Annotated in this window: 54 protein-coding genes (2 of these 54 running past the window's edge); 18 read left to right on the forward strand and 36 right to left on the reverse strand. The window is 60.9% G+C overall.

What is annotated here, in order from left to right; all coding sequences use genetic code 11:
• On the forward strand, positions 1 to 201 hold the 3' end of the coding sequence (locus AO064_RS05505; protein ID WP_064052670.1) for a FlxA-like family protein. Its footprint begins 267 nt before the window's first position; only the last 201 of its 468 coding nucleotides appear in the window; its start codon lies off the left edge, out of view; it ends in the stop codon at positions 199 to 201.
• Here AO064_RS05505 and hemN read toward each other — a convergent pair whose 3' ends face one another.
• From hemN to ccoN (AO064_RS05585), 16 genes are all read right to left on the reverse strand, one after another.
• A complete protein-coding gene (hemN, locus tag AO064_RS05510; RefSeq protein WP_064052671.1) occupies positions 202 to 1,584 on the reverse strand; it encodes an oxygen-independent coproporphyrinogen III oxidase in 1,383 nt (460 codons plus the stop codon).
• Positions 1,585 to 1,685: 101 nt separating this feature from the next.
• Positions 1,686 to 2,369: a sulfite exporter TauE/SafE family protein gene (locus tag AO064_RS05515; protein ID WP_015885306.1), complete on the reverse strand. Its 684-nt coding sequence runs from the start codon at positions 2,367 to 2,369 to the stop codon at positions 1,686 to 1,688.
• Complete coding sequence (ccoS, locus tag AO064_RS05520) at positions 2,362 to 2,580, reverse strand: cbb3-type cytochrome oxidase assembly protein CcoS (protein WP_064052672.1); 219 nt, start codon at positions 2,578 to 2,580, stop codon at positions 2,362 to 2,364. The genes AO064_RS05515 and ccoS overlap by 8 nt, the downstream gene beginning before the upstream one ends.
• Before the next feature lie 22 nt (positions 2,581 to 2,602).
• Positions 2,603 to 5,047, reverse strand: a complete 2,445-nt coding sequence (locus tag AO064_RS05525; RefSeq protein ID WP_064052673.1) for a heavy metal translocating P-type ATPase — start codon at positions 5,045 to 5,047, stop codon at positions 2,603 to 2,605.
• A gap of 111 nt (positions 5,048 to 5,158) precedes the next feature.
• Positions 5,159 to 5,698, reverse strand: coding sequence for a FixH family protein (locus AO064_RS05530; protein WP_015885303.1), 540 nt, complete (start codon positions 5,696 to 5,698; stop codon positions 5,159 to 5,161).
• 21 nt (positions 5,699 to 5,719) lie between these two features.
• Positions 5,720 to 7,147, reverse strand: coding sequence for a cytochrome c oxidase accessory protein CcoG (ccoG, locus tag AO064_RS05535; RefSeq protein ID WP_015885302.1), 1,428 nt, complete (start codon positions 7,145 to 7,147; stop codon positions 5,720 to 5,722).
• 207 nt (positions 7,148 to 7,354) lie between these two features.
• Positions 7,355 to 7,765, reverse strand: coding sequence for a type II toxin-antitoxin system VapC family toxin (locus tag AO064_RS05540; RefSeq protein WP_064052674.1), 411 nt, complete (start codon positions 7,763 to 7,765; stop codon positions 7,355 to 7,357).
• Positions 7,765 to 8,019 (reverse strand): type II toxin-antitoxin system Phd/YefM family antitoxin, encoded by a 255-nt coding sequence (locus AO064_RS05545; protein ID WP_010208555.1) that lies wholly within the window; start codon positions 8,017 to 8,019, stop codon positions 7,765 to 7,767. Before AO064_RS05545 ends, AO064_RS05540 begins: the two co-directional genes overlap by 1 nt.
• Positions 8,020 to 8,190: 171 nt before the next feature.
• Positions 8,191 to 9,168 (reverse strand): cytochrome-c oxidase, cbb3-type subunit III, encoded by a 978-nt coding sequence (gene ccoP / locus AO064_RS05550; RefSeq protein WP_015885301.1) that lies wholly within the window; start codon positions 9,166 to 9,168, stop codon positions 8,191 to 8,193.
• Complete coding sequence (locus AO064_RS05555; RefSeq protein ID WP_003175465.1) at positions 9,165 to 9,350, reverse strand: CcoQ/FixQ family Cbb3-type cytochrome c oxidase assembly chaperone; 186 nt, start codon at positions 9,348 to 9,350, stop codon at positions 9,165 to 9,167. The genes ccoP (AO064_RS05550) and AO064_RS05555 overlap by 4 nt, the downstream gene beginning before the upstream one ends.
• A 6-nt stretch (positions 9,351 to 9,356) precedes the next feature.
• Entirely contained in the window at positions 9,357 to 9,965 is a 609-nt protein-coding gene (gene ccoO / locus AO064_RS05560; protein WP_003193167.1) for a cytochrome-c oxidase, cbb3-type subunit II, read from the reverse strand.
• Positions 9,965 to 11,407 carry a cytochrome-c oxidase, cbb3-type subunit I gene (gene ccoN, locus AO064_RS05565; RefSeq protein ID WP_015885300.1) on the reverse strand — a complete coding sequence of 481 codons (1,443 nt, stop codon included), beginning with the start codon at positions 11,405 to 11,407 and terminating at the stop codon, positions 9,965 to 9,967. Before ccoN (AO064_RS05565) ends, ccoO (AO064_RS05560) begins: the two co-directional genes overlap by 1 nt.
• A 452-nt stretch (positions 11,408 to 11,859) precedes the next feature.
• Positions 11,860 to 12,807 carry a cytochrome-c oxidase, cbb3-type subunit III gene (gene ccoP / locus AO064_RS05570; protein ID WP_064052675.1) on the reverse strand — a complete coding sequence of 316 codons (948 nt, stop codon included), beginning with the start codon at positions 12,805 to 12,807 and terminating at the stop codon, positions 11,860 to 11,862.
• Positions 12,804 to 13,004, reverse strand: a complete 201-nt coding sequence (locus tag AO064_RS05575) for a cbb3-type cytochrome oxidase subunit 3 (protein ID WP_010208563.1) — start codon at positions 13,002 to 13,004, stop codon at positions 12,804 to 12,806. The genes ccoP (AO064_RS05570) and AO064_RS05575 overlap by 4 nt, the downstream gene beginning before the upstream one ends.
• Positions 13,005 to 13,007: 3 nt before the next feature.
• A complete protein-coding gene (gene ccoO, locus AO064_RS05580) occupies positions 13,008 to 13,616 on the reverse strand; it encodes a cytochrome-c oxidase, cbb3-type subunit II (RefSeq protein WP_017735321.1) in 609 nt (202 codons plus the stop codon).
• 10 nt (positions 13,617 to 13,626) lie between these two features.
• The gene (gene ccoN / locus AO064_RS05585) at positions 13,627 to 15,051 is read right to left on the reverse strand and encodes a cytochrome-c oxidase, cbb3-type subunit I (protein WP_064052676.1); all 1,425 of its coding nucleotides are present in this window, start codon (positions 15,049 to 15,051) and stop codon (positions 13,627 to 13,629) included.
• A 79-nt stretch (positions 15,052 to 15,130) separates the two neighbouring features.
• Between ccoN (AO064_RS05585) and AO064_RS05590 the strand changes: the two genes are divergently transcribed.
• Positions 15,131 to 15,823 carry an alpha/beta family hydrolase gene (locus AO064_RS05590; protein WP_064052677.1) on the forward strand — a complete coding sequence of 231 codons (693 nt, stop codon included), beginning with the start codon at positions 15,131 to 15,133 and terminating at the stop codon, positions 15,821 to 15,823.
• Positions 15,824 to 15,924: 101 nt separating this feature from the next.
• Here AO064_RS05590 and AO064_RS05595 read toward each other — a convergent pair whose 3' ends face one another.
• The 4 genes from AO064_RS05595 to AO064_RS05610 all read right to left on the reverse strand — a co-directional run bounded on the left by AO064_RS05595 (position 15,925) and on the right by AO064_RS05610 (position 21,012).
• Positions 15,925 to 17,490 carry a methyl-accepting chemotaxis protein gene (locus AO064_RS05595; RefSeq protein WP_015885295.1) on the reverse strand — a complete coding sequence of 522 codons (1,566 nt, stop codon included), beginning with the start codon at positions 17,488 to 17,490 and terminating at the stop codon, positions 15,925 to 15,927.
• A gap of 73 nt (positions 17,491 to 17,563) precedes the next feature.
• Positions 17,564 to 18,355: a CPBP family intramembrane glutamic endopeptidase gene (locus AO064_RS05600; RefSeq protein ID WP_064052678.1), complete on the reverse strand. Its 792-nt coding sequence runs from the start codon at positions 18,353 to 18,355 to the stop codon at positions 17,564 to 17,566.
• A 79-nt stretch (positions 18,356 to 18,434) separates the two neighbouring features.
• Positions 18,435 to 19,334, reverse strand: coding sequence for a DMT family transporter (locus tag AO064_RS05605; RefSeq protein ID WP_064052679.1), 900 nt, complete (start codon positions 19,332 to 19,334; stop codon positions 18,435 to 18,437).
• A gap of 52 nt (positions 19,335 to 19,386) precedes the next feature.
• Positions 19,387 to 21,012 (reverse strand): methyl-accepting chemotaxis protein, encoded by a 1,626-nt coding sequence (locus AO064_RS05610; protein WP_064052680.1) that lies wholly within the window; start codon positions 21,010 to 21,012, stop codon positions 19,387 to 19,389.
• A gap of 389 nt (positions 21,013 to 21,401) precedes the next feature.
• Here AO064_RS05610 and aceK point away from each other — a divergent pair, with 389 nt between their 5' ends.
• Positions 21,402 to 23,132, forward strand: a complete 1,731-nt coding sequence (gene aceK, locus AO064_RS05615) for a bifunctional isocitrate dehydrogenase kinase/phosphatase (protein WP_064052855.1) — start codon at positions 21,402 to 21,404, stop codon at positions 23,130 to 23,132.
• Positions 23,133 to 23,219: 87 nt separating this feature from the next.
• Here the strand turns inward: aceK and AO064_RS05620 are convergent, their stop codons facing one another.
• The 3 genes from AO064_RS05620 to AO064_RS05635 form a co-directional block, all read right to left on the reverse strand.
• Positions 23,220 to 23,795, reverse strand: coding sequence for a hypothetical protein (locus AO064_RS05620; RefSeq protein WP_046035987.1), 576 nt, complete (start codon positions 23,793 to 23,795; stop codon positions 23,220 to 23,222).
• A 499-nt stretch (positions 23,796 to 24,294) separates the two neighbouring features.
• Positions 24,295 to 25,533, reverse strand: coding sequence for a hypothetical protein (locus tag AO064_RS05625; protein WP_147469638.1), 1,239 nt, complete (start codon positions 25,531 to 25,533; stop codon positions 24,295 to 24,297).
• 23 nt (positions 25,534 to 25,556) lie between these two features.
• Entirely contained in the window at positions 25,557 to 26,183 is a 627-nt protein-coding gene (locus AO064_RS05635) for a hypothetical protein (protein WP_064052683.1), read from the reverse strand.
• A gap of 395 nt (positions 26,184 to 26,578) precedes the next feature.
• Between AO064_RS05635 and hrpA the strand changes: the two genes are divergently transcribed.
• From hrpA to AO064_RS05655, 4 genes are all read left to right on the forward strand, one after another.
• On the forward strand, positions 26,579 to 30,490 hold the full coding sequence (gene hrpA, locus AO064_RS05640; protein WP_064052684.1) for an ATP-dependent RNA helicase HrpA: 3,912 nt from the start codon (positions 26,579 to 26,581) through the stop codon (positions 30,488 to 30,490).
• Positions 30,491 to 30,798: 308 nt separating this feature from the next.
• Positions 30,799 to 31,920 (forward strand): beta-ketoacyl-ACP synthase III, encoded by a 1,122-nt coding sequence (locus AO064_RS05645; RefSeq protein ID WP_064052685.1) that lies wholly within the window; start codon positions 30,799 to 30,801, stop codon positions 31,918 to 31,920.
• Between the two features lie 144 nt (positions 31,921 to 32,064).
• Positions 32,065 to 32,679 (forward strand): RNA polymerase sigma factor, encoded by a 615-nt coding sequence (locus AO064_RS05650; protein WP_046035993.1) that lies wholly within the window; start codon positions 32,065 to 32,067, stop codon positions 32,677 to 32,679.
• Positions 32,673 to 32,918: an anti-sigma factor family protein gene (locus AO064_RS05655; RefSeq protein ID WP_015885283.1), complete on the forward strand. Its 246-nt coding sequence runs from the start codon at positions 32,673 to 32,675 to the stop codon at positions 32,916 to 32,918. Before AO064_RS05650 ends, AO064_RS05655 begins: the two co-directional genes overlap by 7 nt.
• 106 nt (positions 32,919 to 33,024) lie before the next feature.
• Here AO064_RS05655 and AO064_RS05660 read toward each other — a convergent pair whose 3' ends face one another.
• Positions 33,025 to 34,368: a putative porin gene (locus tag AO064_RS05660; protein ID WP_064052686.1), complete on the reverse strand. Its 1,344-nt coding sequence runs from the start codon at positions 34,366 to 34,368 to the stop codon at positions 33,025 to 33,027.
• Between the two features lie 284 nt (positions 34,369 to 34,652).
• On the opposite strand from AO064_RS05660, the gene AO064_RS05665 reads away from it, so the two are divergent.
• Positions 34,653 to 35,777, forward strand: a complete 1,125-nt coding sequence (locus AO064_RS05665) for a GNAT family N-acetyltransferase (protein WP_064052687.1) — start codon at positions 34,653 to 34,655, stop codon at positions 35,775 to 35,777.
• A gap of 256 nt (positions 35,778 to 36,033) precedes the next feature.
• On the opposite strand, the gene AO064_RS05670 is transcribed toward AO064_RS05665, so the two are convergent.
• The 4 genes from AO064_RS05670 to AO064_RS05685 form a co-directional block, all read right to left on the reverse strand.
• Complete coding sequence (locus AO064_RS05670; protein WP_064052688.1) at positions 36,034 to 37,866, reverse strand: ABC transporter ATP-binding protein; 1,833 nt, start codon at positions 37,864 to 37,866, stop codon at positions 36,034 to 36,036.
• Between the two features lie 82 nt (positions 37,867 to 37,948).
• Positions 37,949 to 38,512, reverse strand: a complete 564-nt coding sequence (locus tag AO064_RS05675) for a peptidylprolyl isomerase A (RefSeq protein WP_015885279.1) — start codon at positions 38,510 to 38,512, stop codon at positions 37,949 to 37,951.
• A 3-nt stretch (positions 38,513 to 38,515) separates the two neighbouring features.
• Positions 38,516 to 39,319, reverse strand: coding sequence for an alpha/beta fold hydrolase (locus AO064_RS05680; RefSeq protein ID WP_064052689.1), 804 nt, complete (start codon positions 39,317 to 39,319; stop codon positions 38,516 to 38,518).
• 14 nt (positions 39,320 to 39,333) lie between these two features.
• Complete coding sequence (locus tag AO064_RS05685) at positions 39,334 to 40,257, reverse strand: PA3225 family LysR-type transcriptional regulator (protein WP_015885277.1); 924 nt, start codon at positions 40,255 to 40,257, stop codon at positions 39,334 to 39,336.
• 49 nt (positions 40,258 to 40,306) lie between these two features.
• Here AO064_RS05685 and AO064_RS05690 point away from each other — a divergent pair, with 49 nt between their 5' ends.
• The 3 genes from AO064_RS05690 to AO064_RS05700 all read left to right on the forward strand — a co-directional run bounded on the left by AO064_RS05690 (position 40,307) and on the right by AO064_RS05700 (position 42,443).
• Complete coding sequence (locus AO064_RS05690; protein WP_043205731.1) at positions 40,307 to 40,621, forward strand: 3-phosphoglycerate kinase; 315 nt, start codon at positions 40,307 to 40,309, stop codon at positions 40,619 to 40,621.
• Positions 40,622 to 40,771: 150 nt separating this feature from the next.
• Complete coding sequence (locus AO064_RS05695) at positions 40,772 to 41,371, forward strand: FMN-dependent NADH-azoreductase (protein WP_064052690.1); 600 nt, start codon at positions 40,772 to 40,774, stop codon at positions 41,369 to 41,371.
• Positions 41,372 to 41,573: 202 nt separating this feature from the next.
• The gene (locus tag AO064_RS05700; RefSeq protein ID WP_064052691.1) at positions 41,574 to 42,443 is read left to right on the forward strand and encodes a carboxylate/amino acid/amine transporter; all 870 of its coding nucleotides are present in this window, start codon (positions 41,574 to 41,576) and stop codon (positions 42,441 to 42,443) included.
• Here the strand turns inward: AO064_RS05700 and AO064_RS05705 are convergent.
• Complete coding sequence (locus AO064_RS05705) at positions 42,440 to 43,738, reverse strand: mechanosensitive ion channel family protein (protein WP_064052692.1); 1,299 nt, start codon at positions 43,736 to 43,738, stop codon at positions 42,440 to 42,442. The two genes, AO064_RS05700 and AO064_RS05705, sit on opposite strands and share 4 nt — an antisense overlap.
• 193 nt (positions 43,739 to 43,931) lie before the next feature.
• Between AO064_RS05705 and AO064_RS05710 the strand changes: the two genes are divergently transcribed.
• Positions 43,932 to 45,278, forward strand: a complete 1,347-nt coding sequence (locus AO064_RS05710; RefSeq protein ID WP_043205730.1) for a DEAD/DEAH box helicase — start codon at positions 43,932 to 43,934, stop codon at positions 45,276 to 45,278.
• 50 nt (positions 45,279 to 45,328) lie between these two features.
• Here AO064_RS05710 and AO064_RS05715 read toward each other — a convergent pair whose 3' ends face one another.
• The gene (locus AO064_RS05715; RefSeq protein WP_064052693.1) at positions 45,329 to 45,604 is read right to left on the reverse strand and encodes a hypothetical protein; all 276 of its coding nucleotides are present in this window, start codon (positions 45,602 to 45,604) and stop codon (positions 45,329 to 45,331) included.
• 153 nt (positions 45,605 to 45,757) lie between these two features.
• Between AO064_RS05715 and AO064_RS05720 the strand changes: the two genes are divergently transcribed.
• Positions 45,758 to 46,147, forward strand: a complete 390-nt coding sequence (locus tag AO064_RS05720) for a hypothetical protein (protein ID WP_015885270.1) — start codon at positions 45,758 to 45,760, stop codon at positions 46,145 to 46,147.
• A 48-nt stretch (positions 46,148 to 46,195) separates the two neighbouring features.
• On the opposite strand, the gene AO064_RS05725 is transcribed toward AO064_RS05720, so the two are convergent.
• The 3 genes from AO064_RS05725 to AO064_RS05735 all read right to left on the reverse strand — a co-directional run bounded on the left by AO064_RS05725 (position 46,196) and on the right by AO064_RS05735 (position 48,236).
• A complete protein-coding gene (locus AO064_RS05725) occupies positions 46,196 to 47,062 on the reverse strand; it encodes a DUF6279 family lipoprotein (protein ID WP_064052694.1) in 867 nt (288 codons plus the stop codon).
• 65 nt (positions 47,063 to 47,127) lie between these two features.
• On the reverse strand, positions 47,128 to 47,850 hold the full coding sequence (locus tag AO064_RS05730) for a TorF family putative porin (RefSeq protein ID WP_015885268.1): 723 nt from the start codon (positions 47,848 to 47,850) through the stop codon (positions 47,128 to 47,130).
• A 206-nt stretch (positions 47,851 to 48,056) separates the two neighbouring features.
• The gene (locus AO064_RS05735; protein ID WP_003193095.1) at positions 48,057 to 48,236 is read right to left on the reverse strand and encodes a hypothetical protein; all 180 of its coding nucleotides are present in this window, start codon (positions 48,234 to 48,236) and stop codon (positions 48,057 to 48,059) included.
• A 324-nt stretch (positions 48,237 to 48,560) separates the two neighbouring features.
• Here AO064_RS05735 and AO064_RS05740 point away from each other — a divergent pair, with 324 nt between their 5' ends.
• From AO064_RS05740 to AO064_RS05750, 3 genes are all read left to right on the forward strand, one after another.
• Positions 48,561 to 49,397, forward strand: coding sequence for a CvfB family protein (locus AO064_RS05740; RefSeq protein ID WP_015885267.1), 837 nt, complete (start codon positions 48,561 to 48,563; stop codon positions 49,395 to 49,397).
• A 51-nt stretch (positions 49,398 to 49,448) separates the two neighbouring features.
• Positions 49,449 to 49,847 (forward strand): DUF2177 family protein, encoded by a 399-nt coding sequence (locus AO064_RS05745; protein WP_064052695.1) that lies wholly within the window; start codon positions 49,449 to 49,451, stop codon positions 49,845 to 49,847.
• A gap of 197 nt (positions 49,848 to 50,044) precedes the next feature.
• Positions 50,045 to 51,487, forward strand: coding sequence for an NCS1 family nucleobase:cation symporter-1 (locus AO064_RS05750; RefSeq protein ID WP_064052696.1), 1,443 nt, complete (start codon positions 50,045 to 50,047; stop codon positions 51,485 to 51,487).
• Here the strand turns inward: AO064_RS05750 and AO064_RS05755 are convergent.
• Positions 51,399 to 52,607, reverse strand: a complete 1,209-nt coding sequence (locus AO064_RS05755) for an MFS transporter (RefSeq protein WP_064052697.1) — start codon at positions 52,605 to 52,607, stop codon at positions 51,399 to 51,401. The genes AO064_RS05750 and AO064_RS05755 overlap by 89 nt on opposite strands.
• A 103-nt stretch (positions 52,608 to 52,710) precedes the next feature.
• Between AO064_RS05755 and ptrR the strand changes: the two genes are divergently transcribed.
• Together ptrR and AO064_RS31460 are read left to right on the forward strand one after the other, a co-directional pair.
• Positions 52,711 to 53,604: a putrescine utilization regulator PtrR gene (gene ptrR / locus AO064_RS05760; RefSeq protein WP_064052698.1), complete on the forward strand. Its 894-nt coding sequence runs from the start codon at positions 52,711 to 52,713 to the stop codon at positions 53,602 to 53,604.
• Positions 53,605 to 53,746: 142 nt separating this feature from the next.
• The gene (locus AO064_RS31460) at positions 53,747 to 53,869 is read left to right on the forward strand and encodes a PA1414 family protein (RefSeq protein WP_003193089.1); all 123 of its coding nucleotides are present in this window, start codon (positions 53,747 to 53,749) and stop codon (positions 53,867 to 53,869) included.
• 415 nt (positions 53,870 to 54,284) lie between these two features.
• Here AO064_RS31460 and AO064_RS05765 read toward each other — a convergent pair whose 3' ends face one another.
• Positions 54,285 to 55,667 carry a sodium:solute symporter family protein gene (locus AO064_RS05765; protein ID WP_064052699.1) on the reverse strand — a complete coding sequence of 461 codons (1,383 nt, stop codon included), beginning with the start codon at positions 55,665 to 55,667 and terminating at the stop codon, positions 54,285 to 54,287.
• 23 nt (positions 55,668 to 55,690) lie between these two features.
• On the reverse strand, positions 55,691 to 55,808 hold the final stretch of the coding sequence (locus tag AO064_RS05770; RefSeq protein WP_064052700.1) for a purine-cytosine permease family protein. The gene runs 1,472 nt beyond the window's last position; only the last 118 of its 1,590 coding nucleotides appear in the window; its start codon lies off the right edge, out of view; the stop codon is at positions 55,691 to 55,693.

Here is a 55,808-nt window from a genome sequence, read left to right on the forward strand (position 1 = left end):
GCCGAAAAACAGGCCGAACTGGCGGCAGTCGCGGCGGCCAATAACCTCTCGCCCGAAGAGGCTCGAGCCAAGACCAGTGCTCTGCAAAGCGAAATCAGTGCTTTGCAGGCGGGCCTGATGTCGGCTCAGACCTCCCTGGCCAAGTCGATGAAAGGTATGAGCGCCAACGACTCGATGAAGGCCGCCTCGTTGTCGATGTAATCAGATCACCCGTGAAAATCGTTGCCGATTCTGGTGCTCCAGGTAGGCATCGAACACCATGCACACCGACCGCACCAGCAGTCGCCCGGCGGGCAATACACGAATGCCCTGGGCGTCGAGTTCGATCAGGCCATCTTCGGCCATTGCCTGGAGTTGCGGCCAGATCTCCTCGAAATACCCACGAAAATCAATGTTGAATGCCTGCTCGATCTTCTCGAATGCCAGGCTGAAATTGCAGATCAGCTGCTGAATCACTTCCCGTCGCAAGCGATCGTCCGTGGTGCAGACCAGCCCGCGGCTGGTGGCCAGTTGCGCGCCCGCCAAGGTGTTCTGGTAGCCGGTGAGGTCACTGCTGTTCTGGCAGTAAAGATCACCGATCTGGCTGATCGCCGACACCCCGAGCCCGATCAAGTCGCAATGGCCGTGGGTGGTGTAGCCCTGAAAGTTGCGTTGCAGGGTGCCTTCTTCCTGGGCGATGGCCAGTTCGTCGTCCGGCAGGGCGAAGTGGTCCATGCCGATGTAGCGGTACCCGGCCTGGGTCAGTTGCTCGATGGTGGTTTGCAGCATCAGCAGCTTTTCCGCCGGGGAGGGCAGGTCGTCGGTGTTGATGCGCCGCTGGGGCATGAAGCGTTCCGGCAGGTGGGCGTAGTTGAACACCGACAGGCGGTCCGGTTGCAACTTGATCACTTCCTCTACCGTGCGCGCGAAGTTGATGGGCGTTTGCTTGGGCAGGCCGTAAATCAGGTCGATATTGATCGAGCGAAATTGCAGCGTACGTGCCGCATCGATCACCGCGCGGGTTTCCTCCAGGCTTTGCAGGCGATTGACGGCCCGTTGCACCTCGGGGTCGAGGTCTTGCAGGCCGATGCTTACGCGGTTGAAACCCAGCTCACGCAGCAGGCCCATGGTGGCCCAGTCGGCTTCACGCGGGTCGATCTCGATGCCGTAGTCGCCGGAATCATCATCCAGCAGGTTGAAGTGCTGGCGCAGGCAGTTCATGACCTGGCGCAATTCGTCGTGGCTGAGAAAGGTCGGCGTGCCGCCGCCGAAGTGCAGCTGTTCCACCGGTTGTTTCGGGTCGAGGTGGCAGGCCACCAGCTGGATTTCCTGCTCCAGCCGTTGCAGGTAGGGCAGGGCGCGGCCGCGGTCCTTGGTGATCACCTTGTTGCAGGCACAGTAATAGCAAATGTTGGCGCAGAACGGCACATGCACATACAGCGACAGCGGCCGCGCGGCCTTGCGGCTCTCACGCAGGGCGTGGAGCAGGTCAAAGGTGCCGACCTGGCTGTCGAATTGTACGGCGGTGGGGTAGGACGTGTAGCGCGGTCCCGCCAGGTCGTAACGGTGAATCAGATTGGTGTCCCAACGAATGGCGTCGAGCATGCGGGCGCTCCCCCGGATAGGCTAGTGGGCCGAGTCTAGGGGCTGGCCGGGGGGCGCACCTTGATTTGCATCAACAGGGAGCGGCGCTATGCCACAGCGCGTTAGTGGCCCATCAACCAGTGCTGATGCGGACCGGGCAATGTCCATATGCCGAACAGCATCACCAGCAGCCCTCCGGCCATGCGCACGCTGCGTTTGCGCAATAGCGCCGTGACGCGCTCAGCCGCCAGGCCAGTCGCCAACAGCACCGGCCAGGTCCCCAGCCCGAACGCCAGCATCAACAGGCCGCTGTCCAGCGCATTGCCCTGGCTGGCCGCCCACAGCAACGTGCTGTAGACCAACCCGCACGGCAACCAACCCCACAACGCGCCCAGCAGCAATGCGCGCGGCAGGCTGGAGACCGGCAACAAACGACCGGCCACGGGCTGGATATGCCGCCACAGGCCGCGCCCGAGGCTTTCGATGCGGGTGAGGCCGCTCCACCAGCCGGCCAGGTACAGGCCCATGCTGATCAACAACAGCCCGGCCAGTACGCGCATGAACATCGCCGCCGGGCTGTTCGCCACCGCCCAGCCGGCCAGGCCGATCAACACCCCGGCCGCGGCGTAGCTGAGCACTCGGCCCAGATTGTACGCCAGCAGCAGTTGAAACCTGCGGCCACGCTGTTCCTTGGGAATCGCCAGGGTCAGCGCGCCCATCAGCCCGCCGCACATGCCCAGGCAATGGCCGCCGCCGAGCAGGCCGAGGATCAGCGCGGAGACCAGCAGCGGCGCCAGCTCAAGCATGGGGCGGGTCTTTGGGCTTGGACGGGTGTTCGGCGTCGTTGGCTTCGTCGATGGCAGCCAGGTGGTTCGGGTCCTGGTCGTCGAACAACACGCTATGGGCCGGGCCGTCGAGGTCGTCGTACTGCCCGCTGTCCACGGCCCAGAAGAAGATGTAGATGGCCACACCCACTAATAGCAGCGCCGCCGGAATCATCACGTATAAAGCTGGCATCTGCACTCCATGCTCGCGCGGTTCACACCGGCAGCGGGCGGGTTACTGAGGGGGCTCGGGCCGCCGGCGCGCTCGGCAGGCGAGTCAGGCGCAGGGCGTTGAGCACCACGGTCAATGAACTGAGGGACATGCCGATCGCGGCCCAGATGGGGGTGATCCAGCCCAGGGCGGCAAACGGCAGCATAAGGCCATTGTACAGCCCGGCCCATAGCAGGTTTTCAATGATCACCCGGCGGGTGCGCCGTGCCAGGGTAAAGGCGTGTACCAGCGCGTCCAGTCGATTGGACAGCAGCACGGCATCGGCGCTGGTCTTGGCCAGGTCCGTGGCCGTGCCCATGGCCACGCTGATGTCGGCGGCGGCGAGTACCGGCACATCGTTGACCCCATCGCCGAGCATCAGCACCTTGCGGCCTTCCTTGTGCAGGTGTTGCAGCACGCGCAGCTTGTCATCCGGGCGTAGGCCGCCGTGGGCTTCATCGATACCCAGCTCGGCGGCGACGCTGGCGACCATCGGCGAACTGTCTCCGGACAGCAGCAGCGTGCGCCAACCGCGCGCCTTGCACGCGGCCAGCAACGCAGGGGCGTCGCTGCGCAGGCGGTCGTCGAGCACAAACCAGGCCAGGGCGCCTTCGCGGTCGCCCAGCAGCAGCCATTGGCCGGATAGCTCCGGCGCAGCGGGAATCGCGCAGCCACTGAGTTCGCAGACAAAGCTCGGTTGACCAATGCGCAGTAGGCGCTCGCCCACGCGGCCTTCAAGGCCCAGTCCTGGTGAACTGAGCACCTCGTCGGCAGCCAGCGGTGCACGCCCAAAGGCACGCGCAATCGGGTGTTCGGAGCGGTTTTCGAGGGCGGCGGCGAGGCTCAGGCACAGGTCGGTGCTCAAGCTGCCCAAGGGCCGGATCGCTCTCAATGCCAGGCGCCCTTCGGTGAGGGTGCCGGTCTTGTCGAAAATCACCGTATCGATCTGGTTCAGCCCTTCCAGCACATGGCCACGGGTCAGCAGCAGCCCCAGTTTGTGCAAGGTGCCGGTGGCGGCGGTGAGGGCAGTGGGCGTGGCCAGGGACAATGCACAGGGGCAGGTCGCTACCAGCATCGCCAGCACAATCCAGAACGCCCGTGACGCGTCCAGCTCCCACCACAGCAGACCGATCAGCGCGGCCGCGATCAGCGAGCACAACAGGAACCACTGCGCGGCGCGGTCGGCGATCTGCGCCAGGCGCGGTTTCTCGGCCTGGGCCCGTTCCAGCAGGCGCACGATGGCGGACAGGCGCGTGTCATGACCCAGGGCGCGGACTTCGACGGTCAAGGCACCTTCGACGTTAAGGGTGCCCGCCGTGACCGCATCCCCGGTTTGGCGCGGTTGCGGCAGGTACTCCCCGGTGAGCAGGGATTCATCAATGCTCGATTGGCCGTCGAGGATCACACCGTCCGCCGGCAGCACCGCGCCAGGATGCACTAGTACACGGTCGCCCAGCGCCAGTTCGGGGAGCAGGATGCGTTCACTCTGGCCATCGGCCTTGAGTCGCAGGCAGGAGGCGGGCAGCAGGTTGACCAACTGCGCGGTGGCTGCGGCCGTACGCTCCCTGGCGCGGCGCTCAAGGTAGCGACCGGCCAGCAGGAACAGCGCAAACATGCCCACCGCATCGAAGTACAACTCACCCACACCGGTGATCGCGGTCCAGATCCCCGCCAGGTACGCACCGCCGATGGCCAATGACACCGAGACATCCATGGTCAGGTGGCGCGTGCGCAGGTCGCGCATCGCACCCTTGAAAAACGGTGCGCAGCTGTAGAACACGATGGGCGTGGTGAGAAACATCGCCACCCAGCGCAGGATCACATGCAGCTCCGGGCTCAGGTCGATATTGAATTCCGGCCAGGTGGCCATGGTTGCCATCATCGCCTGGAACCACAACAGCCCGGCCACACCCAGTTGGCGCAGGGCCAGGCGGTTTTCTCCGGCCAGTTGCTCGGCGGCGCGGTCGGCTTGATAAGGGTGGGCGGCGTAGCCGATATGGCGCAGCTCACTGAGCAGCTGGCTCAGCGGCAGTTGCCCATCCGCCCAGCGCACCTGCAAGCGGTGGTTGGACAGGTTCAGCCGCGCCTCGGCCACGGCGGGCAGGCTGCGCAGGTGTTTTTCGATCAGCCAGCCGCAGGCGGCGCAGCTGATGCCTTCCATCAGCAGGGTGGCTTCGGCGAGGTCGCCTTCGTGGCGCACAAAGGGTTTTTGCACGTCGGCGCGGTCATACAGCGCCAGCTCGTCCAGCAACTGCACCGGCAGCGTTTCGGGGTTGGCCGAGGCTTCACTGCGGTGCTGGTAATAGCTTTCCAGGCCCCCGGCCACAATCGCTTCGGCCACGGCCTGGCAGCCGGGGCAGCACAGCTCGCGGCGCGCACCGAGTATCACGCTGGTAAACCGGCTGCCGGAGGGGACGGGGAGGGCGCAGTGGTAGCAGGGGGTGGTCATGATCTGGAATCTATAGGGGCTGGGAGGGCCTCATCGTGGGCAAGCCCACTCCCACAGGGGACCGCGATCCAGGGGGAGCGGGCTTGCCCGCGATGCACGAAGCGCAGGTGTTTATTTTTTCAGGTCTTCGGCACCCTGCAACGGTTCATCACCCAGCAGCAAGTCTTTGTCGTGGCTGACCTGTTCTTCCTCGAACATGCGCCAGGTGCGATCGCCTTCCACACCGAGCAACTCGACGAAGCGCCGGCCTTCGACCTTATCGGTGACTTGGCCGATGTAGCGGCCGGGTTCGCTGTCGCTGCGGGCCAGGTTGATCTTGCGATCCTTCTCTGGCTGGGTCGGGGAAATCAGGTTCAATTCCAGGGTGGTCGGGTTGCTGTTGCCGGTGAGGTTCACCTCGACTTCACCGGTCAGCTCATCCAGGTGCACCTTGGCGCGCAGTTGCAGGGTCTGGGCCAGCAGCTCGCGGTCCAGGGAACGGTTGATGCCTTTGCCGGCCTCGTAGTAGTTGTCGTTGACCAGGTTGTCCGGGTTATTCACCGCGATGGTCACCATGGACAAGGTCAAGGTCACCGAGCAGGCCAGGATCCCAATGATGATCCAGGGCCAGAGGTGCTTGTACCAAGGGCTTGCGGCAGTTGCTACGGACATTGTTCGGTTCTCTGTTAGCGATTAGCGGACTTGGGGGCCGATGAATCGGCTCTTGGCTTCAATGTGGACACTGGCGTCATCGGCATCGGTGAGGATGAATGTCACCTCGTTGGTGCTCGACGGCAACTGTTCCGGCGCACTCGACAGCTCCACCGGCATGCTGACGATATCGCCGGCAGCCACCTTGATTTCACGACGGCCTTGCAGCTTGAGGTCCGGCAAGCCCGCGGCATCGAGCACGTAGGTGTGGTCGCGCTGGTCCTTGTTCATGATCTTCAGGCTGTAGACGTTTTCGATACGGCCTTCGGCGTTCTCGCGGTACAGCACACGGTCCTTGCTTACGTCGAAACCCACCAGCGAGCGCATGAAGAATGCCGCCGCCAGCAGGCCCATCATCGCCAGCAATACCAGGGCGTAACCGATCAGGCGCGGGCGCAGCTTGTGGGTTTTCTGCCCCGACAGGTTGTGCTCGGTGGTGTAGCTGATCAGGCCGCGCGGGTAGTCCATTTTGTCCATGATGTTGTCGCAGGCGTCGATACAGGCGGCGCAGCCGATGCACTCGATCTGCAGGCCGTCGCGGATGTCGATACCGGTCGGGCACACCTGCACGCACATCGTGCAATCGATGCAATCCCCCAGGCCCTGAGCCTTGTAGTCGATGCCTTTTTTGCGCGGGCCACGCACCTCGCCACGGCGTGGGTCGTAGGAAACGATCAGGGTGTCCTTGTCGAACATCACACTCTGGAAGCGCGCGTACGGACACATGTAGATGCACACTTGTTCGCGCAGCCAACCGGCGTTGCCATAGGTGGCGAGGGTGAAGAAGCCGACCCAGAAATACGACCAGCCATCGGCCTGGCCGGTGAAGAACTCGAACACCAGTTCGCGGATGGGGGAGAAGTAGCCGACGAAGGTCATACCGGTGACAAAACCGATCAGCAGCCACAGGGTGTGCTTGCTGAATTTGCGCAGGAATTTGTTGGCGCCCATCGGCGCTTTATCCAGCTTGATGCGCTGGTTGCGGTCGCCTTCGGTGACCTTTTCGCACCACATGAAGATCCATGTCCATACGCTTTGCGGGCAGGTATAACCGCACCACACGCGACCGGCGTACACGGTGATAAAGAACAGGCCAAACGCCGCAACAATCAAAATACCTGAGAGCAGGATGAAGTCCTGGGGCCAGAAGGTCGCGCCAAAAATAAAGAACTTACGTTCGGGCAGATTCCACCACACGGCCTGGTGGCCACCCCAGTTCAGCCACACGGTGCCGAAGTAGAGCAGGAACAGGCCGGCACCGCCGAGCATGCGCAAATTACGGAACAGGCCGGTGAAGGCGCGGGTGTAGATTTTCTCTCGCGAGGCGTAGAGGTCGACGGTTTTACTGTCGGAACCGTTTGTGTGTTTGGCAGGCGGGGTAACGTCATGTACCGGTATCTGGTTGCTCATCATTGCATCCCACGGCGGTGGAGATTTGCCTCGGCCAGTACGTGCCAACCGGGGTCAAATGAAGGGTGTTGCAGTGGCTTAATGATACGCCCCCGATAGTACGTCAAGGGTGCGACCTTTGGTCGCGTTGGGTGAAATCAATTGATGGTGTACGTGATCTGGATCAATTGACTTGGGAAGTATGGACGGTTTTTGCAGCCAAGCCGGTTATTCGTCCCATGGATTAATCAGTGAAACGCCACTGGATTTGAAGTCACTGACGTTGCGCGTCACAACGGTGAGGCCATGAACCAAGGCGGTAGCGGCGATCAGCGCATCACCTTCATTGGCCCGATCTGGAACATGCAAATGTGCGCAACGCAGTGCGACCGCAGCGTCAACAGGCAGGATTCGGGTATCGAAAGCGGGCATCACATGGCGTTTGAGCCAGGTACGCAATACCTTCCCCTGCGCCGGGTCTCGCCGCTCTATGCGCAGGACTCCGGTCTCCAGTTCTTTAAGCGTTATCGCAGAGATAAACATGCGTGGAGCGATGACACTCTTTGCCCATGCGACCACCTTTGCGTCGGCGTGGGGTTTGCGAAGTTCAGAAATAACATTAGTGTCGAGTAGATACATCAAGAGAGGTCCACAGGTCGATGAGTGATCACGGCGCGTTCGGTTTCGAAGTCGATATCGGCCGCTTCTGGCATCACTAGCAGATCAACGATGTCGGCATTGAGCCCTGTCAGTTTCTGGTAGTCCTCAATGCTTAGCAGTACATGGGCCGGCTTGCCGCGATCGGTGATAAAAACCGGCCCTTGGCGGGCTGCTTTTTTGGCACCACTTGTGTCTTGGTTGAATTCGCGGCTGGAAATGGTGGTGATGGTCATGGGGGAGCCCCCTTTATATGGCTGGATGTAGTTACGTTACTACTTGGTTGTTGCAGGTCGCAAGTGTGAGGCTACGAGTGGTAGCGGGTACCTGCTTACAGAGTCTTCGAAAGCCAGAATGAACAAAGCCCCGCCAGCTTTCGCTGCGCGGGGCTTTGATGTTTCGAGGTCTTACTGCTCTTCAGCCTTCTTATCCCCATGGGACAAGCTGTAAACATAGGCTGCCAGCAAGTGCACCTTGTCGTTCCCCTGCAGTTGCTCCTGCGCAGGCATCTGGCCCTGGCGGCCCCAACGGATGGTCTGTTGCAGTTGGGCGAAGCTCGAACCGTAGATGAATGCACCCGGGTGGGTCAGGTCGGGTGCGCCCATGGCGGGCGTGCCTTTACCGGCCGGGCCGTGGCAGGCCACGCAGTTGGCGGCGAAGAGTTTTTCGCCGTTGGCCACGTCGGCTTTCACCCCTTCCGGCAGTTTGCGCCCGTCGAGGTTGGTGACGACGAACGCGGCCACATCGCTGACGCCTTGTTCCTTGAGGATATCCAGCCAGGCGGGCATCACCGCATGGCGGCCCTTCATGATGGTTTCCTTGATGGTGGCCGGGTCGCCGCCCCAACGCCAGTCGGCATCGGTCAGGTTGGGAAAGCCGTAGGCGCCCTTGGCGTCGGAACCGTGGCACACCGAGCAGTTGGAGGCGAACAGGCGGCCACCCATCTTCAAGGCTTGCGGGTCCTTGGCGACTTCTTCAATGGGCATCGAGGCGAATTTGGCGAAGATCGGGCCGAACTTAGCGTCCGACCTGGCCATTTCCTTTTCCCATTCGTGCACGCCGGTCCAGCCGGTCTGGCCGTTGGCGAAGGGGGTTTGCTTGTCGTTGTCGAGGTAGTTGTAGCCCGGCAACAGGCCCTTCCAGTTGCCCAGGCCGGGGTACAGCGCCAGGTAGCCGAGGGCGAAGATGATGGTGCCGACGAACAGCATGAACCACCATTTGGGCAGCGGGTTGTCGTACTCCTCGATGCCGTCGAACGAGTGGCCGACGGTCTCGTCGGTTTGCTCGGCGCGCTGGCCCTTGCGGGTCGACAGCAGCAGCCAGGTCAGGGCGAAGATGGTACCCAGGCTGAGGACTGTGACGTACAGACTCCAGAACGTAGTCATTCTTTGTTACTCCTAGAAGCTTGCTCGACGTGCTTGATGGCTTCGGGATCATCCGCAAAAGGCAGCAAGGTCGCGTCTTCAAACTCCGACTTGCGCTTGGGGCTGAACACCCACAACGCCAGGCCGATAAAGGCCACCATCACCACAACGGTGCCCAAGCCACGAATCATCCCGATATCCATGAAGAATCACCGTTTGCTTTTGATGATGGTGCCAAGGCCTTGCAGGTAGGCCACCAATGCGTCCATTTCGGTCTTGCCCTTCACGGCTGCGGCTGCACCGGCGATGTCTTCGTCGGTGTAGGGCACGCCCAGGGTGCGCAAGACTTCCATCTTCTTCGCGGTGTCCTTGCCGTCGAGCTTGTTTTCCACGAGGAACGGGTACGCCGGCATTTTCGACTCAGGCACCACGTTGCGCGGGTTGTACAGGTGCGCACGCTGCCAGTCATCGGAGTAACGCCCGCCCACACGGGCCAGGTCCGGGCCGGTGCGCTTGGAACCCCACAGGAACGGGTGGTCCCACACGCTTTCACCGGCGACCGAGTAGTGGCCGTAGCGTTCGGTTTCGGCACGGAACGGGCGGATCATCTGCGAGTGGCAGCCGACACAACCGTTGGCGATGTAGACGTCGCGGCCTTCCAGTTCAAGCGCGGTGCGCGGCTTCATGCCTTCGACCGGTTTGTTGGTGACGTCCTGGAAAAACAGCGGAACGATCTGGGTCAAGCCGCCGATACTCACGGCGATGACCATGAAGAAGGCCAGCAGGCCGATATTCTTCTCGACTACTTCATGCTTCATCAGTGGGCTCCCACAACGGCGATCTTGGCGGCGGCTTCGGCTTCTGCAGGGTCCGAGGCACGCACGGTGCGCCAGACGTTGTAGGCCATGAACAGCATGCCGGTGGCAAAGAACGCACCGCCCAGGGCGCGGACGATATAGCCCGGGTGGCTGGCTTGCAGCGCTTCGACGAAGGAGTAGGTGAGGGTGCCGTCATCGTTGATCGCACGCCACATCAGGCCCTGGGTGATGCCGTTGACCCACATCGACGCGATGTAGAGCACGGTACCGATGGTCGCCAGCCAGAAGTGCGTGTTGATCAGCCCGACGCTGTGCATCTGCACGCGGCCGAACAGTCTGGGGATCATGTGGTAGATCGCGCCGATGGAGATCATCGCGACCCAACCAAGCGCGCCGGCGTGAACGTGGCCGATGGTCCAGTCGGTGTAGTGGGACAGCGAGTTGACGGTCTTGATCGCCATCATCGGCCCTTCGAAGGTCGACATGCCGTAGAACGCCAGGGATACCACGAGGAAACGCAGGATCGGGTCGGTGCGCAATTTATGCCAGGCGCCCGACAGGGTCATCATGCCGTTGATCATGCCGCCCCAGCTCGGGGCCAGCAGGATGATCGACATCGCCATGCCCAGGGACTGTGCCCAATCCGGCAGCGCGGTGTAATGCAAGTGGTGCGGGCCGGCCCAGATGTACAGGGTGATCAGCGCCCAGAAGTGCACGATGGACAGGCGGTACGAGTAAATAGGACGTTCGGCCTGTTTCGGCACGAAGTAATACATCATCCCCAGGAAACCGGTGGTCAGGAAGAAACCCACGGCGTTGTGGCCGTACCACCACTGGATCATGGCGTCCGTGGCCCCGGCGTAGGCCGAGTAGGACTTGAACAGGCTCACCGGCAACGAGGCGTGGTTGACGATGTGCAGCATCGCCGTCACCAGGATAAAGGCGCCGTAGAACCAGTTGCCCACGTAGATGTGCTTGGTCTTGCGCTTGACGATGGTACCGAAGAACACCACGGCATAGGTCACCCACACGATGGCGAGCAAAATGGCGATCGGCCATTCCAGCTCGGCGTATTCCTTGGTGGTGGTGTAACCCAGCGGCAGGGTGACGATGGCGCCCAGGATGACCGCTTGCCAACCCCAGAAGGTGAAGGCCGCGAGGCTGTCGGAGATCAGTCGCGTCTGGCAGGTTCGCTGCACGACATAGTAGGAGGTGGCAAACAGTGCACATCCACCGAAGGCGAAGATCACCAGGTTGGTGTGCAGCGGGCGCAGGCGGCCAAAGGTCGTCCATGGCAAACCGAAATTCAATTCCGGCCAAACCAGTTGCGAGGCGATGAACACCCCGAGCCCCATGCCAAGGATCCCCCAGACCACCGTCATGATGGCGAACTGGCGGACTACCTTATAGTTATAAGCAGTCGGACTGATTGCTGTGCTCATTCTAAGGTTCCACGGTTTAGGTTTTTTTATAGGTAAAATCGGCCGCAAGTATGGAGAAAGCGAGGGGCCATTGCAACGCAATGGCTGACCTGTATCAATGCGTTCCACGCCAGATTCTGCGCCCTTTCCATGTTTCGTGTAAGGATAAAATCCGAAATAGAAAGCTGATCAAGTGGACAGGATATTTATGGGGTCGCAACGGTTGTCGTTGCGTACGCCAGAATCGGTCCGCTGTGCAGGGAAGCGTAGACCCGAATGGCAGGAGGGGAAAGGTGTGCTTTGGAAGGGTGTGACACTGGGTCGCACAAGAAGGTACTGCTGTGGCGAGGGAGCTTGCTCGCGTTGGCGTGAGAAGCGCTGCCAAGATTTTGGGGCCGCTTCGCAGCCCAACGGGAGCAAGCTCCCTCGCCACAGGTAGAGTTGCCGCCCCAAGGTGGGGCGGCATTCAGAGGTTACTGGGGCTGGCTTTCTGGCGTTGCGCCATCAGCGTTATGGGACAAGCTATACACGTAGGCGGCCAACAAGTGCACCTTGTCATTACCCTGTAGCACTTCCTGCGCCGGCATCTGGCCCTGGCGGCCGTGGCGGATGGTTTGCTGCAACTGCGCAAGGCTGGTGCCGTAGATGTAACCGGCCGGTTTGGTCAGGTCGGGCGCGCCCATGGCTTCCATGCCGTGGCCTTGCGGACCGTGGCAAGCGACACAGGTGGTGTTGAACGCAGTTTGGCCTGCTGCCAAGTCAGCGCTGCTGTCAGCCGGCAACGGCAGTTTGGCCACGTCGTGACGTACATAGGCGGCGACGTTTTTCACCCCTTCATCGCCGAGCATGTCACCCCAGGCCGGCATTGCTGCATGACGGCCGTTGAGAATGGTGGTCTTGATCGCCTCGGCCGAACCGCCCCAGCGCCAGATGTTATCCGCCAGATTCGGGAAGCCAAACGCGCCCTTGGCGTCCGAGCCGTGGCACACCGCACAGTTGGAGGCAAACAGGCGACCGCCCATCTTCAACGCTTGCGGGTCTTTGGCGACTTCTTCCACTGGCATGGCCGAGAATTTGGCGAAGATCGGCCCGAACTTGGTGTCGGCCTTAGCCATCTCCTTGTCCCACTCCTTGGCCGAGGTCCAGCCGTCTTCATAGCCCGGCAACACGCCTTTCCAGTTGCCCAGGCCCGGGTAGAGGATCAGGTAGCCGACCGCGAACACCAAGGTGCCGGCGAACAGCATGAACCACCACTGGGGCAGCGGGTTGTCGTATTCCTCGATACCGTCGAAGGCGTGGCCCATGGTCTGGTCGACGCTGCCCTTGGTCTCGCCCTTACGGGTGCCGATCAAGAGCCAAGTCAGGCCGATCAGGCTGCCGAGGGTCAGTACGCAGATCCATGTACTCCAGAATAGGGTCATGGCCGTGTGCTCCTTATTGCAGGCTCTTCTTGAGCGTCGGATGGAGAAGGTTCATCGGCGAAGGGCAGCAGGCGCGCCTGCTCGAATTCCGCATTGCGCCGGTTGTTGAACACCCACAGCGACAGGCCGATAAAGGCGATGGCGACCACCAGCGTGCCGAGGCCGCGGATGGTGCCCGCATCGAATTCAAATCCCATGGCTCACCTCTTGCTCTTGATGGCAGTACCGAGCACTTGCAGGTACGAAACCAGCGCGTCCATCTCGGTCTTGCCCTTGAGGCTGGCGACGGCGCCACTGATGTCGTCGTCTGTGTACGGCACGCCGAGGGTGCGCATCACTTTCAACTTGGTCTCGGTGTGGCTGCTGTCGACGGCGGCGGTGACCAGCCATGGGTAGGCCGGCATTTTCGACTCGGGCACGACGTTGCGCGGGTTGTACAAGTGCGCGCGGTGCCAGTCGTCCGAGTAGCGAGCGCCGACGCGCGCCAGGTCCGGACCGGTTCGCTTGGAGCCCCACAGGAACGGGTGGTCCCAGACGCTCTCGCCGGCGACCGAGTAGTGGCCGTAGCGTTCGGTCTCGGCGCGGAACGGGCGGATCATCTGCGAGTGGCACTGTACGCAGCCTTCGCGGATGTAGATGTCACGGCCTTCCAGTTGCAGCGCGGTGTAGGGCTTCATGCCTTCGACCGGCTTGTTGGTCACGTCCTGGAAGAACAGCGGGACGATCTGGGTCAGGCCGCCGATGCTCACGGCGAGCACCATGAGCAGCATCAGCAGGCCGACGTTCTTTTCAATCGTTTCGTGTTTCATCATCGACTCCTCAGGCCAGCTGCGCAGTAGTGGCGGCTTCGACGGGCTGCGCGGAACGCACGGTGCGCCACGTGTTGTAAGCCATCAGGAACATGCCGCTGAGGAAGATGGCGCCGCCCACCAGCCGCACGATGAAGCCTGGGTGGCTGGCCACCAGGGTTTCGACGAAGGAGTAGGTCAGCGTGCCGTCTTCGTTGATCGCACGCCACATCAGGCCCTGGGCGATGCCGTTGACCCACATCGAGGCGATGTAGAGCACGGTGCCGATCGTTGCCAGCCAGAAGTGCGCGTTGATCAGGCCGAGGCTGTACATCTGCTCGCGACCGAAGATTTTCGGGATCATGTGGTACAGCGCGCCGATGGAGATCATTGCCACCCAGCCAAGGGCGCCGGCGTGGACGTGGCCGATGGTCCAGTCGGTGTAGTGGGAAAGGGCGTTGACGGTCTTGATCGCCATCATCGGGCCTTCGAAGGTCGACATGCCGTAGAACGCCAGCGACACCACCAGGAAGCGCAGGATCGGGTCGCTGCGCAATTTATGCCAGGCGCCCGACAGGGTCATCATGCCGTTGATCATGCCGCCCCAGCTCGGTGCCAACAGCACCAGCGACATCACCATGCCCAGCGACTGTGCCCAGTCCGGCAGTGCGGTGTAGTGCAAGTGGTGCGGGCCGGCCCAGATGTACAGGGTGATCAGCGCCCAGAAGTGCACGATGGACAAGCGATAGGAGTACACCGGACGCTCGGCCTGCTTGGGCACGAAGTAGTACATCATCCCCAGGAAGCCGGCGGTGAGGAAAAAGCCTACCGCGTTATGCCCGTACCACCACTGCACCATGGCATCCGTCGCACCGCCATAGAGGGAGTAGGACTTGGTCAGGCTGACCGGGATTTCCAGGTTGTTAACGATATGCAGGATAGCCACGGTGATGATGAACGCACCGAAGAACCAGTTGCCGACGTAGATGTGCTTGGTGTTGCGCTTGGCCACGGTGCCAAAGAACACAATGGCGTAAGCCACCCACACGATGGTGATCAGGATGTCGATCGGCCATTCCAGCTCGGCGTATTCCTTGGAGCTGGTGTAGCCCAGCGGCAAGGAGATGGCGGCCAAGAGAATGACCAACTGCCAGCCCCAGAAGCAGAACGCGGCGATCTTCGGCGCGAACAGCTGGGTTTGGCAGGTGCGTTGTACCGAGTAGAAGGAGCTGGCGAACAAGGCGCAGCCACCGAAGGCGAAGATCACCGCGTTGGTGTGCAGCGGGCGCAGGCGCCCGAAGCTGGTCCACGGCAAATCGAAGTTGAGTGCAGGCCAGACCAATTGGGCCGCGAGAAAAACCCCGAGCCCCATGCCGACGATGCCCCACACCACCGTCATAATGGCGAATTGGCGGACCACCTTGTAGTTATAGGCGGTACTTAAAGTAGTGTTCATGGTTCCCCATCCACGGTTCAACCCAAGCAGATGCGGCACTTGGGCTGGAGTTATAGGCAGACTAAAAAGCGAGGCAAGCATGGGCAAAGAGCACAAGGCCAGTATTGACGGGGATCAATGGGCGCAGTGTGTGCGCGAACGCGGCGGGTTGTGGGATGCCGCGTCGACTGCCGCGAAGGGCACGCCCGTGACGCTGATCCTGGCCCACGGCGCCGGCGCACCGATGGACTCAGCCTTCATGAACGACATGGCTGCGCGCCTTGCCGGGCATGGCGTGAACGTGTTGCGCTTCGAGTTTCCCTACATGGCCCAGCGCCGTGTGGACGGTGGCAAACGTCCGCCGAACCCGGCGCCCAAACTGCTGGAAGCCTGGCGTGAGGTGTATGCCGAGGTGCGACGTCATGTCGCTGGGAAACTGGCCGTTGGTGGCAAGTCGATGGGCGGGCGCATGGCCAGTTTATTGGCCGATGAATTAGGTGCCGATGCACTGGTGTGCCTGGGGTATCCGTTCTATGCGGTGGGTAAGCCGGAAAAGCCACGGGTCGAGCATTTGGCCGGGTTGAAGACGCCGACGTTGATCGTGCAGGGCGAGCGGGATGCGCTGGGCAATCGGGCGGCGGTGGAGGGGTATGAATTATCGCCGAGCATCGAGATGATGTGGCTGGTGGCGGGGGATCATGACTTGAAGCCGTTGAAGGCGTCGGGGTTCAGTCATGAGCAGCATCTGGAGGCTGCGGCGGTGGCAGTGGCTGAGTTTCTGTTTGCCTGCTAGGGCCCTATCGGGAGCAAGCCCCCTCCCACATTGACTGTATTCACACAGATGAATATGTGAACACCGTCAAATGTGTGAGCGGGCTTGCTCGCGAAAGCGGTCTACCGGTTAAAACGCTCTACCAGCGAATACTGAGTATTCGCGGTATGCGTCAATTCCTCACTCAGCTGCGCCGAGTTCAGCGCCTGTTCCGAAGTCTGGTCGGCCAACAGCGCAATGGTGCTGATGTTACGACTGATCTCTTCGGCCACCGAGCTTTGCTCTTCGGTGGCAGCGGCGATCTGCGTGGTCATGTCGGTGATATGCGCTACCGCCTCACTGATCCCCACCAACGCCTGATCCGCTTCCATCACCCGCGCCACGCCTTCTTCGGCCTGGCGATGCCCGGCGTCCATGGTTTGCACGGCGGCGGCGGCGGTTTGCTGCAACTTGGCGATCAAGGCGTGGATCTGCCCGGTCGATTCCGCGGTGCGCTGCGCCAGTTGACGGACTTCGTCGGCAACGACCGCAAACCCACGGCCCATCTCACCGGCACGCGCCGCTTCAATGGCGGCGTTGAGCGCCAGCAGGTTGGTCTGGTCGGCAATGCCTTTGATCACATCGACCACGCCGCCGATTTCATCGCTGTCCTTGGCCAGTTGCGTGACGGTCACGCCGGTCTCGCCCACCGCGACAGACAGGCGCTGGATCGCCTCGCGGGTTTCCCCGGCGATGTCGCGGCCACGGCCGGTCAGGCGGTTGGCTTCCTGGGTGGCGTCGGCCGTGCGCTGCACGTGGCTGGCGACTTCCTGGGTGGTGGCCGCCATCTGGTTGACCGCCGTGGCCACCTGTTCGGTTTCCACGCGCTGGCGTTCCAGGCCGCTGGAGCTGTTATGCGCCAGGGTGTTGGACTGCGCGGCCTGGTCGTTGAGGTGTTCGGCGGTGTCCTGCAAGCGCGTGAGACACGTCTTAAGACGCGCCTCCTGGCTGAGGATCGACATCTCCAGACGCGCCTGGGCGCCACGGCTGTCGGTGTACATCTGCGCGATCAACGGGTCGGAGGTGGTCTGCTCGGCCAGGCGCAGCAAACGCTTGAGACCGCGCTGTTGCCAGCTCAGACCGAGCAGGCCCAACGGCACCGACAACCCTGCCGCCAAGGCAAAGCCCCAGTGGGAGTTGAGTGACGCACCGATCATGAAGCTCAACTGGCTCACCAGGATAAACGGCAGCCAGTCCTGCAACACCGGCAGCCACTTATCGCGTTGGGGAATCGCCGACTTGCCTTGATTGATGCGTTGGTAGAGCGCTTCGGCGCGGCGGATCTGCTCGGCGGTGGGCTTGATGCGCACCGATTCGTAGCCGACCACCTGGTTGCCTTCGAAAACCGGCGTCACGTAGGCGTTAACCCAATAGTGATCACCGGTCTTGCAGCGATTCTTGACAATGCCCATCCATGGCAAGCCTTGTTTGAGCGTCGACCACATATGCGCGAAGACCGCGCCCGGCACATCCGGGTGACGCACCAGGTTGTGCGGGGCACGCACCAGTTCGTCGCGGGAGAACCCACTGATCTCGACAAAGGCGTCGTTGCAGTAGGTGATCACGCCTTTGGCATCGGTGGTGGAGATCAACCGTTGCTGAGCGGGGAAGGTACGTTCGCGCTGGGTAACGGGTTGGTTATTACGCATGATTGTTCAATCCGCAAGGCTTTCAAGGGTTGTCGGCCGGAAAACGCTTTTATTTAACTTAATTTTGCAACAATCACCCGGCCAGCATCGGGTAGGTAAACAACCCGAAGTGAAGCAGATTCAAACCAAAGTGCGTGGCAACCGCCGCGCCCAGGCCACCAAAGCGATAAGCCAAGCCATACCCCACGCCGGCGATGCTCGCCAACAGCACCCAGTGCCAGCCCGCTCCGATGTGCACCAGGCCGAACACGAGCGATGCCAGCAACAAGGCGAGGTTCTCGCCGTAAGGCAGGTGTTTGAAGCGTCGGCTCAAGCCGCCCTGTACATAGCCCCGGAACAAGGCCTCTTCCACCAGGGTCACCAACAGCAGGTTATTGAGGACCCACAGCCATGCCTGTTCCGGCCATTTCGGCGCCCAACTGATCACACCCAGCAAGGTGGCGCCGCCCAGCGCGGCGATGGCGGTGAGGGTCAGGGCCAGGGCGGCCACGCAGATCGACAGGCGCAGCGAGCGCCGCGCCACGATCCACGGGCAGGCCAGCAATAGCCAGAAGCCAATCAGCGGCTTGTCCTGGTTCAAGTACATCGAGAAGGGCACGGCATCGTCGGTGAAACGCTGCGGGGCAATGCCGCGCCCATTGTAGAAACCCGGCAGCCAATGCATCGCCAGGCTCAGGGCCAGTACGATAAACAGTCCGTGGCCGAGGTAGCGCGCCCAAGGCGTGCGTTGCTGGCGGACCGCGTAGCCGGCGATCAGCAGCAGCGCGATGGACACGCCCGCCAGCATCCCCAGTTGCCCGTAGATCAAGGCCAGCAGATAGCCGATGGAAAGAAGCGCCAGGTACAGCCAGGGCAATGCGATCATTGGGGAGTCCTTGGAAAAATCTGGGCGGCATTATAGCGAGCCGTCCCAGGGGGCCACATGAAAACTCTGGCAAGCCCGCTCACCCCAAGCGCGCTGACAGTCTCTTCGGGCGTAACACCAACCACAACGCTCCCGCGATCAATACCCCGCCATACAGGTGTGCCATCGACAACGGCTCATCCAGCAGCAACGCGCCCCACAGCACGCCGAACGGCGGGATCATGAAGGTCACGGTCATCGACTTCACCGGCCCGATGGAGGTCAGCAGGCGGAAGTACAGGATGTAGGCAAACGCCGTGCACACCAGGCCCAACCCCAGCAGCGACAACCACACCTGCCACCCACCCCAGCTGGCGGGCGGCTGGCTGACGGCGCTGTAAGCGAAGAACGGTAACAAGAACAAGGTGGCGCCGAGCATGCTGCCCAGGGCAGAGAGGCGGCTGTCCAACCCTCCGCGCTGATCCAACCAGCGCCGTGCGAGGAACCCGGCAAAGCCGTAACAGGTGGTCGCCAGCAAACACGCGAGCGCGCCCATCAGCAATTCCAGGTCAAACGCCACGGGCCCTGCGCGGGTCAGCACGCCCACGCCCAACAGGCCCAGGCAGACGCCGGCGACTTTCGACGGGGTCAGGCGCTCGCTGAAAAACAGCCCGCCGATCAATACGCCCATCAATGGCGTGGTGGCGTTGAAAATCGCCGAGTAACCCGCCGGCAGCACTTGGGCGGCCACCGAATACATCGTCGCCGGGATCCCGGAGTTGATCACCCCCAAGAGCAACACCGTCTTGAACTTGCCCTGGAAGTCCCATTTCACCCGCATGGCCGCCAGGATCACCAGCAACCCGGCGGCGGCAATCGACACGCGGAAAAACGCCGTCGGTACCGTGCCGATCTCCGGCGCGATGATGCGCATGAACAGGAAGCTCGCCCCCCAAATGGCGGCGAGCCCCAGCAAGTACAAGGTGTCCACAGGTCTCACGGAAAACTCCCCTATCAATAAGGCGGCGAGTGTTGCACGCCGCTTTCATTGATTACAGGACAAACCGCGTCACCAACCCATTCAAATCCACCGCCAAGCGCGACAACTCCTGACTGGCTGCCGAAGTCTGGGTGGCGCCGGCGGCGGTCTGGGTAGACAGGTCGCGGATGTTGACCAGGCTGCGGTCGACGTCGCGCGCGACCAACGCCTGCTGCTCGGCGGCGCTGGCGATCACCAGGTTGCGCTGACTGATCTGCGAAATGGCGGCGGTGATTTTTTCCAGTGCGCTGCCGGCGCTGTTGGCGCGTTGCAGAGTCTGGCCGGCGTGATCGGCGCTGCTGTTGAGCGCTTCGACGGTGTCTTGGGTACCGCGCTGGATACCGACGATCATCTGCTCGATTTCTTCAGTGGAGTCCTGGGTGCGTTGCGCTAGGGAGCGCACCTCATCCGCCACCACCGCAAAACCACGCCCGGCCTCACCCGCGCGGGCGGCTTCAATCGCCGCGTTGAGCGCCAGCAGGTTGGTTTGCCCGGCGATGCCGCGGATCACTTCCAGCACCTTGCTGATGTCCTGGGCCTGCACCGCCAGGCCTTCGGCCTTGTTCGACGCACCGAGCACTTCGTCCACCAGGTTCTGGATCGAGCTGATGGTTTCGCTGATCTGGTAGTGACCGTGCTTGCTGTCCTCGTCGGAAGCCTGGGACGCCTCGGCGCTGGACACCGCATTGCCGGCGACTTCGTCCACCGCCGCGCTCATTTCGGTGACGGCTGTGGCCGCCTGTTCGATCTCATCGTTCTGCGCCTGCAGGCCACGGGTGCTTTGTTCCATCACCGAACTCATCTCTTCGGCAGCCGACGCCAGTTGTTGCGCCGACTCGCTGATGCCGCGGATGGTGCCTTGCAGCTGCGCCTGCATGGTGGCCAGGGCGGTGAGCAACTGGGCGGGTTCGTCCTTGCCGCTGACGGCGATCGGCTGGCTCAGGTCGCCGCCGGCAATGGTGCGTGCCACGGTCAGTGCCTGGCCGAGCGGGGCGGTGATGCTGCGGGTCAGCAGCCACGCCAGCAGCAAGGTGGCGATCAGTGCGACGACGATGATCAGGCCGACAATCCACTGTGCACTGGCGTACATCTGCGCCGCTGCATCCGCCGCGGCCTCGACGCCGTTCTGGTTGAACACGATCAGGTCTTCCAGGCTCTTGTTCAGCACTGTGCCCTGGGGGGCGAGGCGGCTGGTGAGCAGGTCGATGGCGTCTTGCTGTTGATCCTTGTCCACCAGGGCGACCATCTGGGTCACGATGTTGAGGTAGGTGGCCACATTGGCTTTCAACTTATTCAGCAGCTCGCCCTCGCCATCACTGCTCAGCATTGTTTCCTGGCGGTCCAGCAGCCCTTGCAGTTCGCCGCGATGGCGGGTGAGGAGAGCTTTGCTGGTATCGCGCACCCGTGATTCGTCGGTGGTCGCCAGGCGCAACGCCTCCAGGCGGATGCTGGCCACATAGGCCGCGCTGTCGTGGATGTTCTCGATGCTCGGCATCCATGACTGTTCGATGACCAGCGCACTTTGCCGCAGCTTGGCCATCTGGCCCAGGCCGAACATCCCGACAATTACCAGCAAGCTGGCCAACACCGCAAAACTCAGACTGGCACGCAGACCGATCTTCATGTTCCTCAATGACATCTCAATGCTCCTTAGGCGATTAGAACCTGTTCCCGGATCGGTCTTCTGACCTTGTTAGGGTGGGAGAGGGCGCGCTGTATATCAAAGTGCCATCAAGGTAGTAATCAGGGTTTCCCTTAGTTGGATCCAACGCTCTAAGAGGTTCATCAAGACCAGCGCGGCGGGCCCTTTGCCTGCCTCAACCTTCCAAGCCCCAGGGTTGCAGGCGTGCAGGTAAAACTCGCGATAACTCACAGGTGTATTTATTGACCGGATGGTCGACTTTAAAAATTGCAAATAAATGTACGAAATTAACGAACTTGTACAAGCTGGCGAAAAAAATGACCCTTCTCCTGTTTCCGTACACTGGCTAAGCTCAGGGGCTCCAGATGCTCGTCGAGGTTTCCCGCATGTCGCCTTCCGCCCGCGCTATCGCCCAGATGATCCTCGATGGCTTCGACGATTACCGTGAACACTTCCGCCAGATCACCGATGGCGCCCGCGAGCGTTTTGAAAAGGCCCAGTGGCAACTAGCCCAGGCCGCATCAGCGGCGCGGATCAACCTCTATGAAGAGAAGGTCAATGAAGTGACCGCGCGTCTGCATGAGCACTTCGATGACGCCACATTGCTCGACATTGATGCGTGGCCCGTGGTGAAAAGCGCCTACATCGGCCTGATCGACCTGCGCTTCGACGATGAGCTGTCCGAAACCTGGTACAACTCGATCTTCTGCGGCCTGTTCAGCCACGACCTGATCAGCGACGGTTGCATGTTTATCCACACCACGCGGCCCAGCCTGCGCCGGGCACGGGCCGCGCAGACGCGCACCTACACGCCCGCCGGGAACATCCCGCAGATGCTCGCGCAGGTGTTTGCCGACTACCGCTTCAGCGAACCCTACGCGGACCTGGCAGCCGACCTGCGTCGCCTCGAAGTCCAGCTGCGGGAAAACCTGCCGGACTGGGTGTGCAAGGACCCGGACCTCAAGGTCGAGCTGTTTTCCTCGGTGCTCTACCGCAATAAGGGCGCCTACCTTGTAGGACGCATCTACACCCGCGACGAACAATGGCCACTGGTCATCCCGCTGCTGCACCGCGAAGGCCAGGGCATCCAGATCGATGCGCTGATCACCGACGAAGCCGAAGTGTCGATCATCTTTTCGTTTACCCGTTCCTACTTCATGGTCGACGTACCGGTACCGGCGGAGTTCATTGGCTTCCTCAAGCGCATTTTGCCGGGCAAACATATCGCTGAGCTGTACACCTCCATCGGTTTCTACAAGCACGGCAAGTCGGAGTTCTACCGCGCGCTGATCAACCACCTGGCGACTACCGACGATCAGTTCATCATGGCCCCCGGCGTGCGCGGCATGGTCATGAGCGTATTCACCCTGCCGGGCTTCAACACGGTGTTCAAGATCATCAAGGACCGCTTTTCGCCGTCGAAAAACGTCAACCGCGCCACGGTGATCGAGAAATACCGCCTGGTCAAAAGCGTCGACCGCGTTGGGCGCATGGCCGATACCCAGGAGTTCGCCGACTTCCGTTTTCCCCTGAGCAAGTTTGAACCGCAGTGCCTGGCCGAGCTGTTGGAAGTGGCCGCCGGCACCGTCGAAGTGGAAGGCGATACCGTGCTTATCCGTCACTGCTGGACCGAGCGGCGCATGACCCCGCTCAACCTCTACCTCGACAACGCCAACCCCGCTCAAGTGCGCGAAGCCCTGGAAGACTACGGCTTGGCGATCAAGCAACTGGCGGCGGCGAATATTTTCCCCGGTGACATGCTGCTGAAGAACTTCGGCGTCACCCGTCACGGCCGCGTGGTGTTCTACGACTACGATGAAATCTGCTTTCTCACCGAAGCCAACTTCCGTCACATCCCCGCACCGCGCACCCCCGAGGATGAAATGGCCTCCGAGCCCTGGTACTCCATCGGCCCGCTGGATGTGTTCCCCGAGGAATTCCCGCCGTTCCTGTTCGCCGACGCGGGCCAACGCAAGCTGTTCGATGAGCTGCATGGCGAGTTGTACAACGCCGATTACTGGAAGGGCCTGCAGGCCGCGATTCGGGCGGGGAAGGTGATTGATGTGTTTCCGTATCGGCGCAAGGACCCGCAGGATGAAGGGGGGCTGTCGACGTGATCGCGGAGGGCATTGCCCACTGGCTGACTGCGGGTGTGCTGCAGTCAGCCAGGGTTGCCGGTCAATGGTCGCCAATGGCGATGAACGCTAGGCGCCTTCTTTGCGATTTTCTTTGCGGATGTCTTTGAGCCAGGGTTGGCCCTTGCCCAGCGTAGTCAATGTGTCTGTTACGTTGGAGGCGCGGTTTCTGTCAGTAGGGTTGGAGCCACGGGTCTGTACGTCCCGGGCTTGCTTGTAGAGGGACCCCATTTCTTTATTGAATGCCTTATCGGTTTTTTTGTTCTCCCGGTAATCGTTGAATTGGTTGATCGGGTTTTTGCTTCCGGGGCTGACCTCAAGCTTTTTGATCCGTTGTTCCAACAGATTGATAGGGGGTTGGTAGGACGTTTTTGGAAGCGCGGGTGTCGGGAAGTCGACGGGGAGTTTTTCCAGTGCGTCCTTGGTCTTTTTCAGTTGATCGAGTTCTTTTTGCCTGGAGGGGCTCATGGCGGAGTAGGGCTGTTTATCCAGCAGCGGCGCCGATGCGCCAGTGTTGCTTGAACCTTGCGTCCAAGAACTTTGTGTCGAATGGGTTTGAGGCGCAACGTCCTGATGCTTGGTGGCGTATCGGTCTGAGTAATTGTTGGCGCTGCTGTTGGCATAGCGGTCGATGGGTAATGGCATACGAAATCCTTAAGTCACAGTAACGTGTTGAATGGGGCTTAACCGCTGTATTAAGGGCTGTCCATGAAGTTCGTTCCCCGAATGGCGCGGCTTATCGCGTGGAAGTTCGCGATCCTGGTCGCCGTCAGGTTGGTTGCAGGTTCCGACGACTCCCGGTTGTCGGGCGAAGACGATGGCTGCTGTGTATAGGCCGGAGGGAACTCGTATCTGGGAGGGGGCTGCGACTCGTGCGAGCGCGGTTGAGCCTGCATGGCAGTTGAATAGCTCGGCAGGTTGGGGGAGGAAACAGGGGCGTCGATGGGCATAAAGCCTCCGTATCAGGTTGGAATATCCTGGTTGTCCAGACCTCTCTGGATGACTTATTGGGCGCCTGCCAGCGCTTACGGAAAATCGGACTTTTGCTTTTCAACCGTCGGATGAACTGGTCATTTTTTGTAGTAAGAATCTCTGTGGAGTAGCCCCATAAGTCTTTTGCCTACCTGGGTTCATCCCGGCAACGTTAGGGAAGGGACGTGGTTATGTGGTGAATGGCCAGGTGGCTTCTGAGGTCGGTGTAGAGGGTGTGCAGATCGGTATTCAGTTCAGCAATCAGCGCCCGCTGTTTGTTGTCGTCTTTAAGCTGACGGATGGCGGCATGTTTGACATGGGTGTTGTTGGCCGACTGAATCAACGCTTTGAACGCCTGGCGATCCTTGGCGCTGCCGGCTTGCTCCGTGCGGGGAACGGTGTTCAGTTGCACAAAGGCATGTTCGATAACCGCCAGCTCCAGTTTGATTCGCTGATTATTCGGCGAGGTTAAAATCAGCATGGGGTCCATGCCTGCCTCCGAACTGCCATCAAGCCTGCCGTTACGCCAGGCATCGCGTAAATTCGCCAGGGCATTGCGCGCCGCGTTCACCGCTTGTGGCGACAGTTTTTCTCCCGCGCCGTTGCGGTGGGCGGTTTCGAGCGTGCGCTCCAGTCGGTGGAGTGTCAGTTCCACCGGTGCAGATTGATGGTTGCGCTCAAGATTCTGCTCCAAGCGTTTACGCTCCGGGGTGAGGCCAACGGTGGTGGTGAATTGACTGCTGCCTTTCAGGCGCCCCGTTGCCCAGGCGTTGCGGTATTCGGTCAGGGCGTTACGTTGCTTGATAAAGATCTCTTCCTCGACTTGAGACAACGGGTGCGGTTGTTGCTTGATGTGAGCATCCAGCAGGCCCGTCTCCTTATCCAGGGCGTTGACGTGTTTGACGGCCTGTTTCAGGTCTTGCGCGGTCAACCTGCTGTTCAGCGGTGCAGGTAGCAGGACGTGGAGGGGGATCGGGTCCAACTCACTGGACGCTGGAGGGGTGGTGGCCGCCCATGCGGCGCGTCGATCCATCAGGGCGTTGCGTGCTTCCATGCGGGTTGCCAGTTGCTCATTGCGTTGCGCAAGTGCTTGCAGGGGTGTGTTTGCATCCGGTTGCAGGGCAAAGCGTTTGCGGCTTTCCTGGTCGAAGGCCTCAAGCGCCGCGTCGAGCCTTGAAACGTGCATCCAGGCTTGAAGTTGATGCCCTTTTTCCTGTGGCGCACTTTCCGGCATTCGACTCATGGGGCGAAGCAATGCGTGTTCGAGGTTGCGGGTGTTCCCGAGCAGGTGACTGTGCCCTTGATCGACCAGGCTTTTAACCACGGCGCCCTGGATAAAGTGGGTTTGTTGTACCAGTCGGCCCAGGGTGGCGCCGGACTCGGGGGGTGAAAACGGTGTGGGTCTGATCACAGGGGCTTCTCCGGGTGATGGCTTCAGATTCGAGAATTTTTCAGGCCTTCAACCAACCTGTAGACGTCTACCAGGATGTGGTCTGCGTTCAGTGGGTCGGTCAGGTACTTATCCCGGTACTCCGTTTTCGCAACATCCCACAGGTTGTTTATCAATGCTTTCAAAGCGTCCTCCTGCAGTGTTCGCGGGACGGGAGCGCAATGACTGGCCAATTGCGTGCCTATCCGTGATGACCCCGCAAATGCGCCAGCGGCCCAGGCAGACCTGAGCTGATCCAACTTGCGACAAAGTGTCACCACGGTTTGTAAGTCGATGGACGTTCCGCCCTGCTGATCACGCTCCAGCAACAGCGTGCCTAATTGCTCGGCCTGTTCGAGCACATGGTTGAGACGGTCCACATGCTTCACCGCCTGCGCCAGCGCCCTGCCTGATAGGCTGGGTGAAAAACTCACTGGGTCCTCGTCGATGGAAGGGGTGTTTCCCACCTGTTCAGGCAGGGGGCTGTCCCTGCCCATGGCTTGCCAGTAAGTCGGTGCAAGAGACGACGGCCGTCGTGATTCGAGCTGCCTGACCGAATCCGGATGCGTATCTTCGGCGTACATGCCCAACGTATCGACGTAGGTCTGGGCAGCACGTGCGCGCGGCTCCAAGGCAGGATCCTGCTCCGTGTAAGTGGGGGCCGCATGCGAGGTCCATGTCGTTGAGAGGGGGGGCAAATTGGCTGTTGGGCTTGGCATGACGTTTTTCCGGTGCGGGCAGCGTTGGGCATGAAGGGAGGCGTTTTTTGCGTGCCGCAGTAGAGCGCGCCGGGTCATGGGCAAGCCATATAGAAAACCCTGATGGTTGCGTGCGAAAAGTCATGTAAGGGTGTGGGTCGGGACGTTCCCGTCAGGCTCAAACAGCCTGCCACCCTTGTATGAAGCGGTGGTTTTGCGGCTTTGAAATGGCTTGCCTCGTTCACAGCGACTGAAATCTGCGACAATTGCCACCCACGATCACGTCACCGCAGGCTCACCTGCCTCACTAGAAGACCTTTGCGTACCTGATGACTGACCAAGCACCCACTATCGACCAACTGCTCAAAACCCTCGACCACGCCATGCTCGCCGACCGCCACCGCTTGCGCCGGCAGTTGCTTGAGCTGCGCAAGAAGCCCGACGAGGAAAAGCTGGCGCAGTGGGTGGCGCGCATGCAGGCGTCCTGCGCGCAGGTCACGGCGCGGCGCGCCAGCCTGCCTGTGATCCGCTATGACGACAGCCTGCCGATTGCGGCCAAGCGCGATGAAATCAAGGACGCGCTGCTCAAGCATCAGGTGCTGATAATTGCCGGTGAAACCGGTTCGGGTAAAACCACCCAGTTGCCGAAAATCTGCCTGGAGATCGGTCGTGGCCAGTTCGGTTTGATCGGCCACACCCAGCCGCGCCGGATCGCCGCGCGCAGTGTCGCCAGCCGCGTCGCTGAAGAACTCGCCACGCCGCTCGGCGCGCTGGTCGGCTATCAAGTCCGGTTTGAAGACCAAAGTGATTCCAATACCCTGATCAAGCTGATGACCGACGGCATCCTGCTGGCGGAAACCCAGAACGACCGTTACCTCGAACGCTACGACACGATCATCGTCGACGAAGCCCACGAACGCAGCCTGAACATCGACTTCCTGCTGGGTTACCTGAAGACCCTGCTGCCGCGCCGCCCGGACCTGAAGGTCATCATCACCTCGGCGACCATCGACCTGGAGCGTTTCTCCAAGCATTTCGACGATGCGCCGATTGTCGAGGTGTCGGGCCGTACCTTCCCGGTGGACACCTGGTATCGCCCGCTGACCCTGGAACAGGACGAGGAGGGCAACCGTGTCGAAGACGACTTGACGGTCGATCAGGCGATCCTCGCGACCCTCGACGAAATCGCCGCTTATGAGCGCAGCGAGCGGCGCAGCCCCGGCGATGTGCTGGTGTTCCTGCCGGGGGAGCGCGAGATTCGCGACGCTGCCGACATGTTGCGCAAGGCCCAGCTCAAGCACACCGAAATCCTGCCGTTGTACGCGCGCCTGTCGCCGGCCGAACAGCAGCGCATCTTCCAGTCTCATCCCGGCCGGCGCGTGGTGCTGGCGACCAACGTCGCGGAAACCTCGCTGACCGTGCCGGGCATTCGTTATGTGATCGACAGCGGTACCGCACGCATCAGCCGCTACAGTTACCGCGCCAAGGTGCAGCGCCTGCCGATCGAAGCGATTTCCCAGGCCAGCGCCAACCAGCGTAAAGGCCGTTGCGGTCGGGTCGAGCCCGGCATCTGCATTCGCTTGTACAGCGAAGAAGACTTTATCGGCCGTCCGGAATTTACCGACCCTGAGATCCTGCGCACCAACCTCGCCGCCGTGATCCTGCAGATGCTGCACCTGCGCCTCGGCGAAATCACCGATTTCCCGTTTATCGAACCGCCGGACGGCAAGGCCATCAGTGATGGTTTCAACCTGCTGCAAGAGCTTTCGGCAGTGGACCGTAACAGCCAGCTCACCCCGTTGGGCCGCCAGCTGGCGCGCCTGCCGGTCGATCCGCGCATGGGCCGCATGTTGCTCGAAGCCGCCAAGCTCGGCAGTTTGCAGGAAGTGCTGATCGTCGCCAGCGCCATGTCGATCCAGGACCCGCGCGAGCGTCCGCCGGAGCGTCAACAGGCCGCCGACCAGGCCCACGCACAGTGGAAAGACCCGGATTCGGACTTCGCCGGGCTGGTCAATCTGTGGCGCGGCTTTGAAGAGCAACGCCAGGAGCTGACCGCCAGCCCGTTGCGTAACTGGTGTCGCAAGAACTTCCTCAACTACCTGCGCCTGCGCGAGTGGCGCGACTCCCATCGCCAGTTGAGCCTGATTTGCCGCGACATGCAGCTGACCGTCAATAAAGAGCCGGCGGACTTCCCGAAACTGCACAAGGCCGTGCTGTCCGGCCTGCTCAGCCAGATCGGCCAGAAGACCGAAGACGGCGATTACCTCGGCGCACGTCAGCGGCGCTTCTGGATTCACCCGTCCTCGGGCATCGGCAAGAAGCGCCCGCAATGGTTGATGACTGCCGAACTGGTGGAAACCACCAAGCTGTATGCGCGCATGGTCGCCAAGATCGACGCGGACTGGATCGAGCCGCTGGCCGGGCACCTGATCAAGAAAAACCACTTCGAACCCCACTGGGAGAAGAAGCGCGGCCAAGTCGTGGCCTTTGAGCAGATCACCCTGTTCGGCCTGATTGTGGTCGGCCGCCGGCCGGTGCATTACGGGCCGATTGACCCGGTGGTGTCTCGCGAGCTGTTTATCCGCGAAGGCCTGGTGCGTGGCGAGATCCAGTCGCGAGCCAAATGCCTCACGGCCAACCAGCAGTTGCTGGAACAGCTCGACGAACTCGAAGCCAAGGCGCGCCGTCGCGACATCCTGGCGGATGAAGAAACCCTGTTCGCCTTCTACGATGCGCGCTTGCCGGCGGAGATTCACCAGACCGCGACCTTCGACAGTTGGTACAAGGTCAACAGCCAGAAAGACCCGCAACTGCTGATCATGCGCGAGGAAGATGTGCTGGCCCGCGAAGCCAGTGAAGTCACCGCCGCGCATTACCCGGACACCCTGCACCTGGGCGACCTGGAACTGGCCTTGAGTTACCACTTCGAACCCAACCACCCGCGTGACGGCGTGACCCTGCGCGTGCCGGCTCCGTTGCTGCCGGCCTTGCCGCCGGAGCGCCTGGAGTGGCTGGTGCCGGGGGTGATCGAAGCCAAATGCATTGCCCTGGTGCGCAACCTGCCCAAGGCGCTGCGCAAGAATTTCGTGCCGGTGCCGGACTTCGTCAAGGCCGCCCTGCAACGGATCGAGTTCGGCCAGGGCTCGTTGCCCCAGGCGCTGGGCCGTGAATTGCTGCGCATGACGGGCGCGCGGGTCAGCGATGAAGCCTGGGCCGAAGCCGCGCAGCAGGTCGAAAACCACCTGAAGATGAACCTGGAAGTGGTCGACGGCGAGGGCAAGTTCCTCGGCGAAGGCCGCGACCTGGCTGAACTGACGGCGCGCTTCGCCGGGGCCAGCCAGGCCGCGTTGGCCGTGCCGCAAACCGCGAAAAGCCAGCAGCCGGTCGAGGCCAAAGTGTTTGCGGCGGTAGCGGAAAAGACTCAGCAGAAGATCGCCGGGCTGTCGATGACGGTGTACCCAGCACTGGTGGAAGACAACGGCACGGTCAAGGAAGGGCGCTTCTCCACCGCCGCCGAGGCTGAATTTCAGCATCGCCGCGCCTTACAACGCTTGCTGATGCAGCAACTGGCGGAACCGGCGAAGTTCCTGCGTGGCAAATTGCCGGGTCTGACCGAATTGGGGCTGATGTACCGCGAACTGGGGCGCATCGATGCGCTGGTGGAAGACATCCTGTTGGCCAGCCTCGACACCTGCGTACTCGAAGGCGAAGCCAGCCTGCCGCGTGATGGCGCCGGTTTGGCGGCCTTGGCCGAGCGTAAGCGTGGCAGCTGGACCGAGCACGCCGAGCGTTTGGCGCGCCTGACCCTGGAGGTGCTGAAACTCTGGCACGGCCTGCAAAAACGCTTCAAAGGCAAGATCGACCTGGCCCAGGCCGTGGCCCTGAACGATATCAAGCAGCAACTGAGCAACTTGGTGTATCCCGGTTTTGTGCGGGAAACCCCGGCGCAGTGGTTCAAGGAGTTGCCGCGTTACCTCAAGGCCATCGAATTGCGCCTGGAGAAACTGCCGAGCCAGGTGCAAAAAGACCGGGTATGGAGCAGCGAGCTGGGCGGGCTGTGGACGCAGTACGAAAACCGCCTGAAAAAGCACACCCAGGAAGGCAAGCGCGATCCGCAGCTGGAGCTCTATCGCTGGTGGTTGGAGGAGTATCGGGTGTCGTTGTTTGGCCAGCAGTTGGGCACCAAGGTGCCGATTTCCGACAAGCGTCTAAGCAAGCAATGGAGCCTGGTAGAGGCCTGATATTTACACGGTTTCCAGGGCAATACAGGTCCAGTGTGGGAGGGGGCTTGCCCCCGATTGCGGTCTGTCAGTAAAGGATGTGTTGACTGGCCCACCGCTATCGGGGGCAAGCCCCCTCCCACAGATAGCGCCAAATTTCGAGGTTTGTGGCAAACTTCGCGGTTATAAATGCCGGGATCGTCGTGAAGGGCTACGGCGCGATGGAATAAAGCGACGCCAGTTTGATGTCCGCTGCGCGGCATTGGACTACCTAAAGTTTGGTACGACGGTACCAATATCTTCTGCCTGACAGATTTAGAGGAACGACCGTGCATAACGTCGTCATCAGCGGCACTGGCCTGTACACCCCGGCCAACAGCATCTCCAACGAAGAGCTGGTGCAGTCTTTCAATGCTTACGTGCATCAGTTCAACAGCGATAACGCCGCCGCCATCGAGCGCGGTGACGTGCAGCCGCTGACCGAATCCAGCGCGGCCTTCATCGAGAAAGCCTCGGGCATCAAGAGTCGCTTCGTGATGGACAAAGACGGCATTCTCGACCCGCAGCGCATGGCCCCGCGCCTGCCCGAGCGCAGCAACGATGAATGGTCGGTGCTCTGCCAGATGGCCGTCGGCGCCGCCGAGCAAGCCCTGCAACGCGCCGGTAAGACTGCCGCCGACATCGACGGTGTGATCGTCGCCTGCTCCAACCTGCAACGCGCTTACCCGGCCATCGCCATTGAAGTCCAGGAAGCCCTGGGCATCGAAGGGTTTGGCTTTGACATGAACGTGGCCTGTTCTTCGGCCACCTTCGGCATCCAGAACGCCGCCAATAGCATCCAATTGGGCCAGGCGCGGGCGATCCTGATGGTCAACCCGGAAGTCTGCACCGGGCATCTGAATTTCCGCGACCGTGACAGCCATTTCATCTTTGGTGATGCGGCCACTGCCGTGGTGCTGGAGCGCGCCGACCTGGCGACCTCCGAGCATCAGTTCGACGTGGTGAGCACCAAGTTGCTGACCAAGTTCTCCAATAACATCCGCAACAACTTCGGCTTTCTCAACCGCGCCGCGGAAGAGGGCGTCGGCGCGCCGGACAAGCTGTTCGTGCAGGAAGGCCGCAAGGTGTTCCGTGACGTATGCCCGATGGTGGCGGAATTGATCGGCGTGCACTTGGAAGAGAACCAGTTGAACGTGGCCGATGTGAAGCGCTTCTGGCTGCACCAGGCGAACCTGAGCATGAACCACCTGATCGTGAAAAAACTGCTGGGCCGCGAAGCCTCGGTGGAAGAAGCGCCGGTGATCCTCGATACCTACGCCAATACCAGCTCGGCGGGTTCGGTGATTGCGTTTCACACCTACCAGGATGATTTGCCCAAGGGCTCCGTGGCAGTGCTCAGTTCGTTTGGTGCGGGCTATTCGATCGGCAGCGTGATCCTGCGCAAGCGCTGATTGGTCGGTCGGACTCGGTCAAATGTGGGAGCAGGCTTGCCTGCGATAGCATCACTGCGGTGTGACTGATACACCAAGGTGTCTGCATCGCAGGCAAGCCAGCTCCCACAGGAATCGGGTTTCCACGGTGGAATCGAGGTAGACATGGCAGCAGCGGACGACGCGCACCTGCTTGAACGCCTGCTCAAGGGTGAGCAGCGGGCCTACAAGGAATTGGTCACCACATACCAGAGCGCCATGCGGGCGGTGGCCTATGCCATCGTCGGCCAGCGCCACGCCGACGAAGTCGTGCAGGACGCCTGGCTGTCGGTGGTACGCAACCTGGCCAAGTTCGAAGGGCGCTCCAGCCTCAAGACCTGGCTGCTGACCATCACCGCCAACGCCGCCAAGGGCCGCTACAAGCAGAACCGTCGTGAGGTGTTGCTCGACGATTTGCCTTCGCCCCATGGCACCATCGGTGACGAGCGCTTTTCCCCGGACGATGGCCACTGGGCCGTCGCCCCCTACGCCTGGCATCAAGACACCCCGGAAGCGCTGCTGACCGAAGATGAACTGCGCCAATGCCTGGAGCATACGTTGCTGAGCCTGTCGGAGTTGCAAAGCAGCGTGCTGGTGCTGCGTGAACGCCAGGGCCTGGAGCTGGAAGAGATCTGTAATCTTCTGACGCTGTCGCTCTCCAATGTCCGTGTGCTGTTGCATCGGGCGCGGCTTAAAGTCTTCGCCTCGGTGGAGCATTTTGAGGAAACGGGCGAATGTTGACCTGTAAAGAGCAAGTGGCACGTTCCAGTGACTACCTCGACGGGCAATTGACCTTTCGCGAGCGTCTGCTGGTGCGTCATCACTTGATGTTCTGCCCGAACTGCCGTCGGTTTATCCGCCAGATGCGCCTGCTGCAGGCGACGCTGAAGATCATGCCGGATGAGCCGGTAGAGGGTGTGGATGCCCTGGCGCAGCGGCTGGCTGCCGAGCGGCTCAAGGATCACAAAGGCGGGGAATAAGCAGGCTCGCGTGGTTGAATCGGACGGATGATGGGGACCGATCCACCCACGCAAGGCTGTAGAGCCACCTCGGGCCGTCCTGGCCCAAGGCTTATGACGCGTGCAGTTAGAACTTGGCTTCTGCGTCCAGCTGGAAGGTGTTGGCTTTCGCGCTACGGTCCACGAGTGTGCGGCTATAGGTGTCGGTCTTGGTCAGGAAGTAGGTGGCGCCGATGGCGAAGTTCTTGTCGATGTCATAGCCGACTTTGAACTTGTGGCCACGGGAGCCGGTGAAGCCGCCGCCGAAGTCCGAGTCGGTAAAGGCACCCACCACGGCGTTTTTCTCTACGTCGCGATAGTTGTAGTCCAGGTTGAAGCCGAACACCTTGGACTTGGCACCCAACAACCAGGCAGTGTCGGCATCGTCGATAGCGTCGTTGTTTTTTACGTACTGGCCGTAGAACGCCAGAGGCACTGCCAGGCCACCGATATCGACTTGGCTGAAACCTTCATACAAGCGGAACTCGCCGTTTGGCGTGTTGCCGTTGGTCGCCAGTACGTTCGGGGTGCTGGTCCCGGAGGCACGGCTGTCTTCGTCGTTCTGGTAGGCGTAGATGCTGCCGCCCAGGGTCACTTTCAGGTTGTCGGTCACCGAGAAACGGGTGCCCAACTGGCCGGTGGTCAGGCGCAGGTCGTGGCGGTACTGCACGCCGTCACCGTCCACGTTGTCCTTGAGGTTGTAGTTACCCAGGCTGCCGAACAGCTCGGCGCTGCCACCCAGTGGGTACTTGTAGGTGACTGCCAGGCCTTCGGGGTTGATGTCGCTATCCCAGATCACGTCGCCCATGTTGACCCACGGCTGCAGCATTTTGCCGCCAATGATGTGCAGGTTCTTGATCTGGTCGGGGTGGTAGTCGATGTAGCCGAGGTCCAGCCAGATCGATTTTTTATCGAAGTAGCCGTCCAGGTCCTGGTTGGTGGAGCGCGCATCGCTGCCGCCGCCGGTGGCGATACGAATACCGGTGTCCACTTGCGGGTTGATCTCGGTGTAGGCGCCGAGGCGCGCACGGATCCGTTCGCGATCTTTATCACGGCCGGTGACGCCGGCGCGGGTGACGCCATTTTCGCCTTCGACCTTGATGGTCTCGTGGCGCATGCGCACATCACCCTTGAACTGAGTCTTGGCGGCCCAGGCCAGCTTCTGGTCGAAGCTGCTCAGCTCGTTGGTTTTTTTCGCGGTGGCCGCGATCTGTTCGTTGGTCTCTTGTTGAGCTTGCCGTGCGATCTGCTGTTCTTTCTGGTCTCTGGCCAATTCGCTTTGCAGTTCAGTGTACTGCGCAGCGGTGATCTGGCCGTTGGCCTTGAGCATGTCGAGCAATTTAGCGTCGACTGCAGCGCTGGCCGGAACGCTCAGGGCCAGTAACAGGCCGCCGCACAGGACCGCCGCAGTTTTAGTGGAAGCAAGACGCATATCAATCTCCGAAAGTGAGGAGGGATGGCAAACCATCCAGGACACAACCGACCGATGACGGACGGAACACATAACCACCTGATAGAACCAGGCGCTCTAAAAACAGGCGTCAGTATCACGATCGTTTATGACGCGGCAGTGGCTAAGTGATGTCATCTACATGACAAATTATTCATCTTCGGAACTATTGGTTTAGAGCCTTGTCTCGCGAATCGGGGGTGTGCGAAGGCCGGCGATCAGCGATACTCGCCAAGCTTTCACGCCCTGAAGTAGTGAGGATGCCGATGCCGTTGCAACGCCTGGACAGCCTGTCCGAAATCGCCCCGCAAGCCTGGGATTCGCTGGTGCCACAGGCCCAGCCGTTCGTGCGCCATGCGTTCCTGAGCGCGTTGGAAGACAGCGCCAGCCTGGGCCCGCAATCGGGCTGGCAACCGGAGCATCTGTTGCATTGGGAGGGCGATCGACTGGTGGCGGCGTTACCCAGTTATCGCAAGTGGCATTCCTACGGCGAGTACGTGTTTGATCACGGTTGGGCCGATGCCTGTGAGCGGGCCGGTATCGAGTACTACCCCAAGCTGCTGACGGCGGTGCCGTTCAGTCCCGTGGGTGGCCCACGCCTGTTGGCGGTCCGTGCCGAGGACGGTTTCGAGCTGCTCAAAAGCCTGCCGGGTTACCTGGAAATCGAAGGGCTCTCCAGTGCCCATATCAACTTCACCGATGACCTGGCCGATGAGGCACTGGCCCAACAACCGGGCTGGTTGCAGCGCCTGGGGTGTCAGTTTCACTGGCAGAACCGCGGCTACCGCGACTTCCAGGACTTCCTCGACGCCTTGAGTTCACGCAAGCGCAAACAAATGCGCAAAGAGCGTGAACAAGTGGCGGGGCAGGGGATCGACTTCGAGTGGCTGCAAGGTCATGAACTGAGCGAAGCCCAGTGGGATTTCGTCTACGCCTGCTACGCCAACACCTACGCCGTGCGCCGCCAATCGCCCTACCTGACCCGCGCGTTTTTCAGCCTGTTGGCCGAGCGCATGCCCGAATCGATCCGCGTGGTGCTGGCCAAACAAGGCACACGCCCGGTGGCCATGGCCTTCAGCCTGATCGGCGGCGACAGCTTCTATGGCCGCTACTGGGGCTGCCTGGCAGAGTTCGATCGCCTGCACTTCGAAACCTGCTTCTACCAGGGCATGGACTACGCCATCGCCCACGGCCTGCAACGCTTCGACGCGGGGGCACAGGGCGAGCACAAGTTGATTCGCGGGTTTGAACCGGTGATTACGCGCTCGTGGCACTACCTGCGCCATCCGGGGTTGAAGAACGCCGTGGAGGATTTCCTTGAGCGCGAGCGGGTGGGGATTGTGGCGTATGCCGAAGAGGCGAGGGCAGCCCTGCCTTATCGGCAGGTGTAAAGGGCGTGATATATGCTGCTGTGTGCGCGAGTGCAGAAAAACGGGCAGGTATTTGTAGTGAGCGGGCTTGCCCCGCGCTGGGTTGCGAAGCGACCCTGACCAGGGCACTGCATTCTTTCAGGAAAGCCGCAGTGCCAGGGGTTGGGGCTGCTGCGCAGCCCAGCGCGGGGCAAGCCCGCTCACCACAGCAGGCCCGCTCACCACAGTAAGCCTGCTCACCACAGTAGCCTGCTCCCCCATTTAGAAAGCCGTGGCATCAGTCGATGCCGACAAACCCCCCGGTCTGGTGCTGCCATAACCGCGCATACAACCCGCCGTGTTCCAGCAATTCGGCGTGGCTGCCGCTCTCGGCAATCTGGCCTTTCTCCAGCACCACCAGGCGGTCCATCCGTGCAATGGTCGACAAGCGGTGCGCAATCGCGATCACTGTCTTACCCTGCATCAGGGTCTCCAGGCTTTCCTGGATCGCCGATTCCACTTCCGAGTCCAGCGCCGAGGTGGCTTCGTCCATGATCAGGATCGGCGCGTCCTTGAGCAGCACGCGGGCGATGGCAATGCGTTGACGCTGCCCGCCGGAGAGTTTTACCCCGCGCTCGCCCACGTGTGCGTCCATCCCGGTACGGCCTTCGGCGTCCGACAGCAGCGGAATGAACTCATCGGCGCGCGCCTTGTGCACCGCCGCCCAGAGCTCTTCATCGGTTGCATCCGGCTTGCCGTATAGCAAGTTGTCGCGGATCGAGCGGTGCAGCAGCGAGGTGTCCTGGGTGATCATGCCGATTTGCTCGCGCAGGGTTTCCTGGGCGACCTCGGCAATGTTCTGGCCGTCGATCAGGATGCGCCCGCCTTGCAGGTCATAGAGACGCAGCAGCAGGTTGACCAGGGTCGACTTGCCCGCACCGGACGGGCCGATCAGGCCGATTTTTTCACCGGCCTTGATCTCAAGGTTGAGGCCGCCAATGATCCCGCTCTTCTTGCCGTAGTGGAAATCCACCTGCTCAAAGCGCACTTCGCCATGGGGGACGCTCAGGCGCGGGGCGTTGTCGCGGTCGATCACGGCCAGCGGCTGGGCGATGGTTTTCAGACCGTCCTGCACGATGCCGATGTTTTCGAAAATTCCGTTGACCACCCACATGATCCAGCCGGACATGTTGACGATGCGAATCACCAACCCTGTGGCCAGGGCGATGGCTCCCACGGAAATCAGCGACTGGGTCCACAGCCACAACGCAAGGCCGGTGGTGGTGACGATCAGCAGGCCGTTCAGGACCGTGATCACCGCATCCATGCTGGTGAGCACGCGTGCGGCCAATTGGGTCTTTTCGGTCTGCTCGATGATCGCTTCCTTGGCGTACTCCTGCTCATTCTGCGTATGGGCGAACAGTTTCAAGGTGGTGATGTTGGTGTAGCCGTCGACGATACGCCCCATGAGTTTGGAGCGTGCTTCGGAGGAGATCACCGAACGTTCCTTGACCCGCGGCACGAAGTAACGCAAGGCCAGGCAGTAACCAACGATCCACGTGATCAACGGGATCATCAGCCGCCAGTCGGCTTCTGCAAACAACACCAGGGAGGTGATCGCGTAGATCGACACGTGCCAGATGGCTTCCGCCGTCGCTACCGCCGAGTCACGCAACGAGTTACCGGTTTGCATGATGCGTTGGGCAATACGCCCGGCGAAATCGTTCTGGAAGAAGTTCAGGCTCTGCTTGAGCACGTAGCTGTGGTTCTGCCAGCGGATCAGGCTGGTCATGCCAGGGTTGATGGTCTGGTGCACCAGCAAGTCATGCAGGCCGTTGAAAATCGGACGCAGGAGCAGGGCGACCACGGCCATCCAGATCAGCTCAGTGCTGTGGATCTGGAAGAAGTTCGCCGGTGGCGTGCCCTGGGCCAGGTCGATGATGCGGCTGAGGTAGCTGAACAGCGCCACTTCGATCAGGGCGCCGACCAGGCCCACCACCAGCAACGCGGCGAAGCACGGCCACACTTGGCGCAGGTAGAAGAGATAGAAGGGCAGGACTTTATCGGGAGGAGCGGCGCCAGGGGCATCGCGGAAAATATCGATCAGTTGTTCAAAACGACGATAGAGCATTAGGGTTGACGCCCGCCGCGCGGGCTCTCCTGTTCAAATGCGCGCGCGGCCTTGTGGGCTGCGCGCGGAACTACCTGTTATCTCAGTCGATGCGCTTGGCCGACTTGATGTACACAGGATCGATTGGCACGTTCTGCATGCCCTGCTTGGTGGTGGTCTGCGAGTTGACGATCACATCAACGACGTCCATGCCCTTGACCACTTTGGCGAATACCGCGTAACCGCGATCACGGCCTGGGTCGAGGAAGGCATTGTCGGCCACGTTGATGAAGAACTGGCTGGTGGCCGAATCCGGGTCACTGGTACGCGCCATGGACAGGGTGCCACGTACGTTATGCAGGCCGTTGTTGGCTTCGTTCTTGATCGGTGCATCAGTGGGTTTTTGTGTCATTGCCTGGGTGAAACCGCCGCCCTGGACCATGAAGCCTGGGATCACGCGGTGGAAAATCGTGTTGGTGTAGAAGCCTTTATCGACATAGGCCAGGAAGTTCTTGGTGCTGATCGGCGCCTTGACCGGGTCCAGTTCGATCTCGATGTCACCGTTGGTGGTAGTGATCAATACGTGGGGCGCCTTGGCCGGCTGGGCCGCCATCAGGTTAGCAGCGAACAAAACAGAACCGGCAAAGAAGGCGATTTTTTTCAGCATGGGTCAGTGATCCTGGGTAGTGGTTTCGACTGTCTTTAGAAAATCGAGCAGGGTTGCGTTAAAGACTTCGGGTTGATCCAAGGGCGTGGCATGGCGGGAATCTTCGATCACCACCAGTCGCGCATCGGGCAGCAGTTTTACATAGTTTTCTTTCTGCGCCACGGGGGTGTAGTCGTGGTCGGCGCTGATGACCAGGGTTGGACAGGTTATCCTCGAAAGTCGTTCCTGCACGCCCCAGCCCACAATCGCATCGAAGCTGGCGAGATAAGCACGTTTGTCGTTTTTTGCCCAGCGCTCGGCCATCTTGCGGCGCAGGTCGGCCTGGTGCGGTTTGGGGAATAGCCGTTCACCCAGCGCATTGCCGATGGTGGCCAGGCTGAGCACCCGCGCGAGGGTCCAGCGTTTGGCCCACTGCCAATAGTCGTCGGCACTGCGCACCTTGACCTCGGGCGCGCTATTGACGATGCACAGGCTTCTAACGAGCGCAGGCTCGTCCACCGCCAATTGGAAGGCGATCATGCCGCCCATCGACAAGCCCACCACATGCGCCGGCGGCAGGTGCAGGTGCTCGATAAGGGCGAGCACGTCGTCGGTGAACCCTTGGATGCTGTAGCGTTCGCGCGGCTTATCCGAGCGCCCGTGGCCACGCACATCCACCACGATCAGGCGGTAATGCCTGGCCAGCACCGGAACCTGCAACTCCCAATCCTGGCTGCTGGAACCCAGGCCGTGGATCAGGATCAGCGGCGTGCCGTGGCCGTATTCCTCGTAGTGCAGGCTGCAGCCTTCGTGGTCGAACCAGGCCATCGGTGAACTCCGTTTCAGGCCTGCCGGGGCGCGGCGAAAGGCGCGTCCAGCGGGGCGGTGTCAAAGGTGCGCAGCAGTTCCACGAGGATCTGCGTCGCCGGCCCCAAGGGTTTGTCCTTGTTGGAATACAGGTAGAACGTGGGGTGGCGGCTGCCGCCCTGTTCCAAGGGTAGCTGCTTGAGCACGCCCTCGGCGAGTTCGCGTTCGATCATGTGCCGAGGCAACCAGGCGAAGCCCAGGCCGCTGCCCACAAAGGCGGCGGCGGTGGCCAGGCTGCCGACGGTCCAGCGCTGTTCGGCGCCGAGCCAGCCGACGTCGCGCGGTTGCTGGCGGCCGGAGTCGCGGATCACCACCTGCATCTGGCTTTCCAGGTCCTGGAAGCTCAGTTCGCGGTGCATGCGGTGCAAGGCATGTTCGGGATGGGCCACGGCGACAAACTCTACGTCGCTCATTTCCGTGCCCAGGTAACCGGGGATGCTGAAGCCGCAGATCGCCAGGTCGGCGACGCCCTCGATCAACAACTCCTCAACGCCCGACAACACCTCTTCACGCAGGCGCACCCGGCAACCACGGCTTTGCGGCATGAACGCGGTGAGCGCGCGCACGAGGCGTGCGTTCGGATACGCCGCGTCCACCACCAAGCGTACTTCGGCTTCCCAGCCCTGCTCCATATGGTGGGCGAGGTCTTCCAGTTGGCTGGCGTTTTTTACCAATTGCCGGGAGCGGCGCAGCAGCACTTCACCGGCGTCGGTGAGGACCGCCTTGCGCCCATCGATGCGCAGCAGCGGCACGCCGAGCTGGTCTTGCATGCGGGCCACGGTGTAGCTCACCGAGGATTGCGAACGGTGCAGCGCTTCGGCCGCCTGGGCGAAGCCACCATGGTCGACCACGGCTTGCAGCGTGCGCCATTGATCGAGGGTAACGCGGGGCGCTTTCAAGATGGGTTCCTCTTGTCCTAAGCTGGCGGTCCTTATTGGAGACTGCCGAATGAGAAAATTCTGTTGTGTGTTGCTGGCGCTGCTGCCGATGAGCGCGTTTGCCTACCCCATCGACGTGACTAAAAAGATCGACGGCGTGAGCATCGATTACACCGCCTCCGATGTGGACGGCGATATCAGTTCGATCCAACTCAATAACTACGGCACCCAGGACGCCGTCTGCTCGGTAATCTTCACCAACGGCCCGGAAGCGCCGCGTCGCAGAACGGTCACGGTGCCGGCAGGCAAAAGCACCAACACCACGGTCAAGTTCAACCGCGCCATTATCAAGATGCGCATTGCACTGACCTGCGCACCCAAGTAACGCTGCAGCGGAGCATGCCCACGGCGCACTCCGCCTATAAACAAATTTATAGATGGGTTATAGCAGTTTTTTGCGCTTTTTAATCGAATTGGCTCTGTTTAATCTTCACTCCATCGACTTACAGCAATTACAGATGGAGCCTACAACGCCATGTCCAATGTTCTGATCATCGAAAGCAGTGCCCGCCAGCAGGATTCGATCTCTCGCCAACTGACCCAGCAGTTCATCAGCCAATGGCAGGCCGCCCACCCGGCGGATCAGATCACCGTGCGTGACGTGGCCCTCAACCCGGTGCCGCACTTGGACGCCAACCTGCTCGGCGGCTGGATGAAGCCGGCGGATCAGCGCAATGGCCACGAACAGGCGTCCCTGGATCGCTCCAACGAATTGACCGACGAACTGCTGGCCACCGACGTGCTGGTAATGGCCGCGCCGATGTACAACTTCGCCATCCCCAGCACCCTCAAAGCCTGGCTGGACCATGTGTTGCGGGCCGGCGTGACCTTCAAGTACACCGCCACCGGCCCTCAGGGGCTGCTGACCGGCAAGCGTGCCGTCGTGCTCACCGCTCGCGGCGGCATCCATACCGGTGCCAGCTCTGATCACCAGGAACCCTACCTGCGTCAGGTCATGGCGTTTATCGGGATTCACGATGTCACGTTCATTCACGCCGAAGGGGTGAACTTGAGCGGGGACTTCCAGGAGAAGGGCATCAACCACGCCAAGGCGCTGCTGGCACAGGTCGCTTGATCCTTTAATCGCCACATAATCGCGCAGTGTTTATATCGCTCCACGCAAACCCTTCAAGTACGCGTAACGAACCTCCCTTTGCACTTTTGCTCCTGAGTGCTACCGCCCGACTGACGCTTTAGCGAGGTCGGGTTTTTTTTACCCCGAGTTTCTTCACTCGCCGAAAACCTTTAATGTCCCGCCCATTCGAAATGAGGCGCGCATGGGCTACTTACTGGTTGTCACCCTGATTCAGGCATTTTCCTTCAGCTTGATCGGCGAATACCTCGCCGGTCACGTCGACAGTTACTTCGCGGTGCTGGTGCGTGTGTTGCTGGCCGGTCTGGTGTTTATCCCACTGACCCGCTGGCGCTCGGTAGAACCGGCGTTCATGCGGGGCATGCTGGTGATCGGCGCGCTGCAGTTTGGCGTGACCTACGTGTGCCTGTACCTGAGCTTTCGCGTGCTCACGGTGCCGGAGGTGTTGCTGTTCACCATCCTCACGCCGTTGCACGTGACCCTGATCGAAGACGCCCTGAACCGGCGCTTCAACCCTTGGGCGCTGATCGCCGCGCTGGTCGCGGTGGCGGGCGCGGCGGTGATCCGTTTCGACCAGATCACCCCGCACTTCCTCGGAGGCTTCCTGCTGCTGCAACTGGCCAACTTCACCTATGCCGCCGGGCAAGTGATGTACAAACACTTGGTGGCGCGTCACCCGAGCGACCTGCCGCACTACCGACGCTTCGGTTATTTCTACCTGGGCGCGTTGCTGGTGGTATTGCCGGCATTCCTGCTGTTCGGCAAAGCCAACTTCCTGCCTGAAGCGCCGCTGCAATGGGGTGTGTTGGTGTTCCTCGGGTTGGTCAGCACTGCGCTGGGCATGTACTGGTGGAACAAGGGGGCTTGCCTGGTGCAGGGCGGCACCCTGGCGGTGATGAACAACCTGCATGTGCCGGTGGGGTTGCTGCTGAACCTGCTGATCTGGAACCAGCACGAGCCGTTGGGGCGACTGGCATTGGGTGGGTTGGTGATTCTGGCGGCGGTGTGGATCAGTCGGTTGGGCGTGAAGGCGCCCAACCGCTCCGTGGTTTAGCCAGCGCGACTTTCAGGGGCCGGCAAATGACTGGCCCCCAACACCGCCGGCAACACCGCCGCGCGCAAGTCATTCCCACTCGGCTGCTGATACAAACTCAAGCCAAATTCCGGCAACACCGCGAGCAGGTAATCAAAAATATCCCCCTGGATCCGCTCGTAATCCGCCCACGCCGTGGTGCGGGTAAAGCAGTAGATTTCCAGCGGCACGCCCTGGGCGGTGGTCTGCATCTGGCGCACCATGCAGGTCATGTTCGGCTGGATGTCCGGATGGCTTTTCAGGTAGGCCAGGGCGTAGGCGCGAAAGGTGCCGAGGTTGGTCATGCGGCGGCGGTTGGCCGACAGCTGTGCGCTGTGGCCCTGGGCTTCGTTCCAGGCCTTGAGCTCAGCCTGCTTGCGCCCGATGTAGTCGGTGAGCAGGTGCACCTGGGTCATGCGCAGTTCTTCGTCGTCGCGCAGGAAGCGCACGCCGCTGGCGTCGATAAACAGGCTGCGCTTGATGCGCCGTCCGCCGGAGGCCTGCATGCCGCGCCAGTTCTTGAACGACTCGGACATCAGGCGCCAGGTAGGGATGGAGACGATGGTCTTGTCGAAATTCTGCACCTTGACCGTGTGCAGGGTGATGTCCACGACATCGCCGTCGGCGCCGACCTGGGGCATCTCGATCCAGTCGCCGACCCGCAGCATGTCGTTGCTGGTCAACTGCACGCTGGCGACGAACGACAGCAGCGTGTCCTTGTACACCAACAGGATCACCGCTGACATGGCGCCAAGACCCGACAGCAGCAACAGCGGCGAACGGTCGATCAGGGTGGCGACGATGATGATTGCGCCAAACACGAACAGCACCATCTTCGCCAACTGCACGTAGCCCTTGATCGAGCGGGTGCGGGCGTGTTCGGTGCGGGCGTAGATGTCCAGCAGGGCGCTGAGCAGGGCGCTCATGGCCAGTACCAGGAACAGGATGGTCAGCGCCAAGGCCACGTTGCCGATAAACAGGATGGCGGTCTTGCTCAGGTCCGGCACCAGGTACAGGCCGAATTGGATCACCAGCGAGGGCGTCATCTGTGCCAGGCGATGGAAGACTTTGTTGTGCCGCAGGTCATTGAGCCAATGCAGGGCCGGTTGCCGGCCGAGCAGTTTGATGGCGTGGAGGATGAGGTAACGTGCCACTCGTCCAAGCAATAGAGCCACCACCAACAACACCACAAAACCGAGGCTGGCATGCAGCAGCGGGTGTTCATCGAGGGCGCCCCAGAGGTCTTGGACGTTGAGCCAGAGCTGTTTGATATCCATGGGTGAAACCGATTCTTCTATGGGACAAGACGGGGCGATTAGAGCATTTAAGTGCAACAAAGTTGATGTCATGGACAAATGCCCTGACAAAAAAGCGCCTGAATGACACCGTTCGCGTAAAGAAACTCGGTTTGGACGGCCGAAACCGGTACCCTATGCAGCTGATTTTTTGTATTTCTTCGAGGTAGCACCCGTGTTTTCCCAATTCGCCCTGCACGAACGCCTGCTCAAAGCCGTGGCCGAGCTTAAATTTGTCGAGCCTACGCCGGTGCAAGCAGCGGCCATCCCGCTCGCGCTCGAAGGGCGTGACCTGCGGGTGACGGCTCAAACCGGGAGTGGCAAGACCGCCGCTTTCGTCCTGCCGATTTTGAATCGCCTGATCGGCCCGGCCAAAGTCCGCGTCAGCATCAAGACCCTGATCCTGCTGCCGACCCGCGAGCTGGCCCAGCAGACCTTGAAGGAAGTGGAGCGTTTCTCGCAGTTCACCTTCATCAAGTCCGGCCTGATCACCGGCGGTGAAGACTTCAAGGTGCAGGCCGCCATGCTGCGCAAGGTGCCGGACATCCTGATCGGCACCCCAGGCCGCATGATCGAGCAGCTCAACGCCGGCAACCTCGACCTCAAGGAAGTCGAAGTGCTGGTGCTCGACGAAGCCGACCGCATGCTCGACATGGGGTTTGCCGATGACGTGCAGCGCCTGGTGGCCGAGTGCATCAATCGCCAGCAGACCATGCTGTTCTCCGCCACCACCGGCGGTTCCACCCTGCGCGAGATGGTCGCCAAGGTGCTGAACAACCCTGAGCACCTGCAGGTCAACAACGTCAGCGACCTCAACGCGACCACGCGCCAGCAGATCGTCACGGCTGATCACAATGTGCACAAAGAGCAGATCCTCAACTGGCTGTTGGCCAACGAGACCTATCAGAAAGCCATCGTGTTCACCAATACCCGCGCTGCCGCCGACCGTATCTACGGCCGCCTGGTTGCCCAGGAATACAAGGCGTTCGTGCTGCACGGCGAGAAAGACCAGAAGGACCGCAAGCTGGCCATCGACCGCCTCAAGGCCGGCGGTGTGAAGATCCTCGTGGCCACCGACGTTGCCGCGCGCGGCCTGGACGTGGACGGCCTGGACCTGGTGATCAACTTCGATATGCCACGCAGTGGCGACGAATATGTGCACCGCATCGGCCGTACCGGGCGTGCCGGCAATGATGGCCTGGCGATCTCGCTGATCTGCCATGGCGACTGGAACCTGATGTCGAGCATCGAGCGCTACCTCAAGCAGTCGTTCGAGCGTCGCACCATCAAGGAAGTCAAAGGCACCTACACCGGGCCGAAGAAGGTCAAGGCATCGGGCAAGGCCGTTGGCGTGAAAAAGAAAAAGACCGACGCCAAGGGCGACAAGAAAAAGGCCGGCGCCAAGTCGCCGACCAAACGCAAGATTGCCAACCGGCCGAAGACCGACAACCTGTCGCTCGTCAGCAAGGATGGCATGGCGCCACTCAAGCGCCGCAAGCCGGAAGCGCCGGCTGCTGAATAAGGCTTGAGTGATATGAAAAAACCGGACGTTTGTCCGGTTTTTTTATGCCATCAGCTTTTGGCTTTGGCCGCTGCTTCCTTGAGCTCCTTGAGGCGGGCGTCGATCAACTGGCATTTATCGGGGAACTCAGCGCTTTCGGTATCCAGGTCCATCTTCTGCAGCTCGTCGTTCATCTCCTTGGCCTTGGTCGGGTTCTGTTCGGTCAGCTTGGCCACTTCCTGCGCCAGTTGCTCGCGCTTGGCCGTGGCTTCGTCGGGCGTGCAGGCCCAAGCGGGCAGGGCGGCGGTTAGCGTGGCGACGATGGCCAGGTTCATCAGGGTTTTCATGGGCAGACCTCCTTGGCGGTTATGTGCTGTTGAGGCCGCGAACGTCTGGAAAGTTCAGAGAAATGACGTCCGTCTATTCGGCTGAACGGCCAGTGACGCGGCCTGTCACAACCTTGACGGGCTACTTTCCACCAGCCTGCAGGAGGAATCAGGATGACGACTTACAACTGGGATCTGATCGAACGTCTGCTGCATGAAGTGCAGAACGGCGAGGGCAGCTTCGCCCCGCGCAAATACGCCGAGCAGGAAGCGGCCGAAAAGGCCACGGCGGGCGAGTCCACCGGCAACCTGGATGCGCTGAAGAAGACGGCGGCAGATTATGAAGCGCTGCTGTTCAAGCGTGGCTTTATTGAGTCGCGCCCTGAGGAAGAGGGCGGAAATGGCGAGAATTTCATCCTCACTCCGTTGGGCGCACAACTGTTGGCGCTGATCGACAGTTCGATTCCCGGCAATGATCACCCGCGTCAGGTGCTGGATGAGCAGGCGGACGCGCTGGATCCGGCGACCTTTGCCGAGGTGGCTTCCAAGGCTCAGATTGCCTGATCGGCCACTGTGCTCATCTAATGTGGGCGGGGGCCAGCCCCTCTCACATTAGCTTGCGCTGCCCTTGAGGCATTTCAGTGCCTTGAAGTCGCTGCGTACGCCGTCGATTTTTTGCGTCAGTTTCAGGCGCTGTTGCACGCTGCTTTGCGCCATCAGGTCGACGATCAGGCTGCGTGCCGCCGCTTCCGTCTCGGCGTAGGCGACGCGGTACTCCGGCGTCCACAGGCTTTCCCGGTCCACCAGCAGTTGCTGCATTTTCTGCGGGAAGTCGGCGCTCTGGCGTTGCTTCACGGCGTCGATAAATTGCGCCTGCCAATGCGCGCGGTTACCGATCCATTGCTGGTTTTGCTCACCCAGGCTGATAGACCAGGCCGTGACGCGGTTTTTCTGGCTATCGCTCAGCGGCCCCATCCACGCATCCAGGCGTTTATTCATGCGCTCGGCGCGTTCTTGGATCTGCTTGGCCAGCGGTGGCTTGAGGTACTCGTCCTGGCGCTTGCGCAGGTCCTTGGCCAACGCGTCGTTCATCTCTTTGACCTGTTGATCGTCCAGCCCCTGCAACAACCCGATGGCTGACGGTGTGACCTCGCGGGCGACCTCGGCGATGGCCTCCTTGGCCTCTACGGTGCGCGTCTGCAAGGCCGCGTCGGTAACCTGGTTGTCGTCGACCATCTGCTGCAGGCGGTCCAGCCAGTCCAGGTAGCCCGGCAGTTGTGTGGTGCAATGCCAAGCCAGGTGCTCCTTGAGCTTGTCGTTGAACCAGCTCTTCTGCCCGGCGTTCATGTCCAGGTAGTCGTTGAGGGTCCAGGGAATGATCACGTCCAGGTTGCGATAGGCCAGGCCTACGCGATTGCAGCCGGCGAGCACCAGGCTCAGGGTCAGCAGTACGACGAGTAATTTGAGCCGACGCAGCATGGGCGGGTCCTTCGCAATGTGGGTTATCACATGTGAGCCTGCGCGGGGGGCGACAGTTCAGCCGATTAATAAAACGACCGCGCCGCCTTCAGCGTCAACAGACCATCGCATTGCGAATTGTGTCCGGAATAGGCCGAGCAGTCCCCGCCGCTGAGGCTGGAGTCGCTGTAGATGAGGTTAAGGTCAACGCCCATCCATTCTCGGGAGAATTGCACCGACCAGTCGCTGAAGCTGCGAATGGAGCCGCCGTCCACCGAGACCGGCGTGCCCAACTGATGCGTGGTGTATTTCATGCTGACGCCAATACCGAAAGGCTGGGTGCCACCCAGGTCGGCGAACAGTGTGCTGTCCTGGCGATCCGGATCGTTGCTGAAGGAGGCACCGAAGCGATTACCCAGCAGGTTCAGGCCGCCGTAGAACTCCTGGCTGTCGAGCGGGCTGAGCTTGGGGTAGCTGTAGTGGATCAAGCCGACTTCATAGCCCAGGGTCTGGTCGAAAGGGTGTTTGAAGCCCATGTAGGAATCGACTTCAAGGGTGCTGGCCGAGGACAGGCCCATGTTCGGTGAGAACTGACCGAAATACAGGCCGCTGTCATGACTCAGGTCCAGCCCGCCGTGGAACGAGTCGCTGCCGGGAGACGTCGGCTTGACCAGGCCCTGGGCCATGCTGCGGCTGGGGGTGGTGCCCAATTTCAGGTCGAAGTCGCCCAGTTCACGCTGGAATATTTGCGCTTGGGCAAGGGGGCACGCGACAAGGGCGCTGACCAGAAAAATGCACGGTTTGAGCATGCTTCACTCCATGAAAAGCGAGGAGCAGTGACGAAGGAATCGGGCAGATGCCCGTGCTAGACGTGTGCAAGGATACCGGCGAATGTCGGGAGGTGAGGCCCGTTCGTCGATTAGCGCTAATGGAAAATAGGCAGCGAGGGTATTTCGGGCTCTAGTCCTAGCGCCTTGAAGGCAAGACGCTTAGGGACCAGTGGTGTTGCGCGGTGTTACTTTTTACCCAGGCTGATCTGCTTGGATGGGCCGAAAGTCTGGCCGCTGACGCCCTTGGCAATTTGCTGGATTTCGCCGCCGGACTTGAGGAAAGCAGCAATCTGGCTGTTGATCGATTCGCTGGTTTCAACGGCGGGAGCTGGCTTTGCTTTGCTGTTGGATGCTTTTACACGCATGGCGGCCACTAACCTGTAGAAAATTAACTTGGCCAGGCATCGTACAGGAAATACTTGACAATTGCTTGGTAAATATCCTCGAAGAATAAGTGCAGCGGCTGAAAACAGCCAAGTTTCATCTTTGAAATGAACCCCTAACTTACTGTTTTAATTCGAAACCCTGGTGCTGGCTGCGGTGGGTTGCCTGAGGAAAATCAACCGGATTGATCGGACGAGCGGGGCGATGCCATCGCAAGGCCACGCCAGGCCGTGATTTTTCAGGCGCGCGCGCGTGACGAGCGCAACTCGGGTAGAATGCCGCCCACGCAATGAGGGTATTTGGAAATGGCTTTAGTCGGGCGCTACAACAGCTTGCAAGTGGTTAAACACACTAACTTTGGTTTGTACCTGGACGGTGCGCAAGATGGCGAAATCCTCTTGCCTAATCGGTATATCCCCAAAGATATTCCCAGTGAAGATGAAGACTGGCTAAACGTTTTCATTTATCTGGACAGCGATGACAAACTTATCGCCACGACCGAAAAGCCCAAAGTCCAAGTGGGCGAATTCGCCAGTTTGAAAGTGGTGGAAGTCAACAGCATAGGCGTGTTTCTCGACTGGGGCTTGCCCAAGGATCTGTTGCTGCCGTATTCGGAAGAAAAGCGTCAGATGACCGCTGGCGAATACTGCGTGGTGCACGTTTATCTCGACAAACACACCAAGCGCATCACGGCCACCGCACGCCTGGACCGCTACCTGGACAAGACGCCTGCCAATTACCAGGTGGGCCAGGAGGTCGACCTGCTGGTGGCCGAAGCCACCGACATGGGCTTCAAGGCGATCATCAACAACAAGCATTGGGGCCTGATCCACAAGAATGAAGTGTTCAAGTTCCTGCGCCCGGGCAAGGAAGAAAAAGGCTTTATCAAGGAGATCCGTGCGGATGGCAATATCAGCCTGAGCCTGCAACCGGTTGGCCAGGAAGCAGCCTCGAGCCTGAACTCGAAGATTCTTGCCAAGTTGCGTGAAAACAACGGCACCTTGCCGGTCAGCGACAAGAGCGATCCGGCGGTGATCAGCAACTTGTTCGGCGTGAGCAAGGGTAACTTCAAGAAAGCTATTGGTGCGCTGTATAAGCAGGGCCAGATTGTGATTCACGCGGATCGCATTGAACTAAGCTGAGTACGCTTTGCTCTTCTGTAGGCGCCCGTTGGCGCTTACAGAGGTGCATCAATGACGAAGAAAACATCTTTCGCCTACCTCGGCACGTTGCTGGCTTTCCTGGTCCTCGACGGCCTTTGGCTCGGCGTGCTCATGGGGCCAACCTACAAATCCCTGCTGGGCCCGCTGATGCTGGACCAGCCCCGCCTATTGCCGGCTCTGCTCTTCTACCTCCTCTATGTGTTCGGTTGCGTGGTATTCGTGGTTCTGCCCAGTGCCAGTTGGCAGCGCGCAGCGCGCAGGGGGGCATTGCTTGGGCTGGTCGCTTATGGCACCTACGACCTGAGTAACTGGGCCACGCTGCAGGGCTGGTCAGCCCAGTTAGCGATCATGGACATGGCCTGGGGCACCTTCCTGACTGCCGCGTGCTGCACGGTGGGTCAATGGTGTGCACATCGAGTGCACCGCTGATTGTGTACAGGATTTCGGTGCACCGTTGCTGAGCATCGTCCCATGTCTATACCCATATCAATCCCTTTGGAGCGCCGTGCCAGAGGGATTGCGTTCAATTGGCACGTATTCTGCTGACTCTCTCGTATACAAACCATGCCGCCTTCCGTATGCACACCGCGACGCATGTGCAGGCTGGTATTTCGAGGAGCCCAGCGATGACCGAACAATTGCCCAAAGGCTACAGCCCGCGCCTGTATAACCAGGACCTTGGGCCACTGCCGCAAAAGTGGAACTGGTACAACATCTTCGCCTTCTGGATGAGTGACGTGCACAGCGTCGGCGGTTATGTGTTTGCCGCCAGCCTGTTTGCCTTGGGGCTGGCCAGTTGGCAGGTGTTGATCGCCTTGCTCGCCGGTATCTGCATTGTGCAATTGATCGCTAATCTAGTGGCCAAGCCGAGCCAGCAAGCCGCAGTGCCTTACCCCGTCATTTGTCGGTTGGCGTTTGGGGTGTTCGGCGCGAATATTCCTGCGGTGATTCGCGGCTTGATCGCGGTGGCCTGGTACGGGATTCAGACGTATTTGGCGTCGAGTGCCTTGATCATCGTGGTGCTGCGTTTCTTCCCACAGATGGCCGTGTACGCAGAGCCGCATTTCGCTGGGCTTTCCTATCTTGGTTGGTTTGGTTTCCTCAGCCTGTGGCTGTTGCAAGCGGCGGTGTTCTGGGCGGGCATGGAGTCCATCCGCCGTTTTATCGATTGGGCGGGGCCGGTGGTGTATGCGGTGATGTTTGCCCTGGCCGGCTGGATCGTGTGGAAGGCCGGTTGGTCGAACATCAGCTTTACCTTGGCGGAGAAGTCGCTGTCGGGATGGCAGGCGTTTGGCCAAGTGATCGTGGCGACGGCGCTGGTGGTGTCGTATTTCTCTGGGCCGACCCTGAATTTCGGTGACTTCAGCCGCTACTGCCGCAGTATGAAAGACGTGCGACGCGGCAATTTCTGGGGGCTGCCGGTGAATTTCCTGGCGTTTTCCCTGGTCACCGTCGTGATCGTCTCGGGCACCTTACCGGTGTTTGGTGAAATGCTCCACGACCCGATCGCCACGGTTTCGCGCATCGATAACAACGTGGCGGTATTGCTCGGCGCCTTTGCGTTTGTCACTGCGACCATTGGCATCAATATCGTCGCCAACTTCGTCTCCCCGGCGTTTGACTTCGCCAACGTCGCCCCCAGCAAAATCAGCTGGCGCGCAGGCGGGATGATCGCTGCCGTGGCATCGATCTTCATTACACCGTGGAACCTGTTCAATAACCCGCTGATGATCCACTACACCCTGGATATCCTCGCGGCCTTTATCGGACCGCTGTTCGGGATCCTGTTGGTGGATTTCTACCTGATCAAACAGCAGAAGATCGATGTGGATGCGCTGTTTGATGACAGCCCCAGCGGGCGCTATTACTTCGACGGTGGCGTGAACTGGACAGCGGTCAAAGCGTTGGTGCCCGCGACGCTGTCGGGCGTTGCGATCACCTTCACCCCAGCGTTGCAAGGTATGGCCAACTTCGCCTGGTTTACCGGATGCTTCCTGGGTGGGCTGTTTTTCCTGGTGCTGGCACGGCGTGAACGGGTGCGCGCACCTGCGCCTTTGGTTGCCGGCTGACCAACACCGAACCCGCCATCAGCAAGCCTGCACCGGCGACTACCAGCGCCGGTTGCAGGCCGCCGCTCAGGTGGTTGCTCACCGATGCCAACAACGGGCCGCTCAATTGGCCGATGGCAAAGCTTGCGGTCAGCAGCCCGGTGCTGCGCTGGTAGCCGTGGGGCGCGACGTCCCGCAAACGTGCCATCACGAGTTGCATGCACGCCAGGAACGGCCCCCCGCACAGCAACACCCCCAATGCCAGGCCCCAGCCATTGCCCAGCAAGCAGGCAAACACGCCGGCCGCTTGCAGCCATAGGGTGGTCATCAGCCAGCGGCGAGTCGTGTGCGGATCCTTGCCGCGCAGGGTCGCCACCCCGACGCCCATCGCGGCTGCCAGGCCAAAGCACGGCCAGAACAGATCGGCCTGCCAGGCGCCCTTGAACTGCGCAGTGGCCATCTGCGACAGGAACGTCGCCGGGATGATGTAGCCAAGGCCGAACAACACATAGATCCAGCACAAATGCGCAATGCTGCCGTTGCTGTCCGCGTCCGTAGGGCTGGTAACCGAGGCACTGGCGGCAGAAGGCGTGGGCAGGAACGGCAGAATCGCCAACAACATCACCAGCGCCACCGTGCCGTACACCCACCACAAGGTTGCCGAGCTTTGCCCCAGCAAGTTGGAGCCCAACGCCAGCAACCCGGTCAGCAGGATCCCCAGTCCGGGCCCGGCGAATACCAATGCGCCCACGCGCGGACGCCCGGCGGCAATCGCCAGCGGCTGGCTCAGGCTGGTGATCATCACCAATGCCCAGGCACTCGCGACACCGGTACCAAAGCGCAGCAACAGATGCGGCCAGAAGCCATGAGCCCAATACGACGCCAGGGTCAGCAGCACACACAGCCACAACCCGCCGTACAAGCGCCCACGCACATGCTGATGGCTGCGCGCAAAGATCGAATCCACCGCCCCGACAAAGTAGCCCAGGTAGTTGGCGGCGGCGATCAGGCCAGCGCCGGTCAGGTCGATCTGCCCCTCGCTGAGCAGGTGCGGCATTTGTGGGGTGAGGGCGAAGCGGCCGATGCCCATCGCCATCATCAAGGCGACACCACTGGCAAGTAAGCGAATCAAGGGGGACATGGTCAGGTTTCCTGCGGATAAGCGAGTACCCTCAGGCTAAAGCGCATTGACTTTCTGTAAAATTGAATAATAGTGAGCAACTTGTTCAGTTTTGGAGAAAGGTATGGAGTTCAGTCAATTGCGCATTTTCCAGGCGGTGGCGGAAGAGGGCTCCATTACCCGTGCCGCCGAGCGCCTGCATCGCGTGCCGTCAAACCTGTCGACCCGGCTCAAGCAGATGGAGGAACAGCTCGGTGTGGAGCTGTTCGTGCGCGAGCGCCAACGCCTGCAGCTTTCTCCGGCGGGCAAAGTGTTGCTGGACTACAGCGCCCGTCTGCTGGCCCTGCACGACGAAGCCCACAGCGCCGTGCAGGGTGGGCAACCGGCTGGCGACTTTGTATTAGGCAGCATGTACAGCACGGGCGCCGTTCATTTACCGAAGCTGCTGGCGCGTTACCACAAGGCTTACCCGACGGTGAACCTACAGGTGCAATCGGCGCCGAGCGGCGAGCTGCTCGAAGGCTTGATTACCGGTCGCCTCGATGCTGCCTTTGTGGACGGTCCTATCACCATCGCGTCCCTGGACGGTGTTCCCCTGTGTGAGGAGCGTCTGGTGCTGATCTGCGAGGCCGATCACCCGCCGGTACGCGGGCCGCAAGATGTGGCGGGCCGGTCGGTGTTCACCTTCCGCCGCAGTTGCGCCTACCGCGCGCGGCTGGAAACCTGGTTTTCCCACGAGCACGTGGCCATGGGGCGGGCGATTGAGATCGAGTCCTACCAAGGCATGCTCGCCTGTGTGATCGCCGGGTCCGGGGTGGCGTTGATGTCCGAGTCCATGCTCGACAGCCTGCCAGGCAAGGACAGTGTGTCCGTTCATCCGTTGACAGGGCCTTTTGCCACTGCGACCACCTGGCTGATGTGGCGAAAGGGTATGCTCGGCGCTAACCTCAACGCATGGATCGACCTGCAGCAAGCCGACAGGGCCGAGGCGCTGCACGACGCACGCGCGATTGCTTGAGCGATCCGTCAGGATTTGGATCAATTCAGTAATAGTTCGTTGTGTTTTCGTTCAAGCAATACGTAGGACTTAGGGCTACTATCAATGTAGGAAAAGGCGAAAGAACTTGCGCCTACCAGCATTACCCTCAAAGGGGGCAACCATGAAAGAGAAAATTCAAAACTGGCTCCATGATCTGGGTGTTGCACTGGGCTTGATCGAGCCACCGTTGCAACCCGTGCCGATTCGCACCGATGATGAGCAGCGTCGCCCACGTCGCAGGTAAGCCCTGAAGCGCTCACGCGGCCGAACCGTGCGGGCGCTGTACTATCGGGCGCATCTCTGGCTTTCACTCCGAAGAGCCCGAACGCTGCCGACCCAGTGACGTTGCGCTGGATGAGCGGCAGATAGCGTCCTTTTTCAAACGCGCCGCGCTTATTGATGGTCGCACGCTGCACGATGAGTTTGACTGGGCCCCTTGTTACCTTGAAGGCACGCTGAAATATCAGCAAAAGGCCTGCGTCTGGCGGGTGAGGGCGGGGGCTACCGGGGAAATTGAGTGCCCGGCGACCGAGCAGTATTTTGGCTGCAAGGATTGCGGTGATTTGTTTGAAGGCGCGGCGCAATGGCGACGAATAAAAAACGGGTGCGACATCCGACGTCGCCCCCGCTGAAGAAACCGCTTTAACGTTTGTTGTTGATCAAACGGCGCGGGTCGCCACACCCTCTGGCCGGCGTGACAACACGCTCACCAGCACAAAACTCACCAGCCCAATGGCCAGGCTGTAGTAGATCGGCGTGTTCGCGTCCAACCCATCCTTGAGCATAAACACCAGCGCGGTCACGAATCCCAGGGTCATGGAGGTGATCGCCCCCGCCGTGGTCGCGCGTTTCCAGAAGATCGCGCCAATCAGTGGGATCAACATACCGCCCACCAGCAGGTTGTAGGCCAGCGTCAGTGCGCTGATCACATCGCTCACCACCAGCGCAATCCCCAGCACGGCGATGCCGGTCAGCATCGTAAACAGGCGGTTGACGGCCAGGCTCGACTGTTTGCCGCCACGCAAACGCGGCAACAGGTCTTCAGTCAGCACGGTGGAGGCGGCGAGCAGGCCGGCACTGGCGGTGGACATCATCGCTGCGAGGGCGGCGGCAATCACCAGGCCACGAATGCCGTCTGGCAGCGAGGCTTTCACGATAGCGGCAAACGCGTTGTTGACGTTATCCAGGTCTGGGATCAGCACGTGTGCCGCCATGCCGATCAACGCACAGGCCAGGCCGTAGAGGATGCAGTAGAAACCGGCGAAAGTGCCTGCGTACTTGGCGACCTTTTCGTCACGGGCGGTGAACACGCGCTGCCAGATATCCTGGCCGATCAGGATGCCGAAGAAGTAGATCATGAAGTAGGTGATGATCGTGTCCCAGCCGATCGCGGTGAAGCTGAAGCTCGACGCGGGCAGCTTGGCCACCAGCTCATCCCAGCCGCCGACGCGGTACAGGCAGATCGGCAGCAGGATAAACATCAGGCCGACGGTCTTGATCACAAACTGCACGATATCGGTGAGGGTCAGCGACCACATGCCGCCGATGGTCGAGTACACCACCACCACACCACCGCCGAGCAGCACCGAGATCCAGAACGGCAGGCCGAACAGCACTTGCAGCACGGTGCCGATGGCCAGGATCGAGGTCACGCCGATCATCAGCGCGTAGGCCAGCATGATCACCGCACTGGCCTGGCGGGCCATGGGGTTGTAGCGTTTTTCGAGGACCTGGGTCACGGTGAAGATCTTCAGCTTCAACAGCGGCTTGGCCAGGAACAGATTGAGCGCAATGATGCCCATGCCCAGCGCGGCACACAGCCAGAAGCCGGAGATGCCATGCACGTAGCCCAGGCGCACGGTGCCGACGGTAGAGGCACCGCCCAATACCGTGGCGGCCATGGTGCCCATGTAGAGCGACGGGCCCAGGTTGCGTCCGGCCACCAAGTAGTCTTCGTGGGTCTTGGCGCGGCGCATGCCGTAATAGCCGAGCACGAGCATGCCGGCGGCGTAGATGAGTACGACGAATAAATCCAAAGCCATGACGGCGGTTCTCCAATTATTTTTTATTGTGGTGAGCGTGCTTGCTGTGGCGAGGGCGCTTGTTGTGGCGAGGGAGCTTGCTCCCGCTGGGCTGCGAAGCGGCCCCAAAAAAGCCGGCTCCAGCTTCGCGGTCGAACGGGA

The organism is Pseudomonas marginalis (assembly GCF_001645105.1).
GTDB lineage: Bacteria > Pseudomonadota > Gammaproteobacteria > Pseudomonadales > Pseudomonadaceae > Aquipseudomonas > Aquipseudomonas petroselini.

Excerpts from the sequence above, each read along its gene's own strand:
- ptrR (WP_064052698.1), top strand. The coding sequence starts at position 52,711 with ATGGAGTTCAGTCAATTGCGCATTTTCCAGGCGGTGGCGGAAGAGGGC.
- AO064_RS05765 (WP_064052699.1), bottom strand. The coding sequence starts at position 55,667 with ATGGCTTTGGATTTATTCGTCGTACTCATCTACGCCGCCGGCATGCTC.
- AO064_RS05515 (WP_015885306.1), bottom strand. The coding sequence starts at position 2,369 with ATGCTTGAGCTGGCGCCGCTGCTGGTCTCCGCGCTGATCCTCGGCCTG.
- ccoP (WP_064052675.1), bottom strand. The coding sequence starts at position 12,807 with ATGACCCTATTCTGGAGTACATGGATCTGCGTACTGACCCTCGGCAGC.
- AO064_RS05665 (WP_064052687.1), top strand. The coding sequence starts at position 34,653 with ATGCCGTTGCAACGCCTGGACAGCCTGTCCGAAATCGCCCCGCAAGCC.
- AO064_RS31460 (WP_003193089.1), top strand. The coding sequence starts at position 53,747 with ATGAAAGAGAAAATTCAAAACTGGCTCCATGATCTGGGTGTTGCACTG.
- AO064_RS05700 (WP_064052691.1), top strand. The coding sequence starts at position 41,574 with ATGGGCTACTTACTGGTTGTCACCCTGATTCAGGCATTTTCCTTCAGC.
- hemN (WP_064052671.1), bottom strand. The coding sequence starts at position 1,584 with ATGCTCGACGCCATTCGTTGGGACACCAATCTGATTCACCGTTACGAC.
- ccoP (WP_015885301.1), bottom strand. The coding sequence starts at position 9,168 with ATGACTACGTTCTGGAGTCTGTACGTCACAGTCCTCAGCCTGGGTACC.
- AO064_RS05725 (WP_064052694.1), bottom strand. The coding sequence starts at position 47,062 with ATGCTGCGTCGGCTCAAATTACTCGTCGTACTGCTGACCCTGAGCCTG.
- AO064_RS05600 (WP_064052678.1), bottom strand. The coding sequence starts at position 18,355 with ATGATCGCATTGCCCTGGCTGTACCTGGCGCTTCTTTCCATCGGCTAT.
- AO064_RS05610 (WP_064052680.1), bottom strand. The coding sequence starts at position 21,012 with ATGTCATTGAGGAACATGAAGATCGGTCTGCGTGCCAGTCTGAGTTTT.
- ccoN (WP_064052676.1), bottom strand. The coding sequence starts at position 15,051 with ATGAACACTACTTTAAGTACCGCCTATAACTACAAGGTGGTCCGCCAA.
- AO064_RS05670 (WP_064052688.1), bottom strand. The coding sequence starts at position 37,866 with ATGCTCTATCGTCGTTTTGAACAACTGATCGATATTTTCCGCGATGCC.
- AO064_RS05750 (WP_064052696.1), top strand. The coding sequence starts at position 50,045 with ATGACCGAACAATTGCCCAAAGGCTACAGCCCGCGCCTGTATAACCAG.
- hrpA (WP_064052684.1), top strand. The coding sequence starts at position 26,579 with ATGACTGACCAAGCACCCACTATCGACCAACTGCTCAAAACCCTCGAC.
- aceK (WP_064052855.1), top strand. The coding sequence starts at position 21,402 with ATGTCGCCTTCCGCCCGCGCTATCGCCCAGATGATCCTCGATGGCTTC.
- AO064_RS05590 (WP_064052677.1), top strand. The coding sequence starts at position 15,131 with ATGGGCAAAGAGCACAAGGCCAGTATTGACGGGGATCAATGGGCGCAG.
- AO064_RS05690 (WP_043205731.1), top strand. The coding sequence starts at position 40,307 with ATGAGAAAATTCTGTTGTGTGTTGCTGGCGCTGCTGCCGATGAGCGCG.
- ccoO (WP_003193167.1), bottom strand. The coding sequence starts at position 9,965 with ATGAAGCATGAAGTAGTCGAGAAGAATATCGGCCTGCTGGCCTTCTTC.
- AO064_RS05540 (WP_064052674.1), bottom strand. The coding sequence starts at position 7,765 with ATGTATCTACTCGACACTAATGTTATTTCTGAACTTCGCAAACCCCAC.
- AO064_RS05730 (WP_015885268.1), bottom strand. The coding sequence starts at position 47,850 with ATGCTCAAACCGTGCATTTTTCTGGTCAGCGCCCTTGTCGCGTGCCCC.
- AO064_RS05620 (WP_046035987.1), bottom strand. The coding sequence starts at position 23,795 with ATGCCATTACCCATCGACCGCTATGCCAACAGCAGCGCCAACAATTAC.
- AO064_RS05720 (WP_015885270.1), top strand. The coding sequence starts at position 45,758 with ATGACGACTTACAACTGGGATCTGATCGAACGTCTGCTGCATGAAGTG.
- AO064_RS05545 (WP_010208555.1), bottom strand. The coding sequence starts at position 8,019 with ATGACCATCACCACCATTTCCAGCCGCGAATTCAACCAAGACACAAGT.
- AO064_RS05705 (WP_064052692.1), bottom strand. The coding sequence starts at position 43,738 with ATGGATATCAAACAGCTCTGGCTCAACGTCCAAGACCTCTGGGGCGCC.
- AO064_RS05555 (WP_003175465.1), bottom strand. The coding sequence starts at position 9,350 with ATGGATATCGGGATGATTCGTGGCTTGGGCACCGTTGTGGTGATGGTG.
- AO064_RS05575 (WP_010208563.1), bottom strand. The coding sequence starts at position 13,004 with ATGGGATTTGAATTCGATGCGGGCACCATCCGCGGCCTCGGCACGCTG.
- AO064_RS05680 (WP_064052689.1), bottom strand. The coding sequence starts at position 39,319 with ATGGCCTGGTTCGACCACGAAGGCTGCAGCCTGCACTACGAGGAATAC.
- AO064_RS05695 (WP_064052690.1), top strand. The coding sequence starts at position 40,772 with ATGTCCAATGTTCTGATCATCGAAAGCAGTGCCCGCCAGCAGGATTCG.
- AO064_RS05675 (WP_015885279.1), bottom strand. The coding sequence starts at position 38,512 with ATGCTGAAAAAAATCGCCTTCTTTGCCGGTTCTGTTTTGTTCGCTGCT.
- AO064_RS05595 (WP_015885295.1), bottom strand. The coding sequence starts at position 17,490 with ATGCGTAATAACCAACCCGTTACCCAGCGCGAACGTACCTTCCCCGCT.
- AO064_RS05735 (WP_003193095.1), bottom strand. The coding sequence starts at position 48,236 with ATGCGTGTAAAAGCATCCAACAGCAAAGCAAAGCCAGCTCCCGCCGTT.
- AO064_RS05745 (WP_064052695.1), top strand. The coding sequence starts at position 49,449 with ATGACGAAGAAAACATCTTTCGCCTACCTCGGCACGTTGCTGGCTTTC.
- AO064_RS05755 (WP_064052697.1), bottom strand. The coding sequence starts at position 52,607 with ATGTCCCCCTTGATTCGCTTACTTGCCAGTGGTGTCGCCTTGATGATG.
- ccoO (WP_017735321.1), bottom strand. The coding sequence starts at position 13,616 with ATGAAACACGAAACGATTGAAAAGAACGTCGGCCTGCTGATGCTGCTC.
- AO064_RS05530 (WP_015885303.1), bottom strand. The coding sequence starts at position 5,698 with ATGTCCGTAGCAACTGCCGCAAGCCCTTGGTACAAGCACCTCTGGCCC.
- AO064_RS05655 (WP_015885283.1), top strand. The coding sequence starts at position 32,673 with ATGTTGACCTGTAAAGAGCAAGTGGCACGTTCCAGTGACTACCTCGAC.
- AO064_RS05660 (WP_064052686.1), bottom strand. The coding sequence starts at position 34,368 with ATGCGTCTTGCTTCCACTAAAACTGCGGCGGTCCTGTGCGGCGGCCTG.
- ccoN (WP_015885300.1), bottom strand. The coding sequence starts at position 11,407 with ATGAGCACAGCAATCAGTCCGACTGCTTATAACTATAAGGTAGTCCGC.
- ccoS (WP_064052672.1), bottom strand. The coding sequence starts at position 2,580 with ATGCCAGCTTTATACGTGATGATTCCGGCGGCGCTGCTATTAGTGGGT.
- AO064_RS05740 (WP_015885267.1), top strand. The coding sequence starts at position 48,561 with ATGGCTTTAGTCGGGCGCTACAACAGCTTGCAAGTGGTTAAACACACT.
- AO064_RS05650 (WP_046035993.1), top strand. The coding sequence starts at position 32,065 with ATGGCAGCAGCGGACGACGCGCACCTGCTTGAACGCCTGCTCAAGGGT.
- AO064_RS05715 (WP_064052693.1), bottom strand. The coding sequence starts at position 45,604 with ATGAAAACCCTGATGAACCTGGCCATCGTCGCCACGCTAACCGCCGCC.
- AO064_RS05525 (WP_064052673.1), bottom strand. The coding sequence starts at position 5,047 with ATGACCACCCCCTGCTACCACTGCGCCCTCCCCGTCCCCTCCGGCAGC.
- ccoG (WP_015885302.1), bottom strand. The coding sequence starts at position 7,147 with ATGAGCAACCAGATACCGGTACATGACGTTACCCCGCCTGCCAAACAC.